The sequence below is a fragment of the Roseovarius halophilus (ex Wu et al. 2025) genome, from assembly GCF_047086965.1.
This window is the reverse complement of the sequence record NZ_JBKOTX010000006.1, coordinates 1-56,388: the sequence shown is the minus strand read 5'-3', so window position 1 is coordinate 56,388 and position 56,388 is coordinate 1. Positions and strand designations below refer to the sequence as shown.

General features: G+C 64.7%; 55 protein-coding genes and 1 pseudogene. 33 read left to right on the top strand and 23 right to left on the bottom strand.

Annotation, left to right across the window (positions count from 1 at the left end; translation table 11 throughout):
• Positions 1–323: 323 nt before the first annotated feature.
• A complete protein-coding gene (locus ACH107_RS02210; RefSeq protein ID WP_412504469.1) occupies positions 324–1,142 on the bottom strand; it encodes a sulfotransferase family protein in 819 nt (272 codons plus the stop codon).
• 150 nt (positions 1,143–1,292) lie between these two features.
• Between ACH107_RS02210 and ACH107_RS02205 the strand changes: the two genes are divergently transcribed.
• From ACH107_RS02205 to ACH107_RS02195, 3 genes are all read left to right on the top strand, one after another.
• Entirely contained in the window at positions 1,293–2,870 is a 1,578-nt protein-coding gene (locus ACH107_RS02205; protein ID WP_412504468.1) for a DUF5928 domain-containing protein, read from the top strand.
• 8 nt (positions 2,871–2,878) lie between these two features.
• Positions 2,879–3,262, top strand: coding sequence for an HIT domain-containing protein (locus ACH107_RS02200; protein WP_412504467.1), 384 nt, complete (start codon positions 2,879–2,881; stop codon positions 3,260–3,262).
• A 76-nt stretch (positions 3,263–3,338) separates the two neighbouring features.
• Positions 3,339–4,121 (top strand): ion transporter, encoded by a 783-nt coding sequence (locus tag ACH107_RS02195; RefSeq protein WP_412504466.1) that lies wholly within the window; start codon positions 3,339–3,341, stop codon positions 4,119–4,121.
• Between the two features lie 15 nt (positions 4,122–4,136).
• Here the strand turns inward: ACH107_RS02195 and ACH107_RS02190 are convergent, their stop codons facing one another.
• Positions 4,137–5,078 carry an ABC transporter ATP-binding protein gene (locus ACH107_RS02190; protein ID WP_412504465.1) on the bottom strand — a complete coding sequence of 314 codons (942 nt, stop codon included), beginning with the start codon at positions 5,076–5,078 and terminating at the stop codon, positions 4,137–4,139.
• Between the two features lie 74 nt (positions 5,079–5,152).
• On the opposite strand from ACH107_RS02190, the gene ACH107_RS02185 reads away from it, so the two are divergent.
• Together ACH107_RS02185 and polA are read left to right on the top strand one after the other, a co-directional pair.
• Positions 5,153–5,332, top strand: a complete 180-nt coding sequence (locus ACH107_RS02185; RefSeq protein ID WP_412504464.1) for a zinc-finger domain-containing protein — start codon at positions 5,153–5,155, stop codon at positions 5,330–5,332.
• 217 nt (positions 5,333–5,549) lie between these two features.
• Positions 5,550–8,354, top strand: a complete 2,805-nt coding sequence (gene polA / locus ACH107_RS02180) for a DNA polymerase I (RefSeq protein WP_412504463.1) — start codon at positions 5,550–5,552, stop codon at positions 8,352–8,354.
• A gap of 44 nt (positions 8,355–8,398) precedes the next feature.
• Here polA and ACH107_RS02175 read toward each other — a convergent pair whose 3' ends face one another.
• Positions 8,399–10,096, bottom strand: a complete 1,698-nt coding sequence (locus tag ACH107_RS02175; RefSeq protein WP_412504462.1) for a BCCT family transporter — start codon at positions 10,094–10,096, stop codon at positions 8,399–8,401.
• 240 nt (positions 10,097–10,336) lie between these two features.
• Between ACH107_RS02175 and ACH107_RS02170 the strand changes: the two genes are divergently transcribed.
• Positions 10,337–10,756, top strand: a complete 420-nt coding sequence (locus tag ACH107_RS02170; protein ID WP_412504461.1) for a universal stress protein — start codon at positions 10,337–10,339, stop codon at positions 10,754–10,756.
• Here the strand turns inward: ACH107_RS02170 and ACH107_RS02165 are convergent.
• Entirely contained in the window at positions 10,753–11,625 is an 873-nt protein-coding gene (locus tag ACH107_RS02165) for a MurR/RpiR family transcriptional regulator (RefSeq protein ID WP_412504460.1), read from the bottom strand. The genes ACH107_RS02170 and ACH107_RS02165 overlap by 4 nt on opposite strands.
• A 141-nt stretch (positions 11,626–11,766) precedes the next feature.
• Between ACH107_RS02165 and ACH107_RS02160 the strand changes: the two genes are divergently transcribed.
• The 15 genes from ACH107_RS02160 (at position 11,767) to ACH107_RS02090 (ending at position 28,906) form a co-directional block, all read left to right on the top strand.
• Complete coding sequence (locus ACH107_RS02160; RefSeq protein ID WP_412504459.1) at positions 11,767–12,558, top strand: N-formylglutamate amidohydrolase; 792 nt, start codon at positions 11,767–11,769, stop codon at positions 12,556–12,558.
• Positions 12,551–13,147, top strand: coding sequence for a TRAP transporter small permease subunit (locus ACH107_RS02155; protein ID WP_412504458.1), 597 nt, complete (start codon positions 12,551–12,553; stop codon positions 13,145–13,147). The genes ACH107_RS02160 and ACH107_RS02155 overlap by 8 nt, the downstream gene beginning before the upstream one ends.
• A 1-nt stretch (position 13,148) precedes the next feature.
• The gene (locus tag ACH107_RS02150) at positions 13,149–14,471 is read left to right on the top strand and encodes a TRAP transporter large permease (RefSeq protein WP_412504457.1); all 1,323 of its coding nucleotides are present in this window, start codon (positions 13,149–13,151) and stop codon (positions 14,469–14,471) included.
• A gap of 52 nt (positions 14,472–14,523) precedes the next feature.
• Positions 14,524–15,558, top strand: a complete 1,035-nt coding sequence (locus tag ACH107_RS02145) for a TRAP transporter substrate-binding protein (RefSeq protein WP_412504456.1) — start codon at positions 14,524–14,526, stop codon at positions 15,556–15,558.
• Positions 15,559–15,670: 112 nt separating this feature from the next.
• Positions 15,671–17,026, top strand: coding sequence for a glutamine synthetase family protein (locus tag ACH107_RS02140; RefSeq protein WP_412504455.1), 1,356 nt, complete (start codon positions 15,671–15,673; stop codon positions 17,024–17,026).
• Positions 17,027–17,117: 91 nt separating this feature from the next.
• The gene (locus tag ACH107_RS02135) at positions 17,118–18,500 is read left to right on the top strand and encodes an aldehyde dehydrogenase family protein (protein WP_412504454.1); all 1,383 of its coding nucleotides are present in this window, start codon (positions 17,118–17,120) and stop codon (positions 18,498–18,500) included.
• The gene (locus ACH107_RS02130; RefSeq protein ID WP_412504453.1) at positions 18,497–19,642 is read left to right on the top strand and encodes an iron-containing alcohol dehydrogenase; all 1,146 of its coding nucleotides are present in this window, start codon (positions 18,497–18,499) and stop codon (positions 19,640–19,642) included. Before ACH107_RS02135 ends, ACH107_RS02130 begins: the two co-directional genes overlap by 4 nt.
• Before the next feature lie 160 nt (positions 19,643–19,802).
• The gene (locus tag ACH107_RS02125) at positions 19,803–20,822 is read left to right on the top strand and encodes a C4-dicarboxylate TRAP transporter substrate-binding protein (RefSeq protein WP_412504452.1); all 1,020 of its coding nucleotides are present in this window, start codon (positions 19,803–19,805) and stop codon (positions 20,820–20,822) included.
• Positions 20,823–20,890: 68 nt separating this feature from the next.
• The gene (locus tag ACH107_RS02120) at positions 20,891–21,523 is read left to right on the top strand and encodes a TRAP transporter small permease subunit (protein WP_412504451.1); all 633 of its coding nucleotides are present in this window, start codon (positions 20,891–20,893) and stop codon (positions 21,521–21,523) included.
• A gap of 11 nt (positions 21,524–21,534) precedes the next feature.
• Positions 21,535–22,935: a TRAP transporter large permease gene (locus tag ACH107_RS02115; protein WP_412504450.1), complete on the top strand. Its 1,401-nt coding sequence runs from the start codon at positions 21,535–21,537 to the stop codon at positions 22,933–22,935.
• A gap of 93 nt (positions 22,936–23,028) precedes the next feature.
• Positions 23,029–23,889 (top strand): flagellar motor protein MotB, encoded by an 861-nt coding sequence (locus tag ACH107_RS02110; protein WP_412504449.1) that lies wholly within the window; start codon positions 23,029–23,031, stop codon positions 23,887–23,889.
• A gap of 90 nt (positions 23,890–23,979) precedes the next feature.
• The gene (locus tag ACH107_RS02105) at positions 23,980–25,281 is read left to right on the top strand and encodes a flagellar hook protein FlgE (protein ID WP_412504448.1); all 1,302 of its coding nucleotides are present in this window, start codon (positions 23,980–23,982) and stop codon (positions 25,279–25,281) included.
• Positions 25,282–25,331: 50 nt separating this feature from the next.
• The gene (gene flgK / locus ACH107_RS02100; RefSeq protein ID WP_412504447.1) at positions 25,332–26,780 is read left to right on the top strand and encodes a flagellar hook-associated protein FlgK; all 1,449 of its coding nucleotides are present in this window, start codon (positions 25,332–25,334) and stop codon (positions 26,778–26,780) included.
• A 3-nt stretch (positions 26,781–26,783) separates the two neighbouring features.
• The gene (locus ACH107_RS02095; protein ID WP_412504446.1) at positions 26,784–27,788 is read left to right on the top strand and encodes a flagellin; all 1,005 of its coding nucleotides are present in this window, start codon (positions 26,784–26,786) and stop codon (positions 27,786–27,788) included.
• Positions 27,789–27,808: 20 nt separating this feature from the next.
• Positions 27,809–28,906, top strand: coding sequence for a flagellar basal body P-ring protein FlgI (locus tag ACH107_RS02090; protein ID WP_412504486.1), 1,098 nt, complete (start codon positions 27,809–27,811; stop codon positions 28,904–28,906).
• 160 nt (positions 28,907–29,066) lie between these two features.
• Here the strand turns inward: ACH107_RS02090 and ACH107_RS02085 are convergent, their stop codons facing one another.
• From ACH107_RS02085 to ACH107_RS02075, 3 genes are all read right to left on the bottom strand, one after another.
• The gene (locus ACH107_RS02085) at positions 29,067–29,237 is read right to left on the bottom strand and encodes a YdcH family protein (RefSeq protein WP_412504445.1); all 171 of its coding nucleotides are present in this window, start codon (positions 29,235–29,237) and stop codon (positions 29,067–29,069) included.
• Between the two features lie 111 nt (positions 29,238–29,348).
• Complete coding sequence (locus tag ACH107_RS02080; RefSeq protein WP_412504444.1) at positions 29,349–30,116, bottom strand: tRNA1(Val) (adenine(37)-N6)-methyltransferase; 768 nt, start codon at positions 30,114–30,116, stop codon at positions 29,349–29,351.
• Positions 30,109–30,324, bottom strand: coding sequence for a DUF2007 domain-containing protein (locus ACH107_RS02075; protein WP_412504485.1), 216 nt, complete (start codon positions 30,322–30,324; stop codon positions 30,109–30,111). Before ACH107_RS02075 ends, ACH107_RS02080 begins: the two co-directional genes overlap by 8 nt.
• Positions 30,325–30,379: 55 nt before the next feature.
• Between ACH107_RS02075 and ACH107_RS02070 the strand changes: the two genes are divergently transcribed.
• The gene (locus tag ACH107_RS02070) at positions 30,380–31,381 is read left to right on the top strand and encodes a polyprenyl synthetase family protein (protein ID WP_412504443.1); all 1,002 of its coding nucleotides are present in this window, start codon (positions 30,380–30,382) and stop codon (positions 31,379–31,381) included.
• Here ACH107_RS02070 and ACH107_RS02065 read toward each other — a convergent pair.
• The 3 genes from ACH107_RS02065 to ACH107_RS02055 all read right to left on the bottom strand — a co-directional run bounded on the left by ACH107_RS02065 (position 31,378) and on the right by ACH107_RS02055 (position 35,659).
• Positions 31,378–32,205 (bottom strand): 4-(cytidine 5'-diphospho)-2-C-methyl-D-erythritol kinase, encoded by an 828-nt coding sequence (locus ACH107_RS02065; protein WP_412504442.1) that lies wholly within the window; start codon positions 32,203–32,205, stop codon positions 31,378–31,380. The genes ACH107_RS02070 and ACH107_RS02065 overlap by 4 nt on opposite strands.
• The gene (locus ACH107_RS02060) at positions 32,198–33,910 is read right to left on the bottom strand and encodes a tetratricopeptide repeat protein (protein ID WP_412504441.1); all 1,713 of its coding nucleotides are present in this window, start codon (positions 33,908–33,910) and stop codon (positions 32,198–32,200) included. Before ACH107_RS02060 ends, ACH107_RS02065 begins: the two co-directional genes overlap by 8 nt.
• 102 nt (positions 33,911–34,012) lie before the next feature.
• A complete protein-coding gene (locus ACH107_RS02055; protein ID WP_412504440.1) occupies positions 34,013–35,659 on the bottom strand; it encodes a 4Fe-4S dicluster domain-containing protein in 1,647 nt (548 codons plus the stop codon).
• Positions 35,660–35,955: 296 nt separating this feature from the next.
• Between ACH107_RS02055 and greA the strand changes: the two genes are divergently transcribed.
• The 8 genes from greA to ACH107_RS02015 all read left to right on the top strand — a co-directional run bounded on the left by greA (position 35,956) and on the right by ACH107_RS02015 (position 41,489).
• Positions 35,956–36,426 carry a transcription elongation factor GreA gene (greA, locus tag ACH107_RS02050; protein WP_412504439.1) on the top strand — a complete coding sequence of 157 codons (471 nt, stop codon included), beginning with the start codon at positions 35,956–35,958 and terminating at the stop codon, positions 36,424–36,426.
• Between the two features lie 15 nt (positions 36,427–36,441).
• A complete protein-coding gene (locus ACH107_RS02045; RefSeq protein ID WP_412504438.1) occupies positions 36,442–37,455 on the top strand; it encodes a hypothetical protein in 1,014 nt (337 codons plus the stop codon).
• Between the two features lie 71 nt (positions 37,456–37,526).
• Entirely contained in the window at positions 37,527–37,982 is a 456-nt protein-coding gene (locus ACH107_RS02040; RefSeq protein ID WP_412504437.1) for a universal stress protein, read from the top strand.
• Positions 37,983–38,083: 101 nt separating this feature from the next.
• Complete coding sequence (locus ACH107_RS02035; protein WP_412504436.1) at positions 38,084–38,647, top strand: NifU family protein; 564 nt, start codon at positions 38,084–38,086, stop codon at positions 38,645–38,647.
• The gene (tsaB, locus tag ACH107_RS02030; protein ID WP_412504435.1) at positions 38,637–39,233 is read left to right on the top strand and encodes a tRNA (adenosine(37)-N6)-threonylcarbamoyltransferase complex dimerization subunit type 1 TsaB; all 597 of its coding nucleotides are present in this window, start codon (positions 38,637–38,639) and stop codon (positions 39,231–39,233) included. Before ACH107_RS02035 ends, tsaB begins: the two co-directional genes overlap by 11 nt.
• Before the next feature lie 4 nt (positions 39,234–39,237).
• A complete protein-coding gene (locus tag ACH107_RS02025; RefSeq protein ID WP_412504434.1) occupies positions 39,238–39,639 on the top strand; it encodes a GNAT family N-acetyltransferase in 402 nt (133 codons plus the stop codon).
• A 171-nt stretch (positions 39,640–39,810) separates the two neighbouring features.
• The gene (locus ACH107_RS02020) at positions 39,811–40,728 is read left to right on the top strand and encodes a sulfite exporter TauE/SafE family protein (RefSeq protein ID WP_412504433.1); all 918 of its coding nucleotides are present in this window, start codon (positions 39,811–39,813) and stop codon (positions 40,726–40,728) included.
• On the top strand, positions 40,728–41,489 hold the full coding sequence (locus tag ACH107_RS02015) for a TIGR02186 family protein (RefSeq protein WP_412504432.1): 762 nt from the start codon (positions 40,728–40,730) through the stop codon (positions 41,487–41,489). Before ACH107_RS02020 ends, ACH107_RS02015 begins: the two co-directional genes overlap by 1 nt.
• Positions 41,490–41,648: 159 nt before the next feature.
• On the opposite strand, the gene ACH107_RS02010 is transcribed toward ACH107_RS02015, so the two are convergent.
• The 3 genes from ACH107_RS02010 to ACH107_RS02000 all read right to left on the bottom strand — a co-directional run bounded on the left by ACH107_RS02010 (position 41,649) and on the right by ACH107_RS02000 (position 46,143).
• Positions 41,649–43,175 carry an ATP-dependent DNA helicase gene (locus tag ACH107_RS02010; protein ID WP_412504431.1) on the bottom strand — a complete coding sequence of 509 codons (1,527 nt, stop codon included), beginning with the start codon at positions 43,173–43,175 and terminating at the stop codon, positions 41,649–41,651.
• A gap of 159 nt (positions 43,176–43,334) precedes the next feature.
• Positions 43,335–44,627 (bottom strand): crotonyl-CoA carboxylase/reductase, encoded by a 1,293-nt coding sequence (ccrA, locus tag ACH107_RS02005; protein ID WP_412504430.1) that lies wholly within the window; start codon positions 44,625–44,627, stop codon positions 43,335–43,337.
• A 145-nt stretch (positions 44,628–44,772) separates the two neighbouring features.
• Entirely contained in the window at positions 44,773–46,143 is a 1,371-nt protein-coding gene (locus ACH107_RS02000; RefSeq protein WP_412504429.1) for a 1-acyl-sn-glycerol-3-phosphate acyltransferase, read from the bottom strand.
• Between the two features lie 135 nt (positions 46,144–46,278).
• Between ACH107_RS02000 and ACH107_RS01995 the strand changes: the two genes are divergently transcribed.
• Positions 46,279–48,258, top strand: coding sequence for a methylmalonyl-CoA mutase family protein (locus ACH107_RS01995; protein ID WP_412504428.1), 1,980 nt, complete (start codon positions 46,279–46,281; stop codon positions 48,256–48,258).
• A 15-nt stretch (positions 48,259–48,273) separates the two neighbouring features.
• On the opposite strand, the gene ACH107_RS01990 is transcribed toward ACH107_RS01995, so the two are convergent.
• Entirely contained in the window at positions 48,274–48,687 is a 414-nt protein-coding gene (locus ACH107_RS01990; RefSeq protein WP_412504427.1) for a DUF4168 domain-containing protein, read from the bottom strand.
• A gap of 156 nt (positions 48,688–48,843) precedes the next feature.
• On the opposite strand from ACH107_RS01990, the gene ACH107_RS01985 reads away from it, so the two are divergent.
• The gene (locus ACH107_RS01985) at positions 48,844–49,287 is read left to right on the top strand and encodes an N-acetyltransferase family protein (protein WP_412504426.1); all 444 of its coding nucleotides are present in this window, start codon (positions 48,844–48,846) and stop codon (positions 49,285–49,287) included.
• A 17-nt stretch (positions 49,288–49,304) separates the two neighbouring features.
• Here ACH107_RS01985 and ACH107_RS01980 read toward each other — a convergent pair whose 3' ends face one another.
• Together ACH107_RS01980 and ACH107_RS01975 are read right to left on the bottom strand one after the other, a co-directional pair.
• Positions 49,305–50,150: an urea carboxylase-associated family protein gene (locus ACH107_RS01980; protein WP_412504425.1), complete on the bottom strand. Its 846-nt coding sequence runs from the start codon at positions 50,148–50,150 to the stop codon at positions 49,305–49,307.
• 17 nt (positions 50,151–50,167) lie between these two features.
• Positions 50,168–50,371 carry a hypothetical protein gene (locus tag ACH107_RS01975; RefSeq protein ID WP_412504424.1) on the bottom strand — a complete coding sequence of 68 codons (204 nt, stop codon included), beginning with the start codon at positions 50,369–50,371 and terminating at the stop codon, positions 50,168–50,170.
• Between the two features lie 102 nt (positions 50,372–50,473).
• On the opposite strand from ACH107_RS01975, the gene ACH107_RS01970 reads away from it, so the two are divergent.
• The gene (locus ACH107_RS01970) at positions 50,474–50,923 is read left to right on the top strand and encodes a MarR family winged helix-turn-helix transcriptional regulator (RefSeq protein WP_412504423.1); all 450 of its coding nucleotides are present in this window, start codon (positions 50,474–50,476) and stop codon (positions 50,921–50,923) included.
• A gap of 90 nt (positions 50,924–51,013) precedes the next feature.
• On the opposite strand, the gene ACH107_RS01965 is transcribed toward ACH107_RS01970, so the two are convergent.
• From ACH107_RS01965 to ACH107_RS01935, 7 genes and pseudogenes are all read right to left on the bottom strand, one after another.
• Positions 51,014–51,178 (bottom strand): hypothetical protein, encoded by a 165-nt coding sequence (locus ACH107_RS01965; RefSeq protein WP_412504422.1) that lies wholly within the window; start codon positions 51,176–51,178, stop codon positions 51,014–51,016.
• A gap of 373 nt (positions 51,179–51,551) precedes the next feature.
• Positions 51,552–52,331, bottom strand: coding sequence for a succinate dehydrogenase iron-sulfur subunit (locus ACH107_RS01960; RefSeq protein WP_412504421.1), 780 nt, complete (start codon positions 52,329–52,331; stop codon positions 51,552–51,554).
• A gap of 10 nt (positions 52,332–52,341) precedes the next feature.
• Positions 52,342–54,147 (bottom strand): succinate dehydrogenase flavoprotein subunit, encoded by a 1,806-nt coding sequence (gene sdhA, locus ACH107_RS01955; protein WP_412504420.1) that lies wholly within the window; start codon positions 54,145–54,147, stop codon positions 52,342–52,344.
• Between the two features lie 18 nt (positions 54,148–54,165).
• Complete coding sequence (sdhD, locus tag ACH107_RS01950; protein WP_412504419.1) at positions 54,166–54,537, bottom strand: succinate dehydrogenase, hydrophobic membrane anchor protein; 372 nt, start codon at positions 54,535–54,537, stop codon at positions 54,166–54,168.
• Positions 54,538–54,549: 12 nt separating this feature from the next.
• Positions 54,550–54,933, bottom strand: a complete 384-nt coding sequence (sdhC, locus tag ACH107_RS01945) for a succinate dehydrogenase, cytochrome b556 subunit (protein ID WP_412504418.1) — start codon at positions 54,931–54,933, stop codon at positions 54,550–54,552.
• A 183-nt stretch (positions 54,934–55,116) separates the two neighbouring features.
• Positions 55,117–55,464: a DUF2794 domain-containing protein gene (locus ACH107_RS01940; protein ID WP_412504417.1), complete on the bottom strand. Its 348-nt coding sequence runs from the start codon at positions 55,462–55,464 to the stop codon at positions 55,117–55,119.
• A gap of 72 nt (positions 55,465–55,536) precedes the next feature.
• Positions 55,537–56,388 (bottom strand): annotated as a pseudogene (locus tag ACH107_RS01935) (DNA polymerase Y family protein); the annotation flags it as partial.

Here is a 56,388-nt window from a genome sequence, read left to right as displayed (position 1 = left end):
GACCCGCAGCGAGATCGGGTATTTGACCCGAGAAGAAGTCAAGGGTGCGCGCCCGGAACCGGCGTCGGTCGGCCCGTCGCCGATGCGGACCGGCCCGGGCGCGGCTTCTCCTCGGGTGGTCATCGGCTCCCCAGCCTGTACCGCGCCTCCAGTGTCATCACACCGTGGTTAACATGGCGTTACGCGTTTCTTCTCGGGCAAAATACCCCGGGGTGAATTGGCCGCAGGCCAAGAGGGGCAGCGCCCCTTGGGCGGACGCTGGTCGTGGGGCACGTGGTCTTTCATCGCGCGCCCCGTGCGCCTTTAGCGTATCGGGACGGTCCTCACTCACCCAGCTTGGCGTGCACTTCGTCGAGGTCGATCTCGCCCACCGGCATCTTGTTCGATGGGTCGTCGAAGTCGTATTTGAAAAGCTCGAAATCGCGGTGGTAGATCTCCTTGACGAGGTGCATTGACAGGTCGTCGAAATAGTCCTCGACCGGGTAGGCGCGCTTGGGGCCGTGCCCTTCGGACTCGTTGAATCGGGGGATGGTCGCGAGATCCACTGTATGCGGCGTCTGGATGGCCTGGAGGACATCTCCCATGCCGTCATTGAACTTCTCGGTCCAGAATATCTTGTCGTAGGTGCCGCCATTGCCGATGAAGGTCGAGACATGGCCCGACATGGCAGACCAGTGGATATCCGGGTCCATTGGGCGTTTCCAGCGGATCGTGTCGCGCGCAAACAGCAGGAAACGGCGGAAGCTCTTGACCTGGTCGAACTCCTTTTTTCCGTCTTCGCCGCCGACCTCGACGCCGTATTTCTGGATGAGCATTGGCACCAATTTGCCGCGATAGCGCTTGCCGTTGCGCTGGATGCCACAAATCTTGTCGAAAAAGCTCGACAGGATGCGGGTGTATGGATTGCGCACGCAGGTGAAGGCGTAGGAGGTGTGCGTCTTGACATTGGCGTTGATCAGCTTCTGACTGTCCTCACGCGCCCATTTGTGCAGCCCTTGCGTGGCGTCGTGAATGTCGCCGTCGAAGAATTCCCCGTGATCCGAGTAATACATGATTTGCCCGATGGTCGAGCAGGCGCATTTGGGCACGACGCGGTATACCACGCTCTCGCTTTCGGTCATCCAGGTACCGGGAAACCCCATGCTGCCGCCTCCGCGCTTTGATGCCCGCTCTGCCGGGGGCGTTTATTGTGTAGCCCGACGAAAAAAGCAAAGAAAGCCTGTTTATTCAACGTGCGTTCACGACTATCACTGTATCCGACCCACGGGAGGGCAGTTCAAACCGTTTGAGTGATGGCGAAAATCGCGTTCATACTGCTGTGCCACAAGGATCCGGACGCGATCATCAAGCAGGCCAATATGCTGACAGCGGCCGGGGATTACATGGCAATCCATTTCGATGCGCGTGCCGATCCCGTGGCGTACCACGAGATCCGCACGGCGCTGGCGGACAATCCCAACGTCACTTTCGCGCGTCGGCGCGTGAAGTGTGGCTGGGGTGAATGGTCGCTGGTGCAGGCCACGCTCCACGCTGTTCAGGCGGCGGCCGACGCGTTTCCCCGCGCGACCCATTTCTACATGCTGTCCGGCGATTGCGCCGCGATCAAGTCGGCCGCTTACGCGCACGAGTTTCTCGACCAGCAGGACGTGGACTACATCGAGAGTTTCGACTATTTCGACAGCGACTGGATCAAGACCGGCATGAAGGAGGACCGGCTGATCTACCGCCATTTCTTCAACGAGCGGACGCAGCCGCGGCGTTTCTATGCCGCCTACAAGTTTCAGCGCAAACTCGGGCTGACGCGTGCCATCCCGCATGACATCCAGGTTCAGATCGGCAGTCAATGGTGGTGCCTGCGTCGCCGCACGATCGAGTGGATCCTCGATTTCACGCGGCAACGCCCCGACGTGATGCGGTTCTTCCGCACGACATGGATCCCGGACGAAACGTTTTTCCAGACGCTGGTGCGCCACCTCGTGCCCGAAAAGGAAATCCGCACGCGGACGCTGACCTTCCTGATGTTCACGGATTACGGGATGCCCGTGACGTTCTACAACGATCATTACGATCTGCTGCTGAGTCAGGATTACCTTTTCGCCCGCAAGATCAGCCCGGAGGCATGGGATCTCAAGCACCGGCTCGGTGAACTCTACGTGGCCGAGGACGCGCGTTTCAAGATCTCGAACGAGGGCCGGAGCCTGTTCAAGTTTCTCACCGGGCGCGGGCGCATCGGGCGGCGTTTCGCCAACCGCTTCTGGGAAAAGGAAAGCTCGCTCGGGCGCGAACGCGAACTGCTGATCGTCGTTTGCAAGAAATGGCACGTCGCCAAGCGCTTGCTGGAGCGGATCAGGCAGGCAACGCCCGTGCCGACGATCGAATACCTGTTCAACGAGGAAAGCACCGCGTTGCCGGATCTCGGGGGGATCCAGGCCACGCTGGAAAAACGCACGCGCCACCGGCGCGCATTGATGCGGATGCTTTTCGACTATTACGAGACCGACCGGCTGATCGTCTGCATGGATCCCGGCAACCTCGAGCTGCTGCAGGATTTCTGCCACGATCGCGCGGTCACCCGGATACTGGAAATCCAGTGCGACTTTTCCGACGATTACCTGATCGGGCACGCGATGCGCGTCGGCCTTGCCGGGGAACAGACCCCGCCCGAAACGCTGGAACGGCTTCTGCCGACGATTCGCGGCGACATCACCTTCGAATGTGATCGCATCCGCGACGAGGAGTTCGAGAACCACCTGATCGTGCGGGAGTCCGACCCGCGCGAGCAACAGGAGCGCCGCGTTGCACGCTTCCTTGATGTTTCGCCGGAAATAGCGCATGAAATCGCGGATACCACCCACCTCTACGCCGATTGAGGACCGCCATGACATACGCCTACGACGACCAGAACATTTTCGCGAGGATCCTGCGCGGGGAGATCCCCAACGAAACGGTTCTGGAAACCGAGCACACGCTGGCCTTCAACGACATCCAGCCGCAGGCGCCCGTGCACGTGCTCGTGATTCCCAAGGGCGCCTATGTCAGCCATGATCATTTCGCCGCCGAGGCAAGCGAACGCGAGATCGTCGATTTCATGCGCGTCACGGCCGAGGTGTGCCGGATAACCGGCGTGAGCCTTGGCAAGGGCGGCGCCGGGTTCCGGGCGATTTCCAACGCGGGCGAGAACGGCGTGCAGGAAGTGCCGCATTACCACCTCCATATTCTCGGCGGCCGGCCGATGGGGCGGATGCTGGAGAAGGGCGCGTGATGGCGGTTGCCGTGCTTGTCAGCAACGCGCCCCGGCGCCATTATCCGGACGCGACAGACAACCGGACTCGGATCAAATGACATTTCGCGGACGGCTGGGCGCGCTCATCGACCGCCCCGGCGTGCAGAATTTCATACTGGGCGTGATCCTCTTCAACGCCGTGATCCTGGGGCTCGAGACATCCCGTCACGCGATGGCGGCCGCGGGTTGGCTCATCTTGACGCTCGACAAGGTCTGCCTGGCGATATTCGTGGCCGAAATCGGCGCGAAACTGGCGGCGCGTGGGTTGCCCTTCTTCCGCAGCGGATGGAACATCTTCGATTTCGGCATCGTCGGCATATCGCTTGTGCCGGCCGCACAGGGGTTGTCGGTGCTCAGGGCGTTGCGCATCCTGCGCCTGTTGCGCGTCCTGTCGGTCACGCCCTCGTTGCGCCGTGTCGTCGAGGGGCTGATGAGCGCGCTACCCGGCATGGGGTCGGTCTTCCTGTTGATGGGAATCATCTTCTACATCGGCTCCGTCATGGCGACCAAGCTGTTCGGCGCGACCTTTCCGGAATGGTTCGGCACACTGGGGCGCTCGGCCTACTCGCTTTTCCAGGTCATGACGCTCGAGTCGTGGTCGATGGGCATCGTGCGCCCGGTGATGGAGGTCTACCCGTTGGCCTGGGCGTTCTTCGTACCTTTCATCCTCGTCACGACCTTCGCCGTTGTGAACCTCGTTGTGGGCCTGATCGTGAATTCCATGCAGGATGCCCACCATCTCGAGGACGTGGAAAAAACCGATACCTACCGTGACGAGGTGCTCGGCCGGCTCGCCCGGATCGAGGCGCGTCTCGACGACAGGGGCGACAAGTCCTAGCGCGTCCTGGTTCTGCTAGTCCTGGCGCGCGTGCCCGCGCGTGAGGTCAAGGAACACGTCCTGCAGATCGGCCTGCTCCGTCTTCACGTCACGGATACCGATACCGGCGCCACGCACCGCTTCCAGCACGGCCTCGGCGGGCGTCTGCGACGCGTGATAGGTGATAGCCAGCGATCCGTCGCCGCGCTGCTCCACCTCCAGCCCGGGCGCCTCGGGCAGCTGGTGCGGCGGGGCGTCGGGATGGATGACCATGGTCTTGCCGTCCAGCCGCCCCAGCAGGTTCTGCGTGCTGTCGCGCGCCACCATCTCGCCAAGGTTGATGATGGCGATTTCGTCGCACATCTCCTCGGCCTCTTCCAGGTAATGCGTGGTCAGGATGATCGTCATGCCCTCGGCATTGAGCTTGCGCACGTTGTCCCACAGCATCTGGCGCAGTTCGATATCCACGCCTGCCGTGGGTTCATCCAGCACCAGCACATGCGGGTGATGCACCAGCGCCTTGCCCAGCAGCAGGCGCCGGCGCATGCCGCCGCTCAGGGTGCGGGCATAGGCTTCCGCCTTGTCCTCCAGCCCCACCAGACGCAATATTTCGTCGCTCCTGCGCCGGGCCTTGGGAACACCGTACAGCCCCGCCTGCACGTCCAGCGCGCCGCGGGGCGTGAAGAACGGGTCAAGATTCAGCTCCTGTGGCATCACGCCGATGGCCGCGCGGGACTGCCGCGGGTTAACGTCCTGGTCGAAGCCCCAGATCGTGACCCGGCCCGACGTCTTGACCACAAGTCCCGCCAGTATGTTGATCAAGGTCGACTTGCCCGCGCCGTTCGGCCCCAGCAGCCCGAAAACCGAGCCGGCGGGAATGTCCAGGTCGATGCCTGTGAGGGCGTGCTTTTCCGGTTCGCCCCTGCGGCCACGATAGGTTTTCGTCAAACCGCGGATCTCGATGGCATTTCCGGCCATGGCTGCTCTTGCCCCCTGCCTTGTGATCGAACATATTCGGACCTAGAGGAATTGCTGGCAAAAGGAAACGCCCGATGGTTACCGAAGCTCCCGAAACCAGGATCGTGGACAGCTATCGCGTGGCGTGCGACGGCGGCGAAGGTGCCCTGGGCCATCCGCGTGTCTGGCTCTCGATCCCGCGCGAGACGGGCTTTGTCGAGTGCCCCTACTGCGACGCCAAGCTTGTCCACCGTGACTTCAAGGACAAGGTCTGATCCGCCGGGCGCCCACGCGCCGTTTCTTCTCGGCCGAAATACCCCGGGGGAGTCGCCCGCAAGGGCGACGGGGGCAGCGCCCCCTGCCGGCCCGTCATGCCCGAACGGGCCTCAACAGCGGTGGACGGACCTTTACCGCGTGCGTTTGGCCACTGGTCCCGGCCGGCGCGGCATGGCATGACTACCACGTAGCGCCGGCCATTTCGGGAGATCATTCATGACATTCGGCAAGGGGTGCCACCTGCACCTGATCGACGGGTCCGCTTTCATTTTCCGGGCCTACCACGCGCTTCCGCCGCTCACGCGGAAATCCGACGGCATGCCCGTCGGGGCGGTCTCGGGCTTCTGCAACATGCTGCAACGCTACATCGACGATCACGCGGGGCCGGACGCGCCCACGCACGTGGCGGTGATCTTCGACAAGGGCAGCCATACCTTCCGCAACGACCTGTACGCCGAGTACAAGGCCAACCGCGAGGAGATGCCCGAGGAATTGCGCCCGCAGATACCGCTGACGCGCCGTGCGACCGAGGCGTTCAACATCGCCTGCAAGGAGACCGAGGGCTACGAGGCCGATGACATCATCGCCACCCTCGCCTGCCGGGCGCGGGAGGCCGGCGGGCGGGTCACCATCATCTCCTCGGACAAGGACCTGATGCAGCTGGTCGGCGACGGGGTCGAGATGTTCGATGCCATGAAGAACCGCCGGATCGACGCCGAGGGCGTGGAGGAGAAGTTCGGCGTGCGCCCGGACCGCGTGGTCGACGTGCAGGCGCTGGCGGGCGACAGCGTGGACAACGTGCCGGGCGCGCCCGGCATCGGGATCAAGACGGCCGCGCTGCTCATCAACGAATACGGCTCCCTGGACGAGTTGCTCGACCGCGCCGGGGACATCAAGCAGCCCAAGCGCCGCGAGACATTGACAGACAAGCGGGCGCAGATCGAAATGTCCAGGAAGCTGGTGCAGCTTGATTGCGAGACGCCGCTGGATTTCACGCTCGACGATCTCGAGGTAAAGGATCCCGATCCGGAAACACTGCTGGCTTTCCTGACCGAGATGGAGTTCCGGACCCTGTCCAAACGCATTGCCGACACGCTGGGCGTGGAGCCGCCCGTCATCCCCGACAGCAACCCCGCCGGTGCCGACCCCCGCGCGGAAAGCGCGCCCGACTGGCCGGCCATCGACCCGGCGCAGTATGAACGCGTCAGCGACATGTCAGGCCTGCGTCGCTGGATCGACCGGATCAACGCGCGCGGGTACGTGGCGCTGGACACCGAGACGACATCGCTCAACGAGATGCAGGCGGCGCTGGTGGGGGTCTGCCTGTCGGTCGAGCCGGGCTTTGCGTGTTACATCCCCGTGGGGCACCGAGATGCCGATGCGGGCGGCCTGTTCGGGGCGGAAGACCTGGCAGACGGGCAATTGCCGCTGGACGATGTTCTGGCGGCGCTGAAACCGGTGCTCGAGGACGATGCCGTTCTCAAGATCGGGCAGAACATGAAATACGACGCCAAGATCCTTGCCGGCTACGGGCTGCGTGTGGCGCCGATCGACGACACGATGCTGATGTCCTACGCGTTGAATTCGGGCATACACGGGCACGCGATGGACACGCTCAGCGAACGCTACCTGTCGCATACGCCGGTCCCGATCAAGACGCTGCTGGGCACGGGCAAGTCGGCCATCACCTTTGACAGGGTGCCGATCGACGAGGCGGTGAAATACGCCGCCGAGGATGCCGACATCACCCTGCGGCTGTGGCACACGTTCAAGCCGCAGCTTCACGTGAACCGCGTGACGACCGTATACGAGACGCTGGAGAGGCCGCTCGTGCCCGTGCTGGCCCGGATGGAGCGCAACGGCATCAAGGTGGATCGCGGCACGCTGAACGCCATGTCCGGCAAGTTCGCGCAGAAGATGGCGGAGCTCGAGGAAGAGATCCACACGCTTGCCGGGCGCGAGTTCAACGTCGGCAGCCCGAAACAGCTTGGCGAGGTGCTGTTCGACGACCTGGGGTACGAAGGCGGCAAGAAGGGCAAGACCGGCGCCTACGCCACCGGTGCCGACGTTCTCGAGGATCTGGCCACCGAACACGACTTGCCCGCCCGGGTGCTGGACTGGCGGGCCATGTCCAAGCTCAAGTCCACCTACACGGATGCGCTGCAGGAGCATATCGACCCCGGGACGGGCCGCGTGCATACCTCCTACGTGCAGACGGGTGCCAATACCGGGCGGCTGGCCTCGACCGACCCGAACCTGCAGAACATTCCCGTGCGCACCGAGGAAGGCCGCCGCATCCGCGAGGCGTTCGTCGCCGAGCAGGGGCACCGGCTGGTCAGCCTCGACTACAGCCAGATCGAGCTGCGGATCCTTGCGCACGTGGCTGACCTGCCGGCCATGAAGCAGGCGTTTCGCGACGGTCAGGACATTCACGCCATGACGGCCTCGGAGATGTTCGACGTGCCGGTGGATGACATGACACCGGAAATCCGCCGTCAGGCCAAGGCGATCAATTTCGGCGTGATCTACGGTATCTCGGGCTTCGGCCTCGCGCGCAACCTGCGCATCCCGCGTTCCGAGGCGCAGGGGTTCATCGACCGCTATTTCGAGCGTTTCCCCGGGATCAAGGCTTACATGGAGGACACCGTGGCCTTCGCCAAGGCGCACGGACACGTCCGGACGCTGTTCGGGCGCCGCATCCACACGCCCGAGATCTCGGCCAAGGGGCCGCGCGCCGGTTTCGCACGCCGCGCGGCGATCAACGCGCCGATCCAGGGCACGGCGGCCGACATCATCCGCCGCGCCATGATCCGGATGCCCGCCGCCATCGAGGGGCAGCCCGCGAAGATGCTGCTTCAGGTACATGACGAACTGATCTTCGAGGTCGAGACCGGCGCGGAAGACAGGCTCGTGGGCGCCGCCCGCGCGGTCATGGAAGCTGCCGCGCGCCCGGCCGTCCATCTTGATGTGCCGCTGGTGGTCGATGTCGGGCAGGGCGCGAACTGGGCCGAGGCGCACTGACCCCGCGCGCGGGTAGCTGAAACCCGCCGGCCGGGGCGCGTCTGTCACCGCGCGGCGGGCGGGCCGTCTCCCGCGTCCGGGTCGTCGGGGTTGTCGGGTCGTGCCGCGGGCGCTTCGGGTGCCGTGGGGTGTGTTTCGTCTTCCGCCTTCTGGGCCGCTTCCCGCTCGGCGCTGCGCAGCAGCAGCCGCTCGACCCGCTGTTCAAGGAGCCGGGCCTTCTCGGCCTGCCGGGCAATTTCCTGCGCAAGGTCGCGGTGCAGCGAGACCGCGATCAGGATCATCACGAGCATGAAGGGAAAGGCCGCGATGATCGACACGGTCCGCAGGCTTTCGAGACCCCCGGTCAGCAGCAGAACCACCACCATCAGCAATTGCAGGCACCCCCACAGCACGCGCACCGCCCGCGTCGGATCAAGCACACCCTTGGAGGTGAACATCCCCAGTACGAAAGTCGCCGAATCGGCCGACGTGACAAGGAACATGCAGACCAGCACGATCGCCGCGACCGTCAGGATCCCGCCACCGGGAAGCTGGTCAAGCATGGCGTACAGCCCCGCCGGCACCTCTTTCTCGACCGCGTCGGCGATCCCGGCATTGGCGAATATCTCGAAGTGCAGGGCGCTGCCGCCGAACGTGGCAAACCACAGCATGGACAGCCCCACCGGCACGATCATCACGCCGAGGACGAATTCGCGCACCGTCCGCCCGCGCGATATCCGGGCGATGAAGCTGCCGACGAAGGGTGCCCAGCTCAGCCCCCAGGCCCAGTAGAACAGTGTCCATTGTTCCACCCACTGGCCGTCGGAATAGGGCGAGGTGACAAGGCTCATCTGCAGCAGGTTGCCAAGGTATTCGCCCAGCGTCTGCGTCATCAGGCCGAAGATGAACGACGTCGGCCCGAAAAACAGCACGACGGCCAGCAGCGCCGCCGCCAGTGCCATGTTCGCGGTGCTCAGCAGGCGCACGCCGCGATCAAGCGGCGTCATCGCCGACATCATGAACAACCCGCCGACGACGGCCACGATGGCAAGTTGCGGCGCGAACCCGTAGGGCAGCCCGGTCAGCCGGGCGAGGCCACTGTTGATCTGCAATGCCCCCAGCCCGAGTGTCGTGGCCACGCCGAAAACCGTGGAAATCACGGTCAGGATGTCGATCGCTTTTCCCCAGCCGGAATCCACACGATCGCCGAGAAGAGGGCGAAAGGTTTCGCTGATCAAGCCGTGGCTCTGGTGGCGGAAGCGGACATAGGCGATCGCCAGCCCGATGAGCGCGAAATTGGCCCATTGATGCAGGCCCCAGTGAAAGAAGGCGTAGCGCATGCCCGTCTGCGCGGCCATGGCCGTTCGCGGAAGGCCGGTGCCGAGGGGCGGATTGTTGAAATGCATCATGGGTTCGGCCACGCCCCAGAACACCAACCCCACGCCCATGCCGCTCGAAAAGATCATCGCCAGCCAACTGGGATACGAGAATTCCGGCGCCTCGTCCGGCGGCCCGAGCCGGATTTGCCCGGTCTTTGACAACCCCAGAAACAGCACGAACCCGACGAACCCGGTCGTGACCAGCAGGTACATCCAGCCGACATTGGTCGCGGTCGCGTGCAGCAGGGCCTGCGCAGCCGTCTCGACCCTTGCCGGGGCGATCGCGGCGGCGAGCAGGAAGACGACCACGATCACGAAGGAGACGCGAAATACCGTACCGACATCCCCCAGCCGGTCGGTCAGATTTCCGGGCCATGGCATCATGCGGTCACCGTTTCCATTCTCGGCCCCCCAGCAGGACGTGACGGTCGGCCCCACACCTACGGACAGGGCCGCGCTAGATCAAACCCCGCATTCCGCACGCGCGAGGCCGCGTTGACCCCCGGCGTGCGGTACCCGGAGGATCGTGTCGCTCATGGCGGCGCATGCGGCGCTATTGGCCGCCGGTGCCGATGCGAATCGGATAAGGGAGGCCTCCATGCCGCGATTCCGAAAGTGCCCGCCATGCCGCGCGAAACCAACCTTATCCTTTGCCCCGTCAACCTGCGCCACGCGCGGATCGAATACAATGCCTACCAAGAAGCCGTCGAGATGGCGCAGCGCCGGGGCGCGAAACTGATCGTGGCGACCGTCGCGCCCGAGATCGAGCGCAACATGAACATCTACGACTCGGAACTGTACTGGGGTGACGAGCTAAAGAAGTTCATCGCGGCCCACCCGGCCGAGGGTGTCGAGGTGGAAACGCTCGTCCGCAAGGGGGCGGTGCACCGCCAGATCGTCAAGCTGGCGGACGAGCGCAAGGTGGATCTCATCGTGATGGAGGCCGCCAACCCCAAGGTGCAGGATTATCTTCTGGGCACCACGGCCAGCCATGTCGTGACCCATGCCGAATGCTCGGTCTACGTGGTGCGGTCATCGGATTAACCGGACTTGTTGAAAAGCCGCGTCGCGTTGAAAAGTTCGTCCAGCTTTTCGTACCGGTCGCGCGTGCGCGGCCAGCTTTCTTCCTGTACGGCGGCGATGAGGGCCTCGAGCAGCATCATCGTCGCTACGTTAGAATCCCAAGCCGAGGGGATCTCGACCCAGCAGGAGAACGTGTGGTCGGCCACGTCCGCCACCGGGCTGATCCATTGATCGGTGATCAGCAGAACGCGCACGTCGCGTTCCTTGGCGATCTCGGCCAGTCTCAGCAGGTTGTTTTCGTACCGCCGGATGTCGAACATCAGCAGGGTGTCGCCGGGTTCCATGTCCAGCACGTAATGCGGCCATGTCGCCGATGAGGCCGTCATGTGCGTGACGCGTTCGCGCACCGCCTGAAAATGGGTGAAGGCGTAATCGGCCAGGGCCCGCGTGATCCGCCCGCCGACGACGTACAGCCGGTGCCGCGTGTCGGCAAGCTGCGTCGCGGCGGCGTCGAAACGCGCCGTATCGATGTTCGAGAATGTTTGCTCGATGTTCTGTGTCACCGCGCCGGCGAACCGGTTGAGGTGATGCGTCTCCGGTGCCTCCGAGGCCCAGTTGGCCCGCCGCTGCGTGGGGCCCGAAACCTTGGCTTCCAGTTCGCCCAGAAGCGCCTGATGGAATTGCGGATAGCCCTTGAACCCCAGCTTTTGCACCATCCGCGCGACCGTGGGTGTCGAGACACCGGCATTGGCTGCGACCACGGTGATCGAAGCCAGTCCCGCCGCGGGATAGTTGTCCAGCAGCGATTGGGCGAACTTCCGCTCCGACTGCGTGAGCGTCGTGTAATGCTCGCGGATCAATTCGCGCACGGTGGTGTGCGATTGTGTCACTGGTGCGTCGCCTCGTTGCCTCCGTGATGCATGGCGCACGGAAAACAGGCGGTACGCTGCTCCGGCGCCCAATGCTGGCTGAAAACATATTGACATAAAATTTCGACTGTGGAAACTTTTTTACAGCTACCGGGGGAATGAATGCCGAGCACCGACATTTCCGAGATGTCCGAGGCCGTCGAGATCATCGACGCGCAGGCGGCGGGCCGCGCGGTTGTCCTGTGCGAGCATGCGTCACATCACATCCCCGCCCGGTATGCCGGGCTCGGGCTCGCCCCCGGCGAGGGGATCGGCCACGTGGCATGGGATCCGGGCGCGCGCGACCTGGCCATGATCCTGGCGAGGCAGCTGGAGGCGCCCATGATCGCCGGGCGCGTCTCGCGGCTTGTCTATGACTGCAACCGCCCGCCCGAGGCACCAAGCGCGATGCCCGAAAAATCCGAAACCGTCGATATCCCCGGTAATCGCGCACTTGGCGCAGCCGAAAGGGAGGAGCGTGTCGAATCGATCTACAGCCCTTTCCGCGCCGCGGTTCAGGGCCTGCTGGACAAGCGGCGGCAGGCCGGGTTGCCGACGGCATTGATCACCGTGCACAGTTTCACGCCCTCGTGGTTCGGCACGCCGCGCGAGGTCGAAATCGGGATCCTTCACGACAGAGACGCGCGACTGGCCGACGCGATGCTCGACCGCGCCGCGACCCTGCCGCGGCGCATCGTGCGCCGGAACGAGCCCTACGGCCCGCAGGACGGCGTCACCCATTCGCTGAAGCTGTACGGCCTCGCGAACGGCCTGCCCAACGTGATGATCGAGGTGCGAAATGACCTGCTGCAAACGCCCGCGGCGCAGGAAGAGGTCGCGGCGGAGATTCTGTCGATGCTGACGCCGGCATTGAATGATTGCCTGCCTCGCGTGGAGGGGACGCCCCGTGCCTAGACCGATTGTCGCCTACGTCCGCGCCATCGACGCGATGAACCGTTTCATCGGGCGGATCACGATGTACCTGATCTTCGTGCTTGTCGCGATCCTGCTGTGGTCGTCGGTTTCCAAGACCTTCTTCGATCCCTCGCTTTGGACGCTGGAGACTGCGCAGTTCGTGATGGTCGCCTATTACGTGCTGGGCGGGCCGTACTCGGTCCAGCTTGGGTCCAACGTCCGGATGGACCTTTTCTATGGCGACTGGACACCACGCCAGAAAGCGTGGATGGACGGGATAACGGTGTGGTTCCTGATCTTCTACCTCGGGGTGCTGCTTTATGGTGCCGTGGGGTCCACCGCCTACTCGCTGGGATATTTCGGAACCGAGCCGTTCGCCTTCTTCTGGGATCTGGCCGCTACCTTCGTGACGCAGGGCGCCGATGCCGCCGGCGAGAAGCTGGGTTTCCTCGAGCGCAGCCGCACCGTCTGGCGGCCATACCTGTGGCCGGTGAAGACGTTGCTCTGCCTCGGCGTGTTCCTGATGTTGCTGCAATGCCTTGCCGAATTCTTCCGCGATATCGGCCGTGTCCGCGGGGAGGCGCTCTGAGATGTCGCACGAGTTGATCGCGATCCTGATGTTCTCCTCGATGATGCTCATGCTGTTCACGGGGCAGCGTGTGTTTGGCGCCATCGGGTTCGTCGGGGCGGCCGCCGGGTTGCTGCTGTGGGGGACGGGCGGTGTCGACGTGCCCTTCTCGGCGGCGATGAAGCTGATGAAATGGTATCCGCTGCTGACCCTGCCGATGTTCATCTTCATGGGCTACGTCCTGAGCGAATCCAAGATCGCCGACGACCTGTACCGCATGTTCCATGTCTGGATGGGGCCGGTGAAAGGGGGGCTGGCGATCGGGACGATCGGGCTGATGGTTCTGATCTCGGCGATGAACGGGCTCAGCGTGGCCGGCATGGCCATCGGCGCGACCATCGCCCTGCCCGAACTGCTGCGCCGCGGGTATGACAAGATCATGGTGACGGGGGTGATACAGGCCGGGTCGTCGCTGGGCATCCTCGTGCCGCCCTCCGTCGTGCTGGTGCTCTACGCGATGATCGCGCGGCAGCCGGTGGGACAACTCTGGCTGGCGGGGGTGATCCCGGGGCTGATGATGGCCACGCTGTTCATTATCTACATCTATGTTCGCTGCCGGGTGCAGCCGCATCTGGGGCCGGTGCTCCCGGCGGAAGAGCGCGACGTTTCGATGTCCGAAAAGCTGCGCCTGCTGCGGGCCGGGCTTCTGCCGCTGGCCATTTTCGCGGTGATGATGTTTCCCTTCGTCAAGGGCTGGACGTCACTGGTGGAGAGTTCAGCCATCGGGGCCACGGCGGCCTTCGTCGCGGCGATCCTCAAGGGGCGGATGACGCGCGAGGTGTTCGAGAACAGCGTGCGCCAGACGCTGGCCGTGTCCTGCATGTTCATGTGGATCATCCTCGCGGCGCTCGGGTTCGGCGCGATCTTCGATGGCCTCGGCGCGGTGAACGCCATCGAGGACCTCTTTACCGAGAAGCTGGGCCTGAACCCGTGGCTGATCCTGATCCTGATGCAGCTCAGCTTCATCCTGATGGGCACGTTCCTCGACGACACGGCGATGCTGGTGATCGTCGCGCCGCTTTACGTGCCACTGGTCGGGCAACTCGGGTTCGACCTGATCTGGTATGGCGTGCTCTACACGATCACGACCCAGATCGCCTACATGACGCCGCCGTTCGGCTACAACCTGTTCCTGATGCGCGCGATGGCCCCGCCCGAGATCGGGCTGCGCGATATCTACGTGTCGATCGTGCCCTTCGTGTTGGTGATGGTCGTCGCGCTGACCGTGGTCATGGTGTTTCCCGAGGTCGCGCTGTGGCTGCCTGATTACGTCTATGGAAAATAACCCCAAGAAGAGCCCCGGCAGGGGGCCGGAATTCTGACAAGGAGAGAAGAAAATGACGACAAGACGCAAGTTTCTGACCACCGCCGGGGCCGGAGCCGTCGCGGCGCCGCTGGCTTCGCCGGCCATCGCCCAGTCAAAGATCACGTGGCGGATGCAGACCTATGCCGGCCCCGCGCTGGCCGAACACGTGGTCAAGCCGGCGATCGACATGTTCAACCGCATCGCCGGCGACAGGATGCAGATCGAGCTCTACTTCGCCGATCAGCTGGTGCCGACGGGTGAGCTGTTCCGCGCGATGCAACGCGGCACGATCGACGCGGTGCAATCCGACGACGACTCGATGGCGTCGCCGACAGAGGTGACGGTCTTCGGCGGGTACTTTCCCTTCGGATCGCGCTACTCGCTGGATGTGCCGGTGCTGTTCAACCAGTACGGTCTCAAGGAAATCTGGGAAGAGGAATACGCCAAGGTCGGCGTGCAGCATATCAGCGCCGGCGCGTGGGACCCGTGCCATTTCGCCACGAAGGATCCGATCCGCAGCCTTGCCGACCTCGAAGGCAAGCGCGTCTTCACCTTCCCGACCGCGGGCCGGTTCCTGTCGCAGTTCGGGGTGGTTCCCGTCACCCTGCCATGGGAGGATATCGAGGTCGCCGTGCAGACGGGTGAGCTTGACGGGATCGCGTGGTCGGGCATCACCGAGGATTACACGGTGGGTTGGGCCGACGTGACCAACTATTTCCTCACCAACAATATCTCGGGCGCGTGGTGCGGTTCCTTCTTTGCCAATCAGGGCCGCTGGAACGAACTGCCCGAGGACTTGCAGACGCTGTTCCGCGTGTGCTGCGACCAGTCGCATTACTACCGACAGTGGTGGTACTGGGGCGGCGAGGCTCGCCTGCGCGTGCACGGCGAGAAGATGGAACTGACCTCGATCCCGGATTCCGAGTGGGCGACCGTCGAGACGGCGGCGCGCGAATTCTGGGACGAGATCGCCGAGCAGTCCGAGACCAAGCGCAAGGTCGTGGAGATCTTCAAGCAGTACAACGCCGACATGGAGAAAGCCGGTCGGCCGTACCGCTACACCTGAACAGCCACGACAGGCCGGGGCGCATCGGCGCCCCGGCGGATTTCTCAAGCAAGAATACCGGCAGGGTCTTTCGCGGGATCGCGCCGGCGCGGGATGCGAACCGGGGGAGTTGATGACGTTGACATTCGAGGATCTCAAGGCCGGCGTGGCCGCGGGCGACGTGGACACGGTGCTGGCCTGCTTCGTTGACATGCAGGGTCGCCTGATGGGCAAGCGGTTCCACGCGGCCCATTTCGCGGACAGCGCGTGGGAGGAAACCCATTGCTGCAATTACCTGCTGGCCACGGATCTCGAGATGGACACGCCCGACGGCTATGCCGCGACAAGCTGGGCGTCGGGCTATGGCGATTACGTGATGAAGCCCGACCTGGCCACGCTGCGCCCGGTGCCGTGGCTGGACGGTACCGTCATGGTGCTGTGCGACGTGCTGGATCACCACACCCACGCGGCCGTGCCGCATTCTCCGCGCGCGATCCTGAAGGCGCAGCTCGCGCGGCTGTCCGGGATGGGCTTCGAGGCCATGATGGCGACCGAACTGGAATTCTTCCTGTTCGAGAAGAGCTTCGACGAGATTCGCAAGGCGAATTTCCGCGATCTGGCCCCGATCAGCGGCTACAACGAGGATTACCATATCTTCCAGACCACCAAGGAAGAGCACGTGATGCGGCCCGTTCGCAATCACCTCTTCGCGGCCGGGATCCCCGTGGAGAACACCAAGGGCGAGGCCGAGGCCGGGCAGGAAGAGCTCAACATAAAGTACGCGCCGGCTCTGGACACCGCCGATTATCACACGATTTCGAAACACGCGGTCAAGGAAATCGCGTGGCAGCAGGGACATGCCGCGACCTTCCTGCCCAAGTGGCACTACGACAGGGTCGGCTCGTCCAGCCATATCCACCAATCCCTGTGGCGGGACGGCAAGCCGGCTTTCCACGACCCGGCCGACAGCCGCGGGATGTCGGCGCTGATGAAAAGCTACATGGCCGGCCTGCTGAAATACGCGCCCGACGTGACCTATTTCCTTGCGCCTTACATCAACAGCTACAAGCGCTTCCAGAAAGGCACGTTCGCGCCGACCCGCACCGTCTGGTCGGTGGACAACCGCACCGCCGGGTTCCGCCTTTGCGGCGAAGGGACGAAGGCGGTGCGCGTGGAATGCCGGATCGGCGGGTCGGACCTGAACCCCTATCTGGCGATGGCCGCGCAGATCGCCGCCGGGATCGCCGGGATCGAGGAGGCCCTGACGCTGGAGCCGCCACTTTCCGGCGACGCGTATTCGGGGGAGTCGGGCCTGATCCCCCAGACCCTGCGGGCGGCGCGCGACAGCCTCGAAGGCTCGGCCATGCTGCGCGCGGCGCTGGGCGAAGACGTGGTCGATCATTACGTCCGCGCCGCCGAGGTCGAGATCGAGGATCTCGACAGGGCCGTGACGGATTACGAGGTCGCCCGCGGGTTCGAGCGGGCCTGACCGCGGCGCCGGTGGCGTCGGCCGGGCGCCTCCGGCGGGAGTATTTTGGGCAAGATGAAGAGCGTGGGCTCTTGAATGCGATGAGGACATGATGACCGGAACCTTGACATGTATTTCGCCGATCGACGGATCGGTGGTCGCCGAGCGCGAGACCCTGTCACGCGATGCGGCCCGTGCCGCGGCCGGGAAGGCGCGGGCGGCGCAGGCGGACTGGGCGGCCCGCCCACTGGCGGAGCGCACCCGGCTGGTGATGGACGGCGTGGCGGCCGTGGGGGCAATGAACGACGAGATCGTGCCGGAACTGGCGCACATGATGGGCCGGCCCGTGCGGTACGGCGGGGAGTTCGGCGGGTTCGACGAACGCGCCAGCCACATGGCCGCCATCGCCGAGGAGGCGCTGGCCGATATCGCCGTGGGCGAGGATGCCGAGTTCAAGCGCTATATCAAGCGGGTGCCGCATGGCGTGGTTTTCGTGGTGGCGCCGTGGAACTATCCCTACATGACGGCGATCAACACCGTGGCCCCGGCCCTGATCGCCGGCAACAGCGTGATGCTGAAACATGCCACGCAGACTCTGCTTGTGGGGGAGCGCATGGCGCGGGCCTTCCATTCGGCGGGGGTGCCCGAGGATGTTTTCCAGAACGTCTTTCTGGATCATGACACCACGTCGGAGATGATCGCCGGCGGCGCTTTCGATTTCGTCAACTTCACCGGATCCGTCGGTGGCGGCAAGGCGATGGAGCATGCGGCGGCGGGGACCTTCACCGGCATGGGGCTGGAGCTTGGCGGGAAGGACCCGGGCTACGTGATGGAGGATGCGGACCTTGACGCGGCGGTGGACACGCTCATCGACGCCGCGATGTTCAACTCGGGCCAGTGCTGTTGCGGGATCGAGCGGATCTACGTTCACGAGAGCCTGTTCGATGCCTTCATCGACAAGGCCGTGGCGATCGTGGAGGCCTACAAGCTGGGCAATCCGCTGGAGGCCGACACCGATATCGGGCCGATGGCGCATGTCCGCTTTGCCGACGAGGTGCGGTCGCAGATCGACGAAGCGCTGCAGATGGGCGCGACGGCGCATATCGACCGCAAGCCGGCGGATGACGGCGGCGCGTATCTCACGCCGCAGATCCTGACGGGCGTGACCCATGACATGCGTGTGATGCGCGACGAGAGTTTCGGCCCGGTTGTCGGGATCATGCCGGTCAAGGACGACGCCGAGGCGATCCGGCTGATGAATGACAGCGATTTCGGCCTGACCGCCAGCCTGTGGACAGCGGATATCGCGCGCGCCGAATGGGTGGGCGACGCGGTGGAGACGGGCACCGTGTTCATGAACCGCGCCGATTACCTCGACCCGGGGCTTTGCTGGACCGGCTGCAAGCAGACCGGCCGTGGCGGCGGGCTGTCGGTGATCGGGTATCACAACCTCACACGTCCGAAATCCTACCATTTGAAAAAGGTGACGAAATGAAACTTGTCGGAAACTGGTCCTATCCAACGGCCATCCGTTTCGGCGCGGGCCGGATCACCGAGTTGCCCGACGCCTGCGCCGCGGCAGGCATCACGACCCCCCTGCTTGTCACGGACAAGGGGCTGGCGGATCTGCCGGTCACGCGCGGGACGCTCGACATCATGCAGAACGCCGGGCTGGGTGCCGCCATATTCTCGCAGGTCGATCCGAACCCGAACGAGAAGAACCTCGCCGCCGGGGTTGAGGCGTTCAATGCCGGCGGGCATGACGGCGTGATCGCCTTTGGCGGTGGGTCCGGTCTGGACCTCGGGAAAATGGTCGCCTTCATGGCCGGGCAGACGCGACCGGTCTGGGATTTCGAGGATATCGGCGACTGGTGGACGCGTGCCGACGCCGACGCCATCGTCCCGAACATCGCCGTGCCGACCACCGCCGGAACCGGCTCGGAAGTGGGGCGCGCCAGCGTCATCACGAATTCCGAAACGCATGTGAAGAAAATCATCTTTCACCCCAAGGTATTGCCCAGCGTGGTGATCTGCGACCCGGAGCTGACGGTCGGCATGCCGAAGTTCATCACGGCGGGCACGGGGCTCGACGCCTTCGCGCATTGCGTCGAAGCCTATTCCAGCCCGCATTACCACCCGATGAGCCAGGGCATGGCGTTGGAAGGGATGCGGCTGGTCAAGGAGAACCTGCCGCGGGCCTATGAAAACGGCGATGACATCGAGGCACGCGCCCACATGATGAGCGCGGCGGCCATGGGGTCGACCGCCTTCCAGAAGGGGCTTGGTGCGATCCATGCCATGAGCCACCCCATCGGGGCGCATTTCAACACCCATCACGGGACGACCAATGCCGTCTGCATGCCGACGGTGCTGGATTTCAACGCGTCCGCGATCGCCGATCGTTTCGACATGGCCTCGGCCTATCTGGGGATCGAGGGCGGTTTCGACGGGTTCCGCCGTTTCGTGCAGGATTTCAACGAACGTCTTGGTGTCCCGCGCAAGCTGGGCGACCTGGGCGTGACGGCCGAAAGCATCCCCGCGCTGGTCAAGGACGCGCTGACTGATCCGTCCTGCGGCGGCAACCCGGTGGCATTGACCGAGGCGAACGTGACGGAACTGTTCCGCGCGGCGCTCTGACTGGCCGGCGGCTGTTGACCCGGCGCGCTTTTTGGGGTGCGATACTTCCATGGTGCCCGCCCGCCATCGCGGGCGGTCGGTGGTCGCGCCTGACGCGTGACGCAACGAGAAAACGCCCGGCGCATCGCGCGGGGTCGAAGGAACCAACAGGGAGGTGATCATGAAAAAGTATCTGGGTCTGGCGACTGCCGCGGCGATTTCGCTGTCCTTCGCCGGCGAGGCGCTGGCGACGGAGTGGAACGTGTCGCTCTGGGGCAAGCGCCGCGCCTTCACCGAGAACACCGAGAAGCTGGCCGAACTCGTGGCCGAGAAAACGGACGGCGAGTTCACGCTGAACATCAGCTACGGCGGCCTCAGCAAGAACCGCGAGAACCTTGACGGCATTTCGATCGGCGCTTTCGAGATGGCACAGTTCTGCGCGGGCTATCACCGCGACAAGAACCCGACGATCACGGTGCTCGAGCTGCCGTTCCTCGGGGTCGAAACGCTGGATCAGGAACGCGCGTTGTCGATGGCGCTTTATGATCACCCGGCGGTCAAGGAAGACCTGGCGCGCTGGAATGCCACGCTGCTGATGCCCTCGCCCTTGCCACAATACAACCTTGTGGGGCTTGGTGAGGCGCCGGAGGGCCTTGATGATTTCGAGGGGCTGAGCGTCCGGGCCACTGGCGGTATCGGGGCCGCGATGGAGGCCACGGGCGCCGTGCCGACCTCGATGTCAGCGACCGAGGTGCGTCAGGCCATGGATAGCGGGGTGGTCAAGGCGGTCGCCTTCGCGCCACACGCGCACATGGCCTTCGGAACCATCGAGAACGGCAAGTGGTGGACGACGAACCTCAACCCCGGGACGGTGAATTGCCCGGTCGTGGCCAACACTGATGCACTGAACGACCTGTCCGACACGCATCGCGAGGCGCTGATGAGTTCGATAGACGAGGCGCTGGACCACTATGTCGACAATTACACCAACAACACGATGGAGGCGTGGGGCCCGGCGCTGGATGAACGCGGAATCGAGCGGGTGACCTTCGGCCAAGAATCGCTCGCCGCGTTCGAAGAGGCCGTGGCCGGCCCGGCCGCCGCGGCCTGGATCGAGGACATGGGCAACCGCGGCCTGCCGGCACAGGAGCTTTATGACTTCGTCACCGGCAAGCTGGCGGAACTCAAGACAGATTCCTGATCGTGGTCCGCTGCCCCGGCTTGGTCCGGGGCGGCCCGACGTCGTAACCGCATCCTCAGGAGTGACCCATGGCCGGTGCCGCCTCGGTTCTGACCGATGACAGCCGCCTCAGCCGGCTGGATCGCGGTCTTCTGCGTCTGGAACGCTTTTTCGCGTTGCTCAGCGGGCTTGCCGTTTTCGCCCTGATGATCCTTGCCGTGATATCGGTCGGCGGTCGCAATTTCTTCAATCAGCCCTTGCCGGGGTACGTGGACTGGATCGAACAGGCCATGCCCCTGATCGCCTTCATGGGCGTGTCCTACGTGATGCGCGAGGGCGCGCATATCCGCATGGACATCGTCGTTGGGGTGCTCAGGGGCCGGGTGCTCTATTTCGTGGAACTGCTTACGACATTGGCCGTGCTGGCGCTGATGGTTCTGCTGGTCTGGGGAAGCTGGGCGCATTTCGACCGCAGCTTCGACTGGAACGCCCCGCTCTGGAGCCGCGACAGCACGATGGACATCGCGCTACCGATCTGGCCCGCGAAACTGCTGGCACCGGTCGCCTTTTCGGTGCTTTGCCTGCGGCTGGGCCTGCAGGCGTGGGGATTCGGCCGGGCGCTGGTCAGCGGCACGACGCGGCCGGTGGCGGTGCCGCTGGTGCTGGACGCGGCGACGCAGGCACAGATGGAGGCCGAGCATGTCTCGGGCCGTGATGAGTGAAAGGCGCGCTGATGGACCCGATTGATATCGGCCTTGCCGTGACCGGCGGCTTGCTGTTGCTGGTCGTGCTGGGAATGCGCGTCGCCTTTGCCGCGGCCCTCGCGGGCATGATCGGGTTGATCTGGATATTCTGGTCGAAAAAGGGCTATGATGCCGAGGAATTCGGCTGGGCGCTGACCGTCGCCGCCAAAACGGCCGGACAGGTGCCCCATTCCAAGGTATCCAGTCAGGCGCTCAGCCTCATCCCCACCTTCATCCTGATCGGGTACCTTGCCTATTACGCGGGGCTGACCAAGGCGCTTTTCGAGGCGGCGAAGCGCTGGATCGCGTGGGTGCCGGGCGGGCTCGCCGTCTCGACGGTGTTCGCCACGGCCGGCTTTGCCGCGGTGTCCGGCGCCAGCGTGGCAACGGCCGCGGTTTTCGCGCGCATTGCCATCCCCGAGATGCTCAAGATCGGCTATGACAAGCGTTTCGCGTCCGGTGTCGTTGCCGCCGGCGGGACGCTGGCAAGCCTGATTCCCCCGTCGGCGATCCTCGTGATCTATGCCATCATCGTGGAGCAGGACGTCGGCAAGCTGCTGCTGGCCGGTTTCATACCCGGGGCATTCTCGGCCGTTGTCTATGCCTCGCTCATCATCGGCATGGCGCTGCTGATCAAGGGGTTCGGCCCGCCGGTCGGCGGGTTCACGTGGCGCGAACGCCTTGTGTCATTGCCGCCCGCGCTGCCCATCGTCTTCGTCGTCGTGACGATCATCTTCTTCGTCTACAACCCGTTCGGCGGCGATGCGTGGGGCACCCCAACCGAGGGTGGCGCGATCGGCGCTTTCGTCGTGTTCTGCATGGCTGTCTGGCGCGGGATGCGCTGGCCGCAGCTCAAGGATGCGCTGCTGGAAACCGCCAAGCTCAGCGTGATGATCTTCACGATCATCTGGGGGGTGTTGATTTATGTGCGCTTTCTGGGCTTCGCGGATCTGCCCGGCGCGTTTGCCGCGTGGATTACCTCGCTGACCGTCTCGCCCATGCTGATCCTGGTCTGCATCCTGCTGGCCTATGCCGTGCTCGGCATGTTCATGGACGCGATCGGGATGTTGCTGTTGACGCTGCCGGTGGTCTACCCGGCCGTCATGGCGCTGAACGGCGGCGAGTTCGTGTCGGCGGCCGACAGTACCTTCGGCATGTCGGGGCCGATGTGCGCGATCTGGTTCGGCATCCTCGTGGTCAAGATGGCGGAATTCTGCCTGATCACGCCGCCCATCGGGCTCAACTGTTTCGTGGTCGCCGGCGTGCGGCCCGATCTCAGCGTTCAGGACGTTTTCAAGGGCGTGATGCCCTTCTTCATCGCCGACGCGGTCACGATCGCCCTGCTGGTGGCTTTCCCGATGATCGTGCTGTGGCTGCCCGGGCTGGTCTGACGGCCTCGAATATCCGCGCAAATTGAAATGTTAATCCATGCGTAATGCCGGGTCTGCTACCCCTTTCCACGGGTGAGTAGAAAGGTGGTGGACATGCGCGCGCCGGGCGATAACGTCGCGCCAGTCATCATCAGGAAGAAAAAGAAGGTTACCGGCGGTGACGGGCATCACGGCGGCGCGTGGAAAGTCGCCTACGCAGATTTCGTCACCGCGATGATGGCTTTCTTCCTGTTGATGTGGCTTCTGAACGCGACAACCGAGAAACAGAGAAAGGGCATTGCCGATTATTTCAGCCCGACGGTTCCGGTGAACCGGATATCGGGCGGGGGTGACGGGATGTTCGGCGGTGACAGCGTCTTTTCCGAGGATCAGTTGCCGCAGAACGGCACCGGCGCGACAAACCTGCGCCCGACGGAACGCCAGCAGGCCCGCGGCGAGACAGGTGTCTCGCCCGAGGGTGCCGGGCAGGGGCGCATGTCGGCCGACCGGGAACGATTCGAGGAAATGGAAGAGGTCCTGATGGGCCGCGGCGGTGAAAGCACGGTGTCGCACGAAACGCGCCGGCATATCGTCACGCGCGTGACCGACGAGGGCCTTGTCGTCGAATTGTTCGACAGGCCCGGTGCAACGCTGTTCAGACCGGGCACGTCCGAGCCCACGCCGCTGCTGCGTGACCTGTCCGATCTGCTGGCGACGGCCGCGACGATGGTGGAAAACGGCCTCGCGCTCGAAGGTCACACGCGCGCGCGACCGGTGACGCTTCTGTCCAGCCCGGTGTGGCGCCTGTCAGCGCGGCGGGCCGACCGGATGCGAAGCTTGCTGGAATCGGCTGGCATGGACCCGACCCGCATACGCCGTCTCACCGGGCATGCCGACCGCGAGCCGGCCACCCGCGACCCGATGGCGATCCGCAATGACAGGCTGGAGGTCATCTTCTTGCGGTCCGACATGTAACGCGGATTTTATCTGTTAGCGCCCTGTTAAATCGTCATGCGTATGCGTTGTGGTCGAGATCAACTCTCGATGCAGCAGAAAGGCGTGTACATGACGATTTCCTCCTCCTTGAATGCCGGCGTCGCCGGGCTGAGTTCGAATGCCGCGCGCCTCGCGGGGATTTCGGACAACATCTCGAACTCCGCGACCTTCGGTTACAAGCGCGTGCAGACGGATTTCCAATCGCTCGTCATCTCTTCCGGCGGCGGCAGCTACGCGGCCGGGGGGGTGCGATCCTCCACGCAAAGACTGATCGACGAAAGCGGCTCGCTCGTCACCACGTCGAACCCGACAGACCTTGCCGTCAGGGGGCGCGGGATGCTCCCGGTTGCCGAATCCAGCCAGATTGATGCCGACAACGGAAACCCGCAGATGCTGCTGAGCAGCACGGGATCGTTCCGGACAGACGCCGACGGGATGCTGAGAACCGAATCCGGGTTGGTCCTGCTGGGCTGGCCGGCGAACCCCGACGGTACCGTGCCCGAGTTCCCGCGCGACACGAGCGAAGGGCTCGAACCCGTGGAGATAAACGTCAACCAGCTCACGGGTGAGCCGACGACCGAGGTGAACCTCGGCGTCAATCTGCCCGCCACCGGGACACGTTTCGACGCGAACGGCGATCCGGAGCAGCTGTCGGTGGAATATTTCGACAACCTTGGCACATCCGAGAACATCCAGATCGAGTTCACGCCGACCATCCCTGCCAACGCGTCGTCGAACGAATGGACGATGACCCTGACGGATTCCGCCCAGAATGATGCGCTTATCGGTGAATATGTGCTGACTTTCGACGATGCGCGTGCCTCCGGCGGGACGTTGCTGGATGTTCAGACCATCCAAGGGGATCCGTATGATCCGGCGACCGGCCGACTTTCCGTCGATGTCGAAGGCGGGCCCATGGAAATCAATATCGGGCGGCTCGGCGCATCGGACGGGCTCACGCAGCTTTCCGACAGCTTCGCGCCGCTCTCCATTTCCAAGGACGGCTCGCCCGTGGGCAACATGACGTCGGCCGAGGTTGACGAGAACGGTTTCGTGCGCGCCACGTTCGATACCGGGATCAGCCGTGTCATCTACCAGGTTCCGCTGGTCGACCTGCCGAATCCGAACGGCATGATTGCCATGGATCAGCAGACATACCTGCCTTCGCCGGAAAGCGGCACGTTTTTCCTCTGGAATGCGGGTGATGGACCTACCGGGGATGTCGTTTCCTTCGCGAGGGAGGAATCCGCCACCGATGTGGCCAGCGAACTCACCAGCATGATCCAGACCCAGCGTGCCTATTCCTCGAACGCCAAGGTCATCCAGACCGTGGACGAGATGCTGCAGGAAACCACCAACATCAAGCGCTGAATCTTTCGGCCTGACAGTCGCTTGATCCAGCCAGAGCAAGGCGATCCGACATGAGTTTGACATCTGCATTGAACGCCGCGATCAGTGGTCTCAACGCGAATTCGCGCGCCGTCAGCGTCGTGTCCTCAAACCTCGCCAATGCGTTGACACAGGGATACGCCCCGCGGTCGCTCGCGCTCGAGGCTGACGGCGCGGGTCCGGGCGTGCGCCCCGCCGGGGTCGTGCGGAACGTTGACACGCAACTGGTTCAGGAAAGGCGTCTGGCCACCAGCGCCCTCGGCCAAGCGGAAACCGGGGCCGCTTTTCTCTCGCGCATCGAGGGGTTGATCGGCACCCCGGATCAGGCGGGCTCACTCTCTGCCCGGCTCACCGCGTTCGAGTCGGACCTGGTGTCGGCTGCCAACAGGCCCGAGGCCGGGCAGAGCCTGCAGGCGGCGGTGAACAGCGCAAAGGCGCTGACAGGCGAATTCGTCGCGATTTCCTCCGGCCTGCAGGCGATGCGCAGCGAGGCCGAAAGCGCCATTTCCCGGGCGGTGGGCACGATCAATTCAACCCTGTCGGAGATCGAGACGTTGAACGCCGGTATCGCGTCGGCGCGTGCGCAAGGTCGGGAAACCGCCGGGCTCGAGGATACGCGCCAGAAAGCGATCGATCGCATGGCGGAATTCCTGCCGCTGAGACAGGCACCGCGCGACAATGGCATGGTGGCCCTTTTCACCAAGGGCGGGGCCACGCTTGTTGACGGGCCTGCCGCGCAGCTCGAGTTCACACCCGCCAATGTCATCGCGCCGCACATGACCGCCGAAAACGGTCTTCTGAATGGCTTGACCATCAATGGTGTGCCTGTCCCCGTCTCGGCCGATGACGGGCCTGTCGGCGGCGGGCGGCTTGCCACCCTTTTCACCATCAGGGACGAAACGGCGGTCAATGCGCAGGCGGATCTGGATGCGCTGGCCCGCAACCTTGTTGAACGATTTCAGCAAGCCGGGCTCGACCCGTCGCGTGGCGTGGGCGCGCCGGGCCTGTTCACCGATTCCGGCAGCGTTTTTGACCCGGCCGACGAAACCGGCTTGTCCGGGCGGCTGGCGCTCAACACCGCGGTCGATCCCGCCTCCGGCGGGGCGCCGTGGCGGCTTCGCGATGGGTTGGGCGCCACCGCGCCGGGCGCCGCCGGAGACGGCAGCCTGTTGCGTCAACTTTCGGATGTGTTGGTGGCCGAGGACACGCTTGCCTCCGGCGCCCTCGGCGCGGCGGCCCGCAGTGCCTCGGGTCACGTTGCGGGGTTCGTGTCGCAGGTATCCCAGGCACGCGTGGCGCAGGATCAGTCGGTCAGTTTCGCCGCGTCGCGCCATTCCGAGTTGGCCGCGCAGGAGGCGCGGGGCGGCGTGGACTCCGATCTCGAGCTTCAGCGACTTCTCTCCATCGAGCAGGCGTACAGCGCCAATGCGCGAATGATCGAGACTGTGGACGAAATGATGCAGACATTGTTGAGGGTATAGGAAATGAATTTCACATCGGTAGGTGATCTCGCGCAGACCCTCGTGCAGAGCCGCAGTGGTGGCGAGGTCAAGGCACGGATCGGCCGTTTGACGAATGAATTGTCCAGCGGCATCGCGCAGGATGTTCCACGACACCTGTCAGGGAATCTTGACCAACTTGCCCACCTGGAACGGCGTCTGGGCGTGACCGGGCGGTACCGGACAGCGGCAGCGTTGGCGCTCAGCGATATGTCAGTGATGCAATCCAGCCTGGACCGGGTCCAGTCCCTCGGGCAGGAACTTGCGGGTCGGGCCGCTGCCATCAGCACGATGCAGAACCCGCCGACCGTCGCGGTTCTGGGTGATCAAGCCCGCGGGGCGCTGAGCGAGGTGGTCGCCGCGATGAACGCCCAGAATGCCGGTCGCGCCCTGTTCGCCGGGGCAGACGTTGACGGTCAGGTGCTCGCCCCTTCCGAGGACATTCTGGCGCTCGCGCGCGCCGCCGTCTCCGGGGCGACTACGGCCGCCGACGTGCGGGCCGAGCTGGACTCGTTTTTCGCAGCCGGCGGTACGTTCGAGACGGATGTGTTCCGCGGCACGTCAGCCGGTGATCTGACATACAAGCTGGATGCCGGTGAAACCATCACGGCCGCCACACGTGCCGACGACGCGGTGATCCGCGATGTCCTAGCCAATATGATGTCGGTGGCGCTGGCCGATGATCCGGCGCTGACACTGGATGATGCGCAACGGCGTGACCTTGCCAGCGGCGCCGGCACCGCCCTGATGGGCGCCGATACCGAACTCGCGGAAATCCGCGGCGGCCTGGGTACGGCGGAGGCGCAGGCCGAACGAAGCGCCGCACGCCTAGAAGCCGAAGCCACCAGCCTGCGAACAGCCCGACAGGAGCTTGTCGGAATAGACCGTTTCGCCACCGCAAGCGAGCTCGAGGCGGCTCAAGGACAACTTGAGACGATATTCACGGTGGCGGCGCGAAGCGCAAGCCTCAGCCTGGTGAATTTCCTGTGAGCGGCCCTGTTACCTCCATCATGCGCGCCATGCTGATCGCGGTTTGCCTGCTCGGCCCGATCGCGGCACCGGCCGGGCCCGTGCGCATCAAGGATCTCGTGGAATTCGACGGTGTCCGTGGTAATGACCTTGTCGGGTATGGGCTGGTCGTCGGGCTGAACGGCACCGGCGACGGAATCCGGAACGCCCCCTTCACCGAAGAGATCATGTCGAACATCCTCGAACGGCTGGGCGTCAACGTCACGGGGGAGCAGTTTCGGCCCAAGAATGTCGCCGCGGTTTTCGTCACGGCGAACCTGCCACCCTTCGCCCGAGCAGGCGGTCAGATCGACGTGACGGTGTCGGCCATCGGTGATGCGAACAGCCTGTTGGGGGGCACCTTGGTGATGACACCTCTGAATGCCGCCGATGGCCAGATTTACGCCGTCGCGCAGGGGACAATCATCGCTGGCGGTGCATCGGCCGAGGGTGATGGCGCGGCGGTCGTTCAGGGTGTACCGACGGCTGGTGTCATTCCGTCCGGCGCACGTGTCGAAAGAGAGATAGATTTCAGCTTCGGCGACCTTGAAAAGATCAGACTGGCCTTGCGAGAGCCCGATTTCACGACGGCTGGCCGGATCGAGGCGCGGATCAATGAACAGGCTGGCCGCCGGGTCGCGCTGATGCTGGACAGTGGAACGGTCCGGGTGAACGTGGCTGCAATGAATGCGCGCTCTCCCGCTCATGCCCTGGGCAGGATAGAGAACCTGCTCGTAGAGCCGGAGCGCAAGGCCCGCGTCGTGGTCGATCAGCGGTCGGGTACCATCGTGATGGGGGCCGATGTGCGCATTTCGCGCGTGGCCGTGTCGCAGGGCAACCTGACATTGCGCGTGCGCGAGGCGCCGCTGGCGGTGCAGCCCAATCCATTTGCGCAGGGTGAAACGGTGGTCGTGCCGCGGACAGAAGCCGAGATCGAGGAAGAGGAAGGAATCGGTCTTGCCGAGGTTCCGCCCGGCACGTCCCTGTCAGAAGTCATCGCCGGCTTGAACGCCCTCGGCGTGGCACCTCGGGACATGATCGACATCCTGAAAAGCATCAAGGCCGCGGGCGCCCTCCATGCCGAGTTCGTCGTGCGGTGACACAAGGCATACCAGCCCGTCCCGGATGCCACGGTAGCGACCGCCATTCGTTTCATGCTCCGATGCACGTTTGGCCTTGGTAGTTGCCTGTTGTTATCTTCCGACTGTATATCCGGCAGCGGCCTTGCCGCCGCCGGGAAAGTCGGACCCCGACGTGATGTCAGGCATTCATCGACAGCCTTTCGATTTCTTCCTTGATGCGCAGTTTCTGTTTCTTGAGCTCGGCGATTTCGAAATCACTGGAGCCCGGCGCGCGCTGCGCCTCTTCCACGCGCTGCGAGAGAGCCTCGTGTTTCTTCTTCAGTTCCTCGACATGCGAACCCAAGCTCATGTGCACTCTCCTCTGTGAATATGTGTGCCATCAGTGCAGCATATTTTCGTAGATCTGTCACGCTGCAGTTGCAGCGTCGGCGGGCAAAAGCGCATCGGATTTTCCGCGTCTTCAACCGAACGGGAGCGGCGCCGCCTCGCGCAGGACCCGGCCGGTTGCCACCGTGTGACTGTCGCGATCACCATCATGATGCGCGCCCTCGTGAAGCAACCAGCCGTCATGCAGACGGAAAGCGGCACGCCCGCCTTTCCGCCCCCTGAGCAAGACCAGCCGCGTCGCCCGGCCGCGCCGCGGGACAAGCGGCAGCACCTCGAGCGATCCGAGGCAATCCTGCGCAGCGCGTAACAGGTCGGGCAGGCGGTCGGCCCGCTGAATGAAAGTGGCGCTGCCCCCCGGGAGAGTACGGCGCGCGGCGGCCCGGACCCACGTCCCGAGCGGTGTGTCCCCCGATCTTGACGCCTCGCGGCCCGTATCCATCGCCGCGGTGCGCGCATGCCCGGTGAAATAGGGCGGATTCGCGATCACGTGGTCGAAACGGCGCTGCCTGAGCGTGGCCGGTAACGCGGCCAGATCGCCCTCGACGACCTCGAGCGGAATGTCGTTGTCCATGGCGTTTCGCCGGGCGAGGGCCGCGTAGGGCGCCTGCCGCTCAAGCCCGACGAGACCGAGCCCCGGCACGCGCGCGCCCAGACAGAGTGCGGCAACGCCCGCGCCGCAGCCCAGATCAAGCACGCTCTGCCCCGCCTCCGCCGCCACGCTGGCCGCCAGCAGAACAGGGTCCATGCCCGCGCGATACCCGGCGAGGGGTTGCCGGATCCGCAGCCGCCCACCAAGGAAGTCGTCGCAACTCAAGGCATTGTCCGGCCAGTTATCACTCATCAATGCTCAGGCCGTTATCTTCCAGTGTCCGGGCGGCGCGGGCATAATCGTGATCGGCGACCATCAAGCGGCGTGGGAAGATGCCGATGGACCCTTCGAGGATGCTCATGTTTACGTCCATTTCAAAGCAGTCTATACCCTCGCCCTGAAGCAGGGCCTTGGCAAAGGCGATCGCGGTCGGGTCGTTTGTGCTCAGTAGCTGTTTCATGGCCATGAACTAATGTCACCGCCCGCCCTTTGTCGAGCGGTGGGACAGGAGCGCGATGAGTTTGGACCAGCCCGCGTCAAAACCGCATGATGCCTTGGCCGCCCATCTGGGGGGGCGGATGGACAAGGTCAACGATCTGATACGCGCGCGAATGTCATCGCGCCATGCCCCCCGTATCCCCGAGGTCACGGCGCATCTGGTCGAGGCGGGCGGCAAGCGCTTGCGCCCGATGCTCACGCTGGCCACGGCGGACCTGTGCGGCTACGAGGGCGATTACGACGTGCATCTCGCGGCGACTGTCGAGTTCATCCATACCGCCACGCTGCTTCACGACGACGTCGTGGACGAGAGCGCGCAGCGACGCGGGCGGCCGACGGCGAACCTGTTATGGGACAACAAGTCGAGCGTGCTGGTGGGCGACTACCTTTTCGCCCGCGCCTTCCAGTTGATGGTCGAACCGGGGTCGCTGCGGGTGCTCGATATCCTTTCCAACGCCTCCGCGACGATTGCCGAGGGCGAGGTGCTGCAACTCAGCGCGGCGCGTGACCTCGCAACGACAGAGTCGGTGTATCTTCAGGTGGTACGCGGCAAGACAGCGGCGCTTTTCTCGGCAGCGACCGAGGTTGGCGGCGTGATCGCCGCCGCGCCCGAGGAACAGGTCACCGCGCTTTTCGATTACGGTGACGCGCTCGGGATCGCGTTCCAGATCGCTGATGACCTTCTCGATTACCAGGGTGACAGCCTCGCCACCGGCAAGCGCGTCGGGGACGATTTCCGCGAACGCAAACTGACCCTGCCCTTGATCAAGGCGATCGCGGCCGCCGATGCGCGCGAACGGGAATTCTGGACGCGAACCATCGAAAAGGGCAATCAGCGCGACGGCGATTTCGACCATGCGTTCGCGCTTGTCCGCGGTCACGGTGCCCTCGACGCGACCCGAAGCGACGCCCGGGCATGGACGGACAAGGCGAAATCCGCACTTGAACATCTGCCGGACCACCCGGTGCGCGAGATGTTGCACGATCTGGCGGATTACGTGGTGGCGCGCCTCGGCTAGGCGGCGTTCAGCCGCGTCGCGGTAACCCACCAGCCGGGATAACTTTCCCTCAGCCGTCCGGCCGCGGCAGCGGCCGTTTCGGCATCGCCGTAAAGGCCGAAACACGTCCCCCCAGACCCCGACATGCGGGTGAGCTGGCAACCGGGCGTCTTTTTCAGCGTCGCGAACACCTGTTCAATGACGGGTTCGGCCTCGATCGCCGGCTTTTCAAGGTCGTTTCGCATACCACGCAACCAGTCGATCATGTCGCCCGCCCTTGGAAAAGCCGGCAGGGCATCGGGCATGGGCGGGTTGCAACTCCTGGCCAGACGCCGGAAGACCTCGGCGGTGAGCACGGGCAGTTTGGGGTTCACCAGCACGGCATGGAGAACGGGCAGCTCCGCTATCGGCGTGACCGCCTCGCCCACGCCGCGCACACGCGCGGCCGTGCCCGCAAGGCAGACGGGGACATCCGCCCCGAGCGCCAACAGGTTGTCCGGCAGGTCACGGTTACCAAGGCGTGTCAACGCCTTCAGGGCCGCCGCCGCGTCGCTTGATCCCCCGCCGAGGCCCGCGGCATGGGGCAGGTTCTTTTCCAGTGTCATGTCGGCGGGGACACCGATCAGGTCGGCGGCGCGTCTCACGAGGTTGCGGTCATCCGTCGGCACACCTCCCGCCATCGGGCCGGTCACGACCAGCCTTGGCGCCGCGTCCCGTGTGACCGTGATCCTGTCGCCGATATCGGCAAACATCACGAGCGAGTCGAGTTCGTGATACCCGTCCTCACGCCGCCCGGTCACGTGAAGCGTCAGGTTGATCTTGGCGGGCGCGAAAACCTCAGCCATCGTCACTGGTGATCCTGTTCAGCGGCGGCGCGCCTTCTTGTTCCAACACGCGGTCCAGCCCGATATCCAACTTGCGGCGTATCCGGTCGGGGTCGATGTCGGGCGAGGGGTTTTCCTTGTCGACGAAGGACAAGGCCCGTTTCCATTGGAACCGTGCCTCGGTGTAGCGCCCGACAGCCCAGAGGACATCGCCCAGATGATCGTTGACAACCGGGTCCACCGGCATCAGCTCCGCCGCGCGTTCCATGTGGCCGATCGCCTCGTCATACCGACCCAGCCGGTAAAGGACCCAGCCCAGCGAATCCACGATATAGCCGCTTTCGGGCCGCGCCTCCGCGGCCCGTTCTATCATGTTCAGCGCCTCGTCCAGCTTGGTTTTCTGCTCGACAAGCGAATATCCCAGATAGTTCAGGACCTGCGGCTGATCCGGGTTGATTTCCAGCGCTGCGCGGAAATCGGCTTCCGCGGCGGGCCATTCGCCCAGACGCTCGTGGCTGATGCCGCGCGCATATAGCACGAACCAGCGCCGCGAGTCCCCGTCGTCATACAGGGCAAGCGCCTTGTCATAGGCGCTTGCGGCGTCCTCGAACCGGCTGAGCTCACGGTAAAGATCGCCGGCCGAGACATGTACGATCGGCAGGTCGGGATGCGTTTGCGCCAGTCGTGACAGTACCTCGACCGCGGCGTCCGTCTTGCCCGAGCGGCGCAGCGCCTCGGCCCGGCCCAGCTCGGCGGCATGGAAGGACGGATGGTCGCGCGGCACGCTCTGGTACGCCTTGGTGGCCAGTTCATGGCGTTGCAGGCTTTCCAGCAGTCCGGCCGACATCAGGACAGCGTCTATGTGATCGGGGTTGAGGTATTCCGCGATCCGCGAATACAGTAGCGTGTAATCGTCGCTTGCGTCCGATTGCAGCGCGCGCCCGAGCGAATAGAACACCTCTGCGATGCCCTGCCTTGCCGTGCCAACCAGCGAGAACGCCACGCTCTCGCCGGCTGCGAGGGCCGATCGAAGCTGACTTATCTCCGGATCCCGCTCGTTTCCCAGGGATTCCTCGATCAACGCGAGCGCTTGATCGTTGCGGTCCAGCTGGCTGAGAATCTGCGCCCATGCGATGACACCGCGACGCGTGCGCTGCATCGGCCCGTCGGACTGCTCCGAGAAGATGGCGTCGGCGCCCTCGAAATCCCCGACCGAGGCCAGTGCCAGCGCCTTGTGATAGATGGCAAACCCGCGCAAGCCACGCTGTTCGGCCACGGCATCGAACCCGGCAAGCGCCGCGGCCATGTCCCCGCGCCCGAGTTCGGCCCACGACGCCAGCAGCCCGTCGGCAAGATCCCCGATGCCGCGACCGTCCTCGAGACGCGCCATGATGGCGTCATAGGCTTCGTCGCGGACTTCCTGCGCGATCAGCGCCATGTGCGGTAACTGGCTCTTGAGCCCGGCGGCTTCCATCTTGCGGGCGACCGGAAACGCCTTGTCGAATTGTCCAAGCGCCATGTAGGCGATGACGGCGTTCTCAAGGATCGCCGCGTTGTCGGGATCGGCCTTGAGAACGCGGCCGAAATATTCCGCCGCCGCCGCGAAATCCGCGTCGAACCGGGCCTGACGTGCAGCCAGATAAGCGCCCGAGGCATCGCCGGCCGGCGCGGGTGTGGCGGACACAAGCATCCCCGCCGCGATCAGTGACAAGAAACTCTGTTTCAACCGGCCCGCCTGTCATCGTGTTCATTCGCCGGCAACGTAGTACGAGCCACGCGGCAAAGCAATCCGGCGACGCCGAATTGCCGTCACCGGTCCGCGTGAACGTCACATGTTCGGATAGTTCGGGCCGTCGCCCCCCTGCGGTGTCACCCAGTGGATGTTCTGGCTGGGGTCCTTGATGTCACAGGTCTTGCAATGGACGCAATTCTGGAAGTTGATGACGAATTCCGGCCCGTTGTCCTTCTCGACCACCTCGTACACGCCCGCGGGGCAGTAACGCTGTGCTGGTTCGGCATACGTGGGCAGGTTCACCGAGATCGGCACGCTGTCATCCTTGAGGGTCAGGTGCACGGGCTGGCTTTCCTCGTGGTTCGTCATCGAGAAACTGACATTGGTCAGGCGGTCGAAGCTCAGTTTGCCGTCCGGCTTGGGGTAGTCGATCGGCTGATGCTTGTCGGCCGTCTCGGTCGCCTCGGCATCCGATTTTCCGTGGCCCATCGTGCCGAATAGCGAGAAGCCCAACGTGTTGCACCACATGTCGAACCCGCCCAGCGTCAACGAGGCGGTCAGCCCGTATTTGGACCACATCGGCTTGACGTTGCGCACCTTTTTCAGGTCCTTGCCGATGTCGCCGCTGCGCACCTCGCCCTCGTAGTCGTGCAGCTCGTCGCCGGCGCGGCCTGCCTCCAGTGCCTCGTGCGCGGCCTCGGCCGCGGCCTTGCCCGACAGCATGGCGTTGTGATTTCCCTTGATGCGGGGGACGTTGACCATGCCGACCGAGCAGCCCAGCAAGGCCGCGCCGGGCATCACCATCTTGGGCATGGACTGGTACCCGCCCTCGGAAATGGCACGCGCGCCGTAGGCCACGCGCTTGCCGCCTTCCAGCAGATCAGCCACCATCGGGTGATGCTTGAACCGCTGGAATTCCATGTACGGGAACAGGTGCGGGTTGCGGTAGTTCAGGTGAACCACGAAGCCCACGTAAACCTGGTTGTTCTCGAGGTGGTAGATGAACGATCCGCCGCCGGCATTGCCGTTCAACGGCCAGCCCATCGTGTGGGTGACGCTGCCTTCGCGGTGCTTGGCCGGATCGACCTCCCAGATTTCCTTCATGCCAAGGCCGAACTTCTGCGGCTCCTTGCCCTGGGAAAGGTCGTATTTCGCGATCAGCTCCTTGGCGAGGCTGCCGCGCACGCCCTCGCTGATGAACACGTACTTGCCGTGCAGTTCCATGCCGGGTTCGTAGGACGGCCCCGGCGTGCCATCGGGCTCACGCCCGAATTCGCCCGCGACCACGCCCCTGACCTCGCCGTTGTCCCCGTAGACGATCTCGGAACAGGCCATGCCGGGGAAAATCTCCACGCCGAGCTCCTCGGCCTGTTCGGCCATCCAGCGGCAGACATTGCCCATGCTCACGATGTAGTTGCCGTGGTTGTTCATCAGCGGCGGCATCGGGAAATTGGGGATGCGGATCCGGCCCGCCTCGCCCAGCATGAAAAAGTTGTCGTCCTTCACGGGCACGTTGAGCGGCGCACCCTTGTCCTTCCAGTCGGGGATCAGCGCGTCCAGCCCGCACGGATCCAGCACCGCGCCGGACAGGATGTGCGCGCCGACCTCGCTGCCCTTTTCCAGCACGACGACCTCGCGCTCGGGGTCGAGCTGTTTCAGGCGGATCGCCGCGCTGAGGCCCGCGGGCCCGGCGCCGACGATCACGACATCGTATTCCATGGCTTCGCGTTCGACGTCGGACATTCGTGTCATCCTCTTTCCGGCGTGCCGGCCGGGCCGGCTTGCTATGAAGTCAGTGACTTGGTTAGCCTGCCGGCCTCGCCGAGGTCAATTCAAACACGACATCAAAACCGGCGCGAAACGGCACATTTGCGCGTTCTTGCGGGATTGCTTGGATGGATGCCATCGCCTATTGCATCGGCCCTGCACCTCGGGGCAATCTGTTGCGACAGTCTGCACCGGAACCGACGGGTACAGTCTGCACCGGAACCGACGGGTACGGTCGCGCGCCGACCCGCTTACAGCAGTGGACGACGGGAATGGAAAAGATACCGATGACACAGGTGGGTCACCAGGCCCTCGAAGCCGAGCTCAAGCAGCTGAAATCGGAGGAACGTCCGGCCATCATCCGCGCCATCTCGGAAGCGCGCGAACATGGCGACCTGTCGGAAAACGCGGAATATCACTCCGCCAAGGAAAAGCAGTCCTTCATCGAGGGCCGCATCAAGGAGATCGAGGGCATTCTCAGCCTGGCCGAAGTGATCGACCCCAAGAAGATGTCCGGCGCCATCAAGTTCGGTGCGACCGTCACGCTGGTTGACGAGGACACGGACGAGGAAAAGACCTACCAGATCGTGGGCGAGCACGAGGCGAATATCGAGAACGGCTTGCTGAACATCAAATCGCCGATTGCGCGCGCTCTGATCGGCAAGGAAGAGGGCGACAGCGTGGAGGTGCGCACGCCCGGTGGCGAACGAGCCTACGAAGTGCTGAAGATCGCCTACATCTGACAGGGGCGCGCCGACATGCCCGAGCACGAGGATCAGCGTCCGACATCGCTGGGGATCTACGACAGGCAGAAGGATGAGCGAATCACCGGTATCGAGGTGGTCGCCACCGTGCTGTCGGTATTGTGGCTGCTGGCCACGGCGGTGTTTTTCCTCGTGCTGCAACCGGCCGGCGCGTTTGGCGGCGGCGCATTGCAGTTCGTGCTGATCATGCTGGTCGTGTTTCTTCCCGTCGCCATGATCTGGGTCGGGGCGATCGCCGCGCGCGCCTCGCGCGTGATGCGCGAGGAAAGCCGCCGGCTGCAGACGGCGATCGACGCGATCCGCAACGCCTACGTGACCGAGAACCAGAACCGGAACGCCGCGGCGGAACCCTCGGTCGAGAAGAAGCTGGACGAGATAGCCGCGGCCCAACGCAAGACCGAAACCGCGCTGGCCATGTTCACCTCGACGCGCCAGCCCGAAACCGCGCGCCCCCCTGCCCCGCCCGCACCCGAAGGGTCGGCGGACGACGAACAGGTTGCGCTGCCGCTGGGGACGTCGGCCGATGATATCCGCCCGCCGCTGGAGCGGTCCGATTTCATCCGCGCGCTGAATTTTCCGGAAACCGCCGATGACAGGGAAGGATTCGCCGCGTTGCGCAAGGCGCTCAAGGACAGGGAGACGGCGCAACTCATACAGGCCGCCCAGGACGTGCTGACGCTGCTGTCGCATGACGGCATCTACATGGACGACTTGCGCCCGGACATGGCCCGCCCCGAAGTCTGGCGGCGCTTTGCCGACGGTGAGCGGGGGCGAACCATGGCGGCACTGGGCGGCGTACGCGACCGATCCTCGCTGGCGCTGACGGCGTCACGGATGCGTCAGGACGCGATTTTCCGGGACGCGGCGCATCATTTCCTGCGCTTGTTCGACCGGATGTTCAGCCGTTTCGCGGAAACGGCGACAGATCCCGAAATATCCGAGCTTTCCGATACCCGGACGGCCCGCGCCTTCATGCTTCTGGGGCGCGTGGCCGGCACCTTCGACTGACCGCGGCTGGCGCTTTCGGTTGCCCATGCCGAAAATTGCCGCCACAATGGCGCGGTCAGGAAAGGATCGTCATGCGCAAGTTTCTGGTTGTTCTGGATGACAGCCGCGAATGTCTCAACGCGATGCGCTTCGCGGCCATGCGGGCGGCCAATACCGACGCCGGGGTCGAGGTGCTGGCCGTTATTCCGCCCGAGGAATTCAACCACTGGATCGGCGTGGGCGACATCATGCGGCATGAGGCGCGGGAGCGTATCCACGCCCATTTCGAGGTTTTTGCCAAATGGATGCGCGACAAGCAGGGTGTCGACCCAGAGCTTGTCATCCGCGAAGGCGAGCCCGTGACCGAGATCATGGCGCAGGTGCAAGACGACCCCGCGATCGGGGTGCTGGTGCTTGGCGCGGGAACCGACAAGAAAGGCCCCGGGCCGCTGGTCACGCAGCTTTCGCGGAATTCCGGCAGCCTGCCGATCCCGGTCACCATCGTTCCCGGGGACCTGAGCAAGGAACGGCTGGAGGCGATCACCTGAACAGCCTTGGCGCGGGGCCGGGAAAAGTTTAGAATGGTTCCAAACCTTGACTCGTGGCATATCCGCGCGCATATCCAATCGACACAGGAAAGGTGCCGATCATGTTCATCCAGACCGAATCCACCCCCAACCCGGCCACGCTGAAGTTCCTGCCGGGACAGACCGTTCTCGAAACCGGCACGGCCGATTTTCCCTCGTCCGAGGGAACGGAGAAATCACCGCTTGCCGACCGACTTTTCAAGGTTCAGGGCGTCACGGGTGTGTTCTTCGGCAATGACTTCGTGACTGTCACCAAGGATGACGGCGCCGAGTGGGACCACATGAAGCCCGCCATCCTCGGCGCGATCATGGAGCATTTCCAGTCCGGCAAGCCCGTGATCCTGGGCGATGGCGCGGGCGCGTCCGGCCATGCCGAGCATGACGGCGCTGATGGCGAGATCGTCGGCCAGATCAAGGAATTGCTGGATACCCGCGTGCGCCCGGCCGTGGCACAGGACGGTGGTGACATCACGTTCCACGGGTTCGAGCGCGGCGTCGTCTACCTGCACATGCAGGGTGCCTGCGCGGGCTGCCCGTCCTCGACCATCACGCTCAAGATGGGCATCGAGAACCTTCTGCGGCATTATATCCCCGAAGTGACCGAGGTGCGCCCCGTTGGAGTCTGACGCCCTCGTACTGGGGTTCGACACGTCGGCCGCGCATTGCGCGGCCGCTTTGCTGTCTGGCGATACCGTCCTCGTCTCCCGGGCCGAGGAAATGGGGCGCGGGCAGGCCGAGCGCCTGATGCCCCTGCTGGAAGACCTGCTGGCCGAAGCCGGGGCCGCTTGGCGCGATCTCGACCGGCTCGGTGTCGGCATCGGCCCGGGCAACTTTACCGGGATCCGCATATCGGTGGCGGCGGCGCGTGGCCTGTCAATGGCACTGGAAATTCCCGCCGTCGGGGTCAGCGGATTCGATGTCATCGCCCATGCCCACGTGCCGGGGCATGTTCCCGCACTGCCGGCCCCGCGCGATCAGCTCTATGTTCGGGCGCCGGGCTGCCTGCCGAAGCTTGCCCGCCGGGACGAGGCCGAGGCACTGGGTCTGCCACTGGTCGGCCCACCGCCGGCAGCCGACATGGCCGAGGCCATCGCGCGCCTGGCGGCCGCGCATGCCGCAGCGGACATCCCGCCGCCGGCACCGCTTTACCTGCGCCCGGCCGATGCCGCCCCGGCGCGCGATGCACCGCCCGTCATTCTCGATGACGCCTGAAGAAATGGCCACACTCCACGCCCGCGCCTTCGGCAGCCAGGGGCGGTCCTGGTCCGTCGACGAGTTCGCGGCGCTGATCCGCAGCGCGCATGTCTTCGCCTCCGGGGACGCGCGCGCCTTCGCATTGGCGCATGTCGTGGCCGACGAGGCCGAATTGCTCACGATCGCGACGGATCCGGGGCACCGGCGCACGGGGCTCGCGCAGGCGGTTCTGTCGCGGGTCGAGGACCGTGCCGCGCGACAGGGCGCGGCACGGCTGATCCTTGAAGTGGCCGAGGACAACTTGCCAGCGCAGGGGCTTTACCACGCTGCCGGTTACCGCGAGATAGCGCGCCGCCCCGCGTATTATCTCCGCCCGAACGGCGCGCCCGCCGAGGCGCTCGTGCTGGAAAAGGGCCTCGGGTGACGCGGCGGCACGGCTTCGCCCGACGGCCCTTTCCTGCCGACCCGCATGACACGGCCCGCCGATCCGGTCCTCACGCGACGTAAGTCCAATTCACAAGATTTGATCGTACCTGCGGCGTTATGCTTGGGCCGATCCCTTGCATCGTGGCGGAACATGAGGCTATGGGGCTTCATGCAGATCTACCTTCCCATCGCCGAGGTCTCGGTCAATGCCTTCCTGCTTCTGGGCCTTGGCGGGTTGGTGGGGATCCTGTCCGGCATGTTCGGCGTGGGGGGCGGGTTCCTGATGACTCCGCTGCTTTTCTTCATCGGCATTCCCCCCGCCGTCGCGGTCGCGACCGAGGCGAACCAGATCGTCGCCTCGTCGTTCTCGGGCGTTCTGGCGCATCTCAGGCGCAAGACCGTCGATCTGCGCATGGGAACCGTGCTTCTGGTCGGGGGCCTCGTCGGGGCCGGGCTGGGCGTACTGCTGTTCAACTACCTCAAGTCGCTGGGTCAGGTCGACCTGCTGGTCCGGCTCTGTTACGTCGTGTTCCTTGGCGTGATCGGCGGCATGATGTTCGTCGAGAGCCTCAAGGCCATCCGGAACACCCGCGGGGGCAAAAGCGCGCCACGGCGAAAAAAGCACAACTGGGTCCACGGGCTGCCGTTCAAGATGCGGTTCCGGACCTCGGGGCTGTATATCAGCGTGATTCCCCCGCTGCTGGTCGGCCTCGCGGTGGGCGTTCTGGCCGCGATCATGGGCGTCGGCGGCGGGTTCATCATGGTGCCGGCGATGATCTACCTGCTGGGGATGCCGACCAAGGTGGTCGTCGGCACGTCGTTGTTCCAGATCATCTTCGTCACCGCCTTTACCACGATGCTTCACGCCACGACGAACTATACCGTTGACGTGGCGCTGGCGGTCCTGCTGCTGGTGGGCGGCGTCGTCGGCGCGCAGATCGGCACCACGATCGGCACCCGCATGAAGGCCGAGCAGCTGCGGATCCTGCTGGCGATCATGGTGCTGGTGGTGTGTTTCAAGCTGGCGCTCGACCTGCTGATCATGCCGTCCGAGCTCTACACGATCGGCACGGACGGGGGGCACTGATGCTGGCCCGGCTGATCCTCGTGCTGATCCTCGCGGCGCTGCCGGTGCGGGCAGAGGAGGTCGTGCTGGGGCTCAGTCGCGAAAAGGTGGCCATCACCGCCACGTTCGAGGGCTCCGACCTGCTGGTTTTCGGCGCGGTCAAGCGCGAGACGCCGATTTCCGAGAAACCGCTGGACGTGATCGTCGCCATCGCGGGGCCGTCGAAGCCGCTGACGGTGCGGCGCAAGGAGTGGCTCTACGGTATCTGGGTGAATACGGACGCGGTCGAGATCGACGCCGCCCCCAGTTTCTATGCCGTCGCGACAACCGGCCCGCTGGACGACGTGCTGTCAGATGTCGAGGACCTGCGCCATCGCGTCTCGATCCCGCGCGCTATCCGTGCCGTGGGGGTGTCGAGCACCGTCGAGGATGCGCAGACCTTCACCGAGGCGCTGATCCGGATCCGGCGTGACAAGGGTGTCTACTCGGTGCAGGAAGGGGCTGTTTCGCTGGACGAACAGACGCTTTTCCGCACTTCCGTGTCGCTGCCCGCGAACCTGACCGAAGGCGCCTACCGGACGCGTATCTTCCTCACCCGGGACGGGCAGATCGTTTCGGATTTCGAAACCGAGATCGACGTGCGCAAGGTGGGGCTGGAACGGTGGCTGTTCACCCTTTCGCGCCAACAGCCGATGCTCTACGGGCTGATGTCACTGGCCATCGCGATCGCCGCGGGCTGGGGCGCCTCGGCCATCTTCCGTTTCCTCAGGCAGGGCACGTAGCCGGCCGTCCCGGCAAAATGCGTGGCTGCGCCACTCTCCGTCACCGATCGCAGGGGCGCTGCCCCTCTTGGCCTGCGGCCAATTCACCCCGGGGTATTTCTGCCGAGAAGAAGCCAAGGCCGGCGCGGCCTCCGGGATTGCGCTCGTCGGGAGGGCCGTTCACGACGGGTCGGCGTCAAGAGCCAGGGGAACAGGTTCGCTGCGCAGGTCATCGACGCGCAGGGCCCCGGTCGGTTTCGACAGGCGGTTGCGGGTCACCCAGTGCAGACGTGATTCGGCCCGCGTGATGGCGACGTAGGCCAGCCGTTTCCAAAGCGGTTGTCCCGCCTCGCTGCGGCCCGTGCGGGCGGCGTTGTAGATGTCGGGGGCGAAGACCTGCACGTCGCGCCATTGCGAGCCCTGTGCCTTGTGGATCGTCACCGCCGCGCCGTGCAGGAAGGTCGCCCCCATCCGCGCCGCGTACGGGATGAAGGGTTCTTCCTCGTCGGGTTTCTCGATCTTGACGATGCTGGCCGCGCTGAGCCGCGGATCCTCGGCGCCGACCACGTGCAGCCGCGAGAAGCCCGGCTTGCGCCCCGGCCCCAGATAGACGACCTGCGCCCCCTTGATCAAGCCGCGCGCCTCGAGGTCGAGCCGTTTCCGGCGGTGCTTGAGCGGCAGTTCGAGGCCATCGCAGATGAGCGGCTCACCGGGCAGCAGCTCGGTTTCGGGCGCGCCGTGTACCGCGCGAAACGCGTTGATCAGCCGGATGCGCGTGGCGTTGCGCCAGACGAGGACGGGACTGCGCGCCATCAGGTCCACCTCGACCCGCGGCGCCCAGATGACGCGGTCGTCGCGCCGGGCGGTTTCCTCGACCATTTGTTCGAAGCTGCGGAAATCGAGCTGCGGGTCGGCGAGCGCGTGGGCGAGGTCGAGGATCGGGTTGTCGGCATCTTGCCGGTGGATGCGGTGCAGCCCCAGCCGGGAGCCCTCGGGGAGGGTATCGAAGACCATGCTGCCCGATTGCTGCACGGGGGCGAGCTGGGCCGGGTCGCCGAAGATCAGCAGGCTCTGGAAAATCTCTTTCAAATCCTCGAATTGCCGGTTGTCCAGCATCGAGGCCTCGTCGACGAAACCCACGTCCAGCGGTTCCTCCCGCCGTTTCCATCCGGTGATGAAGTCGGACCCGCGCAACCCCGCCGCGGCGAGGGCTCCGGGGATCGACTTGTTGGTCTGGTAGAAGGCGTGCGCGCGGTCCAGCGCCTGTTCGGTGAGCCCCTCGATCACGGGGCGGTCGCCGTTGCCACCCAGCCATTCCGCGATCTTTTCGTATTCGGGGTCATAGACCGGGGTGTAAAGGATGCGATGGATCGTCGTGGCTGGCACCCCGCGCAGGCGCAGCACGCTGGCGGCCTTGTTGGTGGGAGCAAGCACCGCCAGCGTGCGCCTTTCGCGCCGTCGCCGGCCTTCCCAGTCGCCCGAGACGACCTCGACCCCGGCATCGGCCATGGCCTTGTAGAGTTCCGCCAGAAGCAGGGTCTTGCCTGAACCGGCCTTGCCGGTGACCGCCATCACCTGCCCATCGCCGTCGGCAAGCGGCGTGGTCACGCCGTTCTCAAGGTCGATCCCGACACCGCGCATCATGGCGCTGACGCGGTCATGCGCGTCCGCCTGATCTGCGGAATAAGCGAGTGCGGTCGATGTCATGGGGCGGACCCTACCCCCGGAAAGCGGCGGGCGCCAGCGGCGCCGCGGCTTTTTCCACGCCGCCGCGCGGTCCCTTGTTGGTGACATGAAAGCCGCCCGCGACTGGCCCTCTGGCCGTGTCGCGGGCGGCTCTCCTCCTCCCCGGGGGATCGCTTGCGGTTATGCCGTCTTGCCGGCCTCCAGCACGTCTTCGACCGTGCGCAGGCCGGTCCGGGGCGATTGCACGAGCACCGCCATGTTGCCCGGCTTGTGCTCGTTGCGAAGCATCTTCGTGTGTGCCTGCGGAATTTCCGCCCAAGGAAATACCTCGGACATGCAGGGGTCGAGGCGCCGTTCGACCATGAGGCGGTTCGCGCCCGCAGCCTGCTTGAGATGGGCGAAATGGCTGCCTTGCAGCCGTTTCTGGTGCATCCACATGTAGCGGACGTCGAAAGTGCAGTTGAAGCCGGTCGTGCCCGCGCAGATCACCACCATGCCGCCCTTCTTGCAGACCAGTGTCGAGACGGGGAAGGTGGCCTCGCCCGGGTGTTCGAAGACCATGTCCACGTTCACCCCCTTGCCGGTGATGTCCCAGATCGCCTTGCCGAACTTGCGGGCTTCCTTCAGCCACGTATTGTACTCGGGCGTGTTCACCTTGGGCATCTGGCCCCAGCAATCGAAGTCCTTGCGGTTGATGACGCCCTTGGCCCCCATGGACATGACGAAATCGCGCTTGTCCTCGCCGCTGATCACGCCGATCGCATTGGCGCCGGCCGTGTTGGCGAGCTGGATCGCGTAGGACCCGAGGCCGCCCGACGCGCCCCAGACCAGCACGTTATGCCCCGGCTTCAATTCGTGCGGGTGGTGACCGAACAGCATGCGGTAGGCGGTGGCCAGCGTCAGCGTGTAGCAGGCGCTTTCCTCCCATGTCAGGTGCTTGGGCCGCGGCATGAGCTGCTGTGCCTGAACGCGCGTGAACTGCGAGAACGAGCCGTCCGGTGTTTCATAGCCCCAGATCCGCTGCGTGGGCGACAGCATCGGGTCGCCGCCGTTGCATTCCTCGTCATTGCCATCGTCCTGGTTGCAGTGGATCACGACCTCGTCGCCCACTTTCCAGTTCTTCACGGCCGAGCCGACCTGCCAGACGATACCCGACGCGTCGGACCCGGCGATGTGGTAGGGGGCGCCGTGGCCGTCGAAGGGGCTGATCGGCTCGCCCAGGCCGGCCCAGACACCGTTATAGTTCACCCCGGCAGCCATCACGAGGACAAGCACCTCGTTGCTGTCGATCTCCCATGTATCGACGACCTCCTGCTTGAAGCTCGTCTCGGGCTCGCCGTGACGCTCACGCCGGATGGCCCATGCATACATCTGCTTGGGTACATGTCCCAGCGGGGGCATTTCGCCCATTTCGTAGAGGTCCTTTTCGGGCGCGTCATAGGGCGCGATGTCGGTTTCCGTGTCCAGAGCCATCCTGAGCCTCCTTCGAGTCAAGCCTTTGCCGCGATGCAGAATCACGTCCGTTTGGGAAGGGTTATCGCTCGCCGCGCAATATTGCAATGCCCTGTAAAGGCTATTGGTAATTTTATAACCACGCAGATGCAGAAAATCACGGATCTCAGGTGCTGCCGTCGCGAAAGAGATGCGCGATGGAGGCCGCGTAGTATTCCAGCACCGGGCGTTCGGCGGGCACGATGTGCAACTGCCCGTCCTCTTCGGTGACAAGGCCGCGCTTCACGAGGTTCCGCGCGCCTTCGCGGGCGGTGCGGGCCGTGTCGCCGTGCGGCAGGTGCACATGCGAGGGCGGCAGGGCCGCGTGCATGTCCCCGATCCTGTCCTGCAGATCCTTGGGCGAAAGCGGCCCGTCAGCCGCGAGAAGCGCCCGCGCGACCACCGGAACAGGCAGAACCGGCACGCCGTCGCCGATCCTGCGCATCAACAGGCGCGCCAGCGCCTTCACGTCGTCGCCGCCCTGCTTGACTTCGAACGCCGCTAGGGAAACGGGCGCGCCGAAGCTCACCGCGGCATAGCCATGCCGGTGATACCGCCCGGTGATCCACAGCCAGAACTGCCGCAGGACGAACCGTGCCACCACGCTGATGCGGGCAGGAAACCGGCGCCCGCCGCTTTGCGCGGCGGCGATCAGGATGCGGTCCTCGAACACCCTGTCGTAATTCAGCGCAACGGGGATGAAGACCACGTCGCGCGCATCCTGCGCACGTCCCTCGACGATGTACTTGAGCAGCCCCAGCTTGGGCGGAGTCAACGCGCCGGTCAGGCTCAACCCGCCCTCGGGAAACATCGCCTGTGTCACGCCGCCGTCAGTGGCCATGCGCACATAACGCGCCAGAACCCGGCGGTAGAGATCGTTGCGTGACCGGCGTCGGATGAAATAGGCGCCCATCGCCTTGATCAGCCGCGACAGCGGCCAGACCCGCGCCCATTCACCCACGGCATAGCTCAGGGCGGACCGTTCGGCGGCCAGCCACGTCACGAGGACGTAATCCATGTTGCTGCGATGATTCATCACGAAGACGATCGTGGCGTTGCGGTCCACCCGGCGCAGACTGTCCTCGTCGAAATGGCCCAGCCGGACGCGATAGAGCGAGCGGCTCAGCCATTTCGCGGCCTTGATGGCGACGCCGAAATAGGCGCTGGCCGAGAATCCCGGCACGATCTCGCGCGCATAGCGCCGCGCCTGCTGGAAGGCCACGTTCTCGGGGATGCCCTCGGCCCTGGCGTGGTCGGCGATGGCGCGACTGACCTCGGGATCGTAGATCAGGCGCTGGATCATGTCGTGGCGGCGCGCCAGCTTGAACGGCTCGATGGGCCTTTCAAGCCGTTCGTTCAGCCGCGCCACGACCCGTTCCATCCGGCGCCGGAAAAACCAGCGCACCGACGGAAACAGGAAATGCGAGGCGAAAGTGACCGCCGCGAAAGCCACCAGCAGGATAAGCGCCCAAAGCGGCATTTCTACCGTACTGCCCATCCCGACAGCAATACAGGGTTTGGCGGCATGGTAAATGGCCCCGTGCCGCATCGCAGCGAATTGACAGGGCCACATTGTTCCATTTATCTATCAGCCGACGTAACAAAATTGCGCAGATCAATCCGGAGGCCCCCAATGTCGCAGACGCAGCAAGAGCCCGGCCGAGACCGTCCGTGGCTGATCCGTACCTATGCGGGCCATTCCACGGCCGAGGCATCGAACGCGCTCTACCGCTCGAACCTCGCCCGGGGGCAGACGGGGCTCTCGGTCGCCTTCGACCTGCCCACGCAGACAGGCCATGACAGCGACCACGTGCTGAGCAAGGGCGAGGTCGGCAAGGTCGGCGTGCCGATCTGCCATCTGGGCGACATGCGCACGCTGTTCGACCAGATCCCGCTCGACCAGATGAACACGTCCATGACGATCAACGCCACGGCACCGTGGCTGCTGGCGCTCTACATCGCCGTGGCCGAGGAACAGGGCGCCGATACCGGCGCGTTGCAGGGCACGGTGCAGAACGATCTGATCAAGGAATACCTGTCGCGCGGGACGTATATCTGCCCGCCGAAACCGTCGCTCAAGCTCATCGGGGACGTGGCCGAATACTGCTACAAGCACATTCCGAAATGGAACCCGATGAACGTGTGTTCCTACCACCTGCAAGAGGCCGGCGCGACACCCGAGCAGGAACTGGCCTTCGCGCTGGCCACCGCCACCGCTGTTCTGGACGAACTCAAGCCGCGCGTGCCGGCCGAGGATTTCCCGCGCCTCGTGGGGCGGATTTCCTTTTTCGTGAACGCAGGTATCCGTTTCGTCACCGAGATGTGCAAGATGCGCGCCTTCGTCGACCTGTGGGACGAGATATGCCGCGAACGGTATGGCGTGGAGGATCCGAAATACCGCCGTTTCCGCTACGGCGTGCAGGTGAACTCGCTTGGCCTGACCGAACAGCAGCCCGAGAACAACGTCTACCGCATCCTGCTCGAGATGCTGGCGGTGACCCTGTCGAAAAAGTCCCGCGCGCGTGCCGTACAGCTGCCGGCCTGGAACGAGGCGCTTGGCCTGCCCCGCCCGTGGGATCAGCAATGGTCGATGCGGATGCAGCAGATCCTTGCCTACGAAACGGACCTGCTGGAATATGACGACCTGTTCGACGGCAACCCGGCGGTCGATGCCAAGGTGTCCGAGCTCAAGGAAGGCGCGCGGCATGAACTGGCGAACATCGACGGTATGGGCGGCGCGGTCGGCGCGATCGAGTACATGAAATCGCGTCTCGTCGACAGCAACAGCGACAGGCTGGGCCGCATCGAGGCGGGCGAAACCGTCGTCGTCGGCGTCAACAAGTGGACCGAGGGCGAACCCTCCCCCCTGCAATCCGAGGATGGCGGCATCATGGTGGTCGATCCCGGCGTGGAGCAGGACCAGATCGACCGGCTGAACGCGTGGCGCGCGGGACGTGACGACGCGGCCGTCAAGGCGACCCTTGCCGACCTGCGGTCGGCGGCGCAGACCGGTCAGAACATCATGCCCGCCTCCATCGCGGCGGCCCGCGCCGGTGTCACGACCGGCGAATGGGCCGAACAGATGCGTGCCGTGCACGGGGAATATCGCGGCCCGACCGGCGTTTCCGCCAACCCGTCGAACCGGACCGAAGGGCTCGATGACATCCGCGACTCGGTGGATGCCGTTTCGGACAGGCTGGGGCGGCGGCTCAAGTTCCTTGTGGGCAAGCCCGGCCTCGACGGCCATTCGAACGGCGCCGAACAGATCGCCTGCCGCGCGCGGGATTGCGGAATGGATATCGGCTACGAAGGGATACGCCTCACGCCCGAGGAAATCGTCACCGCCGCGCGGTCGGAACAGCCGCATGTCATTGGGTTGTCGATCCTGTCAGGCAGCCATCTGCCGCTGGTCGAGGACCTCATGCAGCGCATGAAGGCGGCCGGGCTTGCCGACATTCCCGTCATCGTGGGGGGAATTATCCCCGAGGATGACGCGCGCCGCTTGCGCGACATGGGCGTTGCGCGGGTCTACACCCCCAAGGATTTCGAGCTGAACACCATCATGACCGATATCGTCACACTGGCGGACCCGGCGGCCGTGGCCGCCGAGTAGGGCAAGGGCGGGACGTTACTCTTCGGCAGCGCCGTCTTGCTGCGCGGCGCGGTTTTCCTCGACCACCGCCTGGATGCGCGTCCTGATCCTGTTGTTCAGGTCCTCGTTATCCTGCGCAACCGTCGCGATCTGCTGGTATTCCTCGGGCGAGATGTTATCGACTTGCTGGACCAGCTGGATAGCCCGCTGCGTCACCTCGTTGACCAGCGCCTGCCGGTCCTCCTCGGTTTCCTGTTCCGCGATGCGCGGCATGTATTGCTGGCGCAACTGCTCGACCGAGATCAGCGCCATGACAAAGGCGTTCACCTTCTCGTCGGTGACCGAATCGGCACTGATTGCGGGAGCTTGCGCGTCTTGCGCCGCCACGGGGGCACCTGCCAGCAGGGCGATCGCGGTCAGGCCGGTGGCCAGTCTGGTTTTAATCGTCAAGGGATGTCTCCTCTCCGGGATGTGCAATACCACGCGACGTGGGCCACAGCGTCACCCCACGCAACCCCTTCGGCAAAAAATCGCTTGCAGGCCAGCTTGCCGCAGCCACGCGCGCGGGACAGACTGGTGCCGACCGCGACCAGGAGCGACAGGAAAATGGATATCACGATTCGCCCGATCCGCCCCGACGACGCCGCGCCGTGGCGTGATCTCTGGACTGCCTACCTCGACTTCTACGAAACCAGCGTCCCCGACAATGTCTACCAGATCACGCTCGGCCGGCTCTGTTCGACGGATCACCCCGACCAGAACGGGCTTATGGCGTTGCGGCGTGATGCGCCTGTGGGCCTCGTCCACTATATTTACCATCCGCATAACTGGCGGCCGGAAAAGGTTTGTTACCTGCAGGACCTCTATATCGCCCCATCCGAGAGAGGCCGGGGCTTGGGCCGCCACCTGATCGAAGCGGTCTATGACCGGGCCGATGCCGATGGTTGCCCGTCGGTCTACTGGCTCACGCAGGATTTCAACACGCCCGCCCGCCGCCTTTACGACCGGGTCCGCAAGCTCACCCCGTTCATCAAGTATACGCGGCCCTGAACCGGCGACTGACGATGCTAGCGCCCGTGGCTGCGGTCATAGCCGTTCACCGCCGGGCTTTCCCAACCCGCCAGCGCGCCCGGTTCAGGGGCGAAGGTTTCCACCAGCAACGGATGACAGTCGGCCGCGTCGCTGGAATGTTCCGCCCCGCAATCGCCCCCGGGGCAGGCGCTCAGCGCGCCCAGCAGGTCGATCTCGGCCATGAATTCAAGGAAATCGCCCGGCCGCACCGGGCTGGCCTTCATGAAATACTGGCCCGTGTCGCGGGTAAACCCCGTGCACATGAAGACGTTGAGAACGTCATGCACATGCGTTTCGGCCTCGGCCAGCGGCAGGTCCATCTCGGCGGCCAGGGCGCGCGTCAGGTTGGAATGGCAGCACTGGTGATACTGCGTGCCCGCAAGCAGGTTGCCGGTATAGGGGTCGCAGCGCGTGCCGATCACGTCGTGCACCGATCCGCCGTATTGGTCCACTCCGTACCAGTCCAGCGTGTCCTCGACGATCGTCGCCATCGGCCGCATGAAAGGGAAGGCCGACCACATGCGCTCCCCCGTTGTCAGGTGCGTGCCATGCAGCGCGCGCGACTTGCCCGAATAGAACCGTTCCGACAGGTCATGCGCGTGCCACAGGTTAAGGTCGCCCACCTGCGGCCCCTCGACCGACGATATGCGAAAGAAATGCCCCGCCGGCACCCGGAACGTCGCGGCATCGCGCGGTGCCACCAGAACCTCCCCGGTTTTTCGCGCGCCCGCCCGGGCCTTGGCGAAAAGCGCCATGTCGGGGCGTGGCAGTGTCGTCGTGGGATAGCAGATCACCGGCTTGACGGCGCGGCGTGCCGCAGCATCGGCAGGGACATTCTTCATCGGCTCGTTCCTACGTGTCATGTTCGTCTTTCGGCATGGCAGTCCTTGGGCGGTTTGCCGTTCGTCGTGGCGGTTACCGCGCCACAGGCCATGCAGCGATAGCGCGTCTTTCCGGGGTCCGGGTGGCGCCGGTCCTCGCGCCAGCGGCAGGCCCGTGTGCGCGGGTTGGAAAAGATGACGATCAGGATGAAGGCCACGATCAGCCCCACGACGACGATCATTCCGGCCCCCGTATTCGTGTCGCCCCACGTGATAGCCGCCGCGGCAGCCCCCGGCAAGACCGACAGCTTGCCTGTCGATGCGTGCGCATGTAAACTGGGTTCATGACTGACAAGACAGATGCCCCCGGTGCCGCATGGAGCGCCCTTGCACGACTTGCGCGAACGGGACAGGCCCGGATCGATAACGTCCTCGCGGCTGAGGGTCTGCCGGCCGAGGAATTCCTGCCGCTGCTGGAAGAACTGGCCGCCGCGCCGTCGCAGACCGGCGTCACCGCGAAATCCTTGGAAGGGACGCTGGGCCTGCCGCAATACGCGGTGTCGCGCCTTCTGGGCCGCGCGATCAAGGCCGGGTTGGTCACGCGCGCCCCGCATCCGCAGGACAAACGCAGCACGCTCGTGATGGCCACGGAAGATGCAAGGCGGATGTACCCGCGCATGGCGCGCGCACGTGACGCCGCGATCGATGCCTTTTTCGCCGACCGCCTGCGCCCCGGCCAGGTCAAGCGCCTGAACGATCTTCTGCAGATGATGGAAGACTCGGCAGACGAATAATTTCTTAGCCTGCCTCGGGCCGCCGGTATGCGCCCGACCGACATCCTCCCGCCCCCCTTTAGGCACAGCCGGGGCTGATGCCGGGGTCGGTCAGCCGTCGTAATAGGCGTACAACTGCTCCAACGCTTCGGGGTGGGGCGCGTCCGGCAGGTTGGCCGGCGTGGCGGGCGTATAATAGGCGTCCACCCAGTCGGGCAGGCGCGACGCGGTGGCGGGCGTGACGGGATCGCTGGTTTGTTGGCGGGTCGGTGCCATGTCGTTTCTCCTGTACTCGATCTGAGTCAGGTAAGCTGCTGCGCTGCGGCGAAAACCCCACGTCGGCGCATGCATGCCATGCAGAATTTGCAACGATCCGCTCAGTTCAGCAGCAGATGCCCCGCGAGGCCCGGCACGACCCCGGACGCCGTCCCGAGCGCCAGCGATTCCGGCACGAAATCGAACGGCATCGCCACCGGCTGGCCCGCCCCCAAAGGCGATGACCGTGTGGCGCAGCTCGGTTTCCAGCCAGCCGGGACGAAATTTTTCCATGCGCCCGAGGAACCCGTCAAGCGGACGGCCGCCCCCCTGCCGGCCCCGACAGGATCAAGGCCGGGATGAGGATGTCGGTGACCGCGGGGCCGATACCGGCTCAGACGGCGCGGTCTACCATCATTTTCTTGATTTCCGCGATCGCCTTGGCCGGGTTCAGGCCCTTGGGGCAGGTCTTGGCGCAGTTCATGATCGTGTGGCAGCGGTACAGCTTGAAAGGGTCTTCAAGGTCGTCCAGCCGCTCCCCCGTCGCCTCGTCGCGCGAATCGATGATCCAGCGATAGGCGTGCAACAGCGCCGCCGGCCCGAGGTACTTGTCACCGTTCCACCAGTAGCTGGGGCAGGCGGTCGAGCAGCAGGCGCACATCACGCATTCATACAGGCCATCGAGCTTTTCACGGTCGTCGATCGACTGCTTCCACTCCTTTGCCGGCGTGTTCGTCTTGGTTTCCAGCCACGGCATGATGCTGGCGTGCTGCGCGTAGAAATGGGTCAGGTCCGGAATCAGGTCCTTGACCACCGGCATGTGCGGCAGCGGGTAAATCTTCACGTCGCCCTTGATCTCGTCCATGCCATAGATACAGGCCAGCGTGTTGATCCCGTCGATGTTCATCGCGCAGGAGCCACAGATGCCCTCACGGCAGGAGCGGCGGAAGGTCAGAGTCGGGTCGATCTTGTTCTTGATATAGATCAGCGCATCCAGAACCATCGGCCCGCAATCGTCCATGTCCACGTAATAGCTGTCCACGCGCGGGTTTTCGCCATCATCCGGGGTCCAGCGGTAGATCTGGAACTTGCGCAGGTTGCTGGCGCCCTCGGGCTTGGGCCATGTCTTGCCCAGCTTCATGCGGGAGTTCTTGGGGAGGGTCAGTTGTACCATGTCAGGCTCCTTAGAATGTCCGCTCCTTGGGCGCGATCTTCTTGACGTTGATCCCGCCCTTTGTCTCGGGCGTCAGCGGGTCCTCGATGATCGGGCGGTAGCTCAGGGCGACATTGCCGCCATCGAGCCGCGCGATCGTGTGGACGCGCCAGTTCTCGTCGTCACGCTCGGCGTGGTCTTCGTGCGCGTGGGCGCCGCGGCTTTCCTTGCGCGCCTCGGCCCCGGCGATCGTGGCCAGCGCGTTGGGCATAAGGTTGGTCAGTTCCAACGTTTCCATCAGGTCCGAGTTCCAGACAAGGCTGCGGTCTGTTACCTTGATGTCGTCCAGCTTGCCGGCGATCTCGTCCATCTTCTTCAGTCCGGTCGCCAGTGTCTTGGACGTGCGGAACACCGCCGCGTCCTCCTGCATGGTGCGCTGCATTTCCAGCCGCAGCTCGGCGGTGGGCACGTTGCCGTCGGCATGGCGCAGCGTGTCGAACCTGTCGAACGCCTTGTCCACCTCGCCGGTATTCGTGGACGGCACGGCCGCGCCGGCATCCACCACCTTGCCGGCGCGGATCGCCGCGGCCCGGCCGAACACCACGAGGTCGATGAGCGAGTTCGAGCCCAGACGGTTCGCCCCATGCACGCTGGCGCAGCCGGCCTCGCCCACGGCCATCAGTCCGGGCACGACGGCGTTCGGGTCGTCCTTGGTCGGGTTCAGCACCTCGCCCCAGTAATTCGTGGGGATGCCGCCCATGTTGTAGTGCACCGTGGGCAGCACCGGGATCGGTTCCTTGGTGACATCCACACCGGCGAAGATCTTGGCGCTTTCCGAGATGCCCGGCAGGCGCAGGTTCAGGGCCTCTGCGGGCAGGTGGCTCAGGTTCAGGTGAATATGATCGCCGTTCGGTCCCACGCCGCGCCCCTCGCGGATTTCCATGGTCATCGACCGGCTCACGTAGTCGCGCGGCGCGAGGTCCTTGTATTGCGGGGCGTAGCGTTCCATGAAACGCTCCCCTTCGGAATTCGTCAGGTAGCCGCCCTCGCCCCGGGCGCCCTCCGTGATCAGGCAGCCCGACCCGAAGATGCCGGTGGGGTGGAATTGCACGAATTCCATGTCCTGCAGCGGCAGGCCCGCACGCGCCACCATGCCGCCACCGTCACCGGTGCAGGTATGCGCGGAGGTGGCCGAGAAATAGGCGCGCCCGTAGCCGCCGGTCGCCAGAACGACCATCTTGGCATTGAAGACATGCATGGTGCCATCGTCGAGCTTCCAGCAGACGACACCGGTGCAGGCCCCGTCATCGCTCATGATCAGGTCGATCGCGAAGTACTCGATGTAGAATTCCGCCTGCTGCTTGAGCGATTGGCCGTAGAGCGTGTGCAGGATGGCATGGCCCGTCCGGTCGGCTGCCGCGCAGGTCCGCTGCACCGCCGGGCCCTCGCCGAACTCGGTCGTGTGGCCGCCGAAGGGCCGCTGGTAGATATTTCCCTCTTCCGTGCGCGAGAACGGCACGCCGTAATGCTCCAGCTCGTACACCGCCTTGGGGGCCTCGCGGGCGAGGTATTCCATCGCGTCCGTATCGCCCAGCCAGTCGGACCCCTTGACGGTGTCGTACATGTGCCACTGCCAGTTGTCGGGGCCCATGTTGCCCAGGCTGGCCGCGATGCCGCCCTGCGCGGCCACGGTGTGCGACCGCGTGGGAAACACCTTGGTCACGCAGGCGGTGCGCAACCCCTGCTCGGCCATGCCCAGCGTGGCGCGCAGACCGGCGCCGCCGGCGCCGACCACAACGACGTCATAGTCATGCGTCTCGTATTCGTAAGCAGCCATTCGTCTATTACTCCGGTCTCAAAGCGCCAGCTTGGCGATGGCGAAAACACCAACGGCCATGGCGCCGTAGGAAAGGCAGGTCATCAACAGGATCGACACTTTCTGCGCGGTTCCGTGCACGTAGTCCTCCAGCAGGACCTGCGCGCCGTCGCGGAAATGCTTGAACCCGACGATGATCGTCAGTGCCGCCACGATCGCGGGGAAGGGGCGGGCGAAATAGGCGACAACCTCGGCATGCGGCTCGCCAAGGATCGGGCCGAAGGTGAAGATGAAAAGCGGCACGAGGATCAGCAGGCCCACGCTCGATATCTTCATCGCCCAGAAATGATGCACCCCGGATTTGGCCGAACCCAGTCCGACGGCACGCTTGCGGTCTGTCAGGTAACGCATGTTCCGGTCCTTTCAGATGAAGATCACTGTCGCGATGGTCAGGATGATCGAGCCACCGACCACCAGCCAGCCCAGCATCTCGGCGTTCTGCAGCTCCAGCATCATCGCGTTGTCCCAGATCAGGTGCCGGATACCCGCCAGCGTGTGATACCAGAGGGCCCACAGCGACAGGAACATCACCAGGTCGCCGAACCAGCTTGTCAGTACCGCGTCGGCCGTCACAAAGTACTCGGGGCCGGTCGCCGCCGCCAGGAACCACCAGACGATCAGAAGCGCCGCTACCAGTAGCGCATTGCCCGTGATCCGGGTGAGGATCGAGGTGATCGAGGTCAGTTGCGGACGGTAGATTGTCAGGTGGGGTGAAAGTGGGCGGTCGCCGCGGTTCACGTCTGCCATGATCTGTCCCTTCGGTTCGAATGCCGGGGTGAACCCGGAAACGAGTCCCCCTTTGGTGACCGTTTTAGCGGACATATCCGGGTTGCACAGCCCCAAACGCCAGATTTTCCGGGCAGGTCGTCACAGTTCGACCATTCGTGATCACGATGAATTTGATGTGATCACAATTTCGCACGCGTGCCATCAGTCTTCCACGGCCCTGATCAGTTTTCGCTCCAGAACGCGCAATACCGTCCTCAAGTCGCTGCCCCGCTTGAGAATGCGGCCATCCATCCCGATGACGGCGTACTGCCCCTGCTTGCCGCGCAGCTTCGGACGTTTCTCGATACGGTAGAGGGGATGCTCGGCCGTGCGGCGGAACACGGAAAAGATGGCCGCATCCTTCAGGCACGAGATGCCGTAATCGCGCCATTCCCCGGCTGCGACCATCCGTCCGTAAAGCGACAGGATGATGCTCAACTCGCTGCGGTGGAAGGCCACCTGCTGTGGCCCCTGCGGTGGCGGGGCCTCGCTGGGCGTCTGGAAGTTCATACAGCAAGATTTGCCGCAACGCGGGCGTAAATCAAGCGATTTCCATTTGCGCAGTGGGCGCCGCGTCGCCGCTCAGGCGAAGCGCCCCTGGCAGAACCAGCCCGAGCTCTTGGTGCCGCCATGCGCGTAGAACAGCCACAAACGCGCGCCCTCCTCGGTGATGACCTGCCAGTAATCGCGCACCCCGGTTCGCCACTCCGGCTCGTCCAGCCACCACTCCGGTGCGATTCGCTCCGGTCCCGTGGCGCAGGCCAGCGCATGGGTGCGTCCGCGCCAGCGGAAGGTGTCGGACAGGCGGGGATGATCCGGCGCCTGCACCAGTTCGGGCCGCCAGATCAACAGCGGCCGCGGTGTCAGGGGCGGCGGCCAGTCCGATGCCGGCTCCGACCACGCGGCGGCCAGTGTTTTCCACGTTTTCTCGGGGATATGGCTGCTGACCGGATGGCGTCTCGTGATCGCGTCCATGCCGATTCGCGCCCCGATCCGGCCCATCAGGTCGTCCAGCGCCATCTCGCCGGCCACCCGCGCCCGCGCCGCCTTCGCCGCCTCGGCATGCCCGGTCATCTGCCGTGCATGAACGGGCTCGGTCCGCACCGCTTCGAGGCGCAGCGTGTCGATGCCGTGCCCCGCGTCGATCTGATCCAGCTTCATCTCCAGAAGCGGGCGCATGTCATCCGGGCGGTTGCTTGCCCGCGCCAGCCCGATATCGACCGTTTGCGTGCCGCCATCGGACCGAAACGCTTGCAATCGCAACAGGCGGGCGCCGTTTTCGCGGTCTTTCAAGAGCTTGCACAATCCCGGCACCAGCCGGTCCAGCGCGGCCAGCATGTCCTCGCGCAGGCCGATTGGATCGGGCAGGGTCAGCCGCGCGGCAAAGCGCGGCGGCGGCCCGGCGGGGCGTCTCGACGCCGCCAAAGGACAAAA

Coding starts and splice junctions, on each gene's coding strand:
- ACH107_RS02210 (WP_412504469.1), bottom strand. CDS start 1,142: ATGGGGTTTCCCGGTACCTGGATGACCGAAAGCGAGAGCGTGGTATAC.
- ACH107_RS02205 (WP_412504468.1), top strand. CDS start 1,293: ATGGCGAAAATCGCGTTCATACTGCTGTGCCACAAGGATCCGGACGCG.
- ACH107_RS02200 (WP_412504467.1), top strand. CDS start 2,879: ATGACATACGCCTACGACGACCAGAACATTTTCGCGAGGATCCTGCGC.
- ACH107_RS02195 (WP_412504466.1), top strand. CDS start 3,339: ATGACATTTCGCGGACGGCTGGGCGCGCTCATCGACCGCCCCGGCGTG.
- ACH107_RS02190 (WP_412504465.1), bottom strand. CDS start 5,078: ATGGCCGGAAATGCCATCGAGATCCGCGGTTTGACGAAAACCTATCGT.
- ACH107_RS02185 (WP_412504464.1), top strand. CDS start 5,153: ATGGTTACCGAAGCTCCCGAAACCAGGATCGTGGACAGCTATCGCGTG.
- polA (WP_412504463.1), top strand. CDS start 5,550: ATGACATTCGGCAAGGGGTGCCACCTGCACCTGATCGACGGGTCCGCT.
- ACH107_RS02175 (WP_412504462.1), bottom strand. CDS start 10,096: ATGATGCCATGGCCCGGAAATCTGACCGACCGGCTGGGGGATGTCGGT.
- ACH107_RS02170 (WP_412504461.1), top strand. CDS start 10,337: ATGCCGCGCGAAACCAACCTTATCCTTTGCCCCGTCAACCTGCGCCAC.
- ACH107_RS02160 (WP_412504459.1), top strand. CDS start 11,767: ATGCCGAGCACCGACATTTCCGAGATGTCCGAGGCCGTCGAGATCATC.
- ACH107_RS02150 (WP_412504457.1), top strand. CDS start 13,149: ATGTCGCACGAGTTGATCGCGATCCTGATGTTCTCCTCGATGATGCTC.
- ACH107_RS02145 (WP_412504456.1), top strand. CDS start 14,524: ATGACGACAAGACGCAAGTTTCTGACCACCGCCGGGGCCGGAGCCGTC.
- ACH107_RS02140 (WP_412504455.1), top strand. CDS start 15,671: ATGACGTTGACATTCGAGGATCTCAAGGCCGGCGTGGCCGCGGGCGAC.
- ACH107_RS02135 (WP_412504454.1), top strand. CDS start 17,118: ATGACCGGAACCTTGACATGTATTTCGCCGATCGACGGATCGGTGGTC.
- ACH107_RS02130 (WP_412504453.1), top strand. CDS start 18,497: ATGAAACTTGTCGGAAACTGGTCCTATCCAACGGCCATCCGTTTCGGC.
- ACH107_RS02125 (WP_412504452.1), top strand. CDS start 19,803: ATGAAAAAGTATCTGGGTCTGGCGACTGCCGCGGCGATTTCGCTGTCC.
- ACH107_RS02120 (WP_412504451.1), top strand. CDS start 20,891: ATGGCCGGTGCCGCCTCGGTTCTGACCGATGACAGCCGCCTCAGCCGG.
- ACH107_RS02115 (WP_412504450.1), top strand. CDS start 21,535: ATGGACCCGATTGATATCGGCCTTGCCGTGACCGGCGGCTTGCTGTTG.
- ACH107_RS02110 (WP_412504449.1), top strand. CDS start 23,029: ATGCGCGCGCCGGGCGATAACGTCGCGCCAGTCATCATCAGGAAGAAA.
- ACH107_RS02105 (WP_412504448.1), top strand. CDS start 23,980: ATGACGATTTCCTCCTCCTTGAATGCCGGCGTCGCCGGGCTGAGTTCG.
- flgK (WP_412504447.1), top strand. CDS start 25,332: ATGAGTTTGACATCTGCATTGAACGCCGCGATCAGTGGTCTCAACGCG.
- ACH107_RS02095 (WP_412504446.1), top strand. CDS start 26,784: ATGAATTTCACATCGGTAGGTGATCTCGCGCAGACCCTCGTGCAGAGC.
- ACH107_RS02090 (WP_412504486.1), top strand. CDS start 27,809: ATGCGCGCCATGCTGATCGCGGTTTGCCTGCTCGGCCCGATCGCGGCA.
- ACH107_RS02085 (WP_412504445.1), bottom strand. CDS start 29,237: ATGAGCTTGGGTTCGCATGTCGAGGAACTGAAGAAGAAACACGAGGCT.
- ACH107_RS02080 (WP_412504444.1), bottom strand. CDS start 30,116: ATGAGTGATAACTGGCCGGACAATGCCTTGAGTTGCGACGACTTCCTT.
- ACH107_RS02075 (WP_412504485.1), bottom strand. CDS start 30,324: ATGAAACAGCTACTGAGCACAAACGACCCGACCGCGATCGCCTTTGCC.
- ACH107_RS02070 (WP_412504443.1), top strand. CDS start 30,380: ATGAGTTTGGACCAGCCCGCGTCAAAACCGCATGATGCCTTGGCCGCC.
- ACH107_RS02065 (WP_412504442.1), bottom strand. CDS start 32,205: ATGGCTGAGGTTTTCGCGCCCGCCAAGATCAACCTGACGCTTCACGTG.
- ACH107_RS02055 (WP_412504440.1), bottom strand. CDS start 35,659: ATGTCCGACGTCGAACGCGAAGCCATGGAATACGATGTCGTGATCGTC.
- greA (WP_412504439.1), top strand. CDS start 35,956: ATGGAAAAGATACCGATGACACAGGTGGGTCACCAGGCCCTCGAAGCC.
- ACH107_RS02045 (WP_412504438.1), top strand. CDS start 36,442: ATGCCCGAGCACGAGGATCAGCGTCCGACATCGCTGGGGATCTACGAC.
- ACH107_RS02040 (WP_412504437.1), top strand. CDS start 37,527: ATGCGCAAGTTTCTGGTTGTTCTGGATGACAGCCGCGAATGTCTCAAC.
- ACH107_RS02035 (WP_412504436.1), top strand. CDS start 38,084: ATGTTCATCCAGACCGAATCCACCCCCAACCCGGCCACGCTGAAGTTC.
- ACH107_RS02025 (WP_412504434.1), top strand. CDS start 39,238: ATGGCCACACTCCACGCCCGCGCCTTCGGCAGCCAGGGGCGGTCCTGG.
- ACH107_RS02020 (WP_412504433.1), top strand. CDS start 39,811: ATGCAGATCTACCTTCCCATCGCCGAGGTCTCGGTCAATGCCTTCCTG.
- ACH107_RS02015 (WP_412504432.1), top strand. CDS start 40,728: ATGCTGGCCCGGCTGATCCTCGTGCTGATCCTCGCGGCGCTGCCGGTG.
- ACH107_RS02010 (WP_412504431.1), bottom strand. CDS start 43,175: ATGACATCGACCGCACTCGCTTATTCCGCAGATCAGGCGGACGCGCAT.
- ccrA (WP_412504430.1), bottom strand. CDS start 44,627: ATGGCTCTGGACACGGAAACCGACATCGCGCCCTATGACGCGCCCGAA.
- ACH107_RS02000 (WP_412504429.1), bottom strand. CDS start 46,143: ATGGGCAGTACGGTAGAAATGCCGCTTTGGGCGCTTATCCTGCTGGTG.
- ACH107_RS01995 (WP_412504428.1), top strand. CDS start 46,279: ATGTCGCAGACGCAGCAAGAGCCCGGCCGAGACCGTCCGTGGCTGATC.
- ACH107_RS01985 (WP_412504426.1), top strand. CDS start 48,844: ATGGATATCACGATTCGCCCGATCCGCCCCGACGACGCCGCGCCGTGG.
- ACH107_RS01980 (WP_412504425.1), bottom strand. CDS start 50,150: ATGAAGAATGTCCCTGCCGATGCTGCGGCACGCCGCGCCGTCAAGCCG.
- ACH107_RS01975 (WP_412504424.1), bottom strand. CDS start 50,371: ATGATCGTCGTCGTGGGGCTGATCGTGGCCTTCATCCTGATCGTCATC.
- ACH107_RS01970 (WP_412504423.1), top strand. CDS start 50,474: ATGACTGACAAGACAGATGCCCCCGGTGCCGCATGGAGCGCCCTTGCA.
- ACH107_RS01965 (WP_412504422.1), bottom strand. CDS start 51,178: ATGGCACCGACCCGCCAACAAACCAGCGATCCCGTCACGCCCGCCACC.
- ACH107_RS01960 (WP_412504421.1), bottom strand. CDS start 52,331: ATGGTACAACTGACCCTCCCCAAGAACTCCCGCATGAAGCTGGGCAAG.
- sdhA (WP_412504420.1), bottom strand. CDS start 54,147: ATGGCTGCTTACGAATACGAGACGCATGACTATGACGTCGTTGTGGTC.
- sdhD (WP_412504419.1), bottom strand. CDS start 54,537: ATGCGTTACCTGACAGACCGCAAGCGTGCCGTCGGACTGGGTTCGGCC.
- sdhC (WP_412504418.1), bottom strand. CDS start 54,933: ATGGCAGACGTGAACCGCGGCGACCGCCCACTTTCACCCCACCTGACA.
- ACH107_RS01940 (WP_412504417.1), bottom strand. CDS start 55,464: ATGAACTTCCAGACGCCCAGCGAGGCCCCGCCACCGCAGGGGCCACAG.